The 57,671-nt window shown below is 50.4% G+C and carries 60 protein-coding genes, 1 tRNA gene and 1 pseudogene (1 of these 62 running past the window's edge); 6 read left to right on the top strand and 56 right to left on the bottom strand.

Going from position 1 to position 57,671, the window contains the following annotated elements; genetic code table 11:
- Both carB and arfB read left to right on the top strand, forming a co-directional pair.
- Positions 1–3,006, top strand: partial view of a carbamoyl-phosphate synthase large subunit gene (carB, locus tag RBT11_14360; protein MDX9787963.1) — the 3' portion only. It extends 204 nt beyond the left edge of the window; only the last 3,006 of its 3,210 coding nucleotides appear in the window; the start codon falls outside the window, past its left edge; its stop codon occupies positions 3,004–3,006.
- 149 nt (positions 3,007–3,155) lie between these two features.
- Positions 3,156–3,569, top strand: coding sequence for an alternative ribosome rescue aminoacyl-tRNA hydrolase ArfB (gene arfB / locus RBT11_14355; protein ID MDX9787962.1), 414 nt, complete (start codon positions 3,156–3,158; stop codon positions 3,567–3,569).
- A gap of 55 nt (positions 3,570–3,624) precedes the next feature.
- On the opposite strand, the gene RBT11_14350 is transcribed toward arfB, so the two are convergent.
- The 9 genes and pseudogenes from RBT11_14350 to RBT11_14310 form a co-directional block, all read right to left on the bottom strand.
- Positions 3,625–4,470, bottom strand: a complete 846-nt coding sequence (locus RBT11_14350) for a hypothetical protein (protein MDX9787961.1) — start codon at positions 4,468–4,470, stop codon at positions 3,625–3,627.
- Positions 4,467–5,279 (bottom strand): hypothetical protein, encoded by an 813-nt coding sequence (locus RBT11_14345; GenBank protein ID MDX9787960.1) that lies wholly within the window; start codon positions 5,277–5,279, stop codon positions 4,467–4,469. Before RBT11_14345 ends, RBT11_14350 begins: the two co-directional genes overlap by 4 nt.
- Entirely contained in the window at positions 5,276–6,004 is a 729-nt protein-coding gene (locus tag RBT11_14340; protein MDX9787959.1) for an ABC transporter ATP-binding protein, read from the bottom strand. The genes RBT11_14345 and RBT11_14340 overlap by 4 nt, the downstream gene beginning before the upstream one ends.
- Before the next feature lie 561 nt (positions 6,005–6,565).
- A pseudogene (locus RBT11_14335) lies at positions 6,566–6,673 on the bottom strand (prepilin-type N-terminal cleavage/methylation domain-containing protein).
- Between the two features lie 498 nt (positions 6,674–7,171).
- Positions 7,172–8,566, bottom strand: coding sequence for a sigma-54 dependent transcriptional regulator (locus tag RBT11_14330; GenBank protein MDX9787958.1), 1,395 nt, complete (start codon positions 8,564–8,566; stop codon positions 7,172–7,174).
- A 15-nt stretch (positions 8,567–8,581) separates the two neighbouring features.
- Complete coding sequence (gene lepB / locus RBT11_14325) at positions 8,582–9,262, bottom strand: signal peptidase I (GenBank protein MDX9787957.1); 681 nt, start codon at positions 9,260–9,262, stop codon at positions 8,582–8,584.
- 105 nt (positions 9,263–9,367) lie between these two features.
- Complete coding sequence (locus RBT11_14320; GenBank protein MDX9787956.1) at positions 9,368–9,835, bottom strand: phosphatidylglycerophosphatase A; 468 nt, start codon at positions 9,833–9,835, stop codon at positions 9,368–9,370.
- A gap of 200 nt (positions 9,836–10,035) precedes the next feature.
- On the bottom strand, positions 10,036–11,205 hold the full coding sequence (larC, locus tag RBT11_14315; GenBank protein ID MDX9787955.1) for a nickel pincer cofactor biosynthesis protein LarC: 1,170 nt from the start codon (positions 11,203–11,205) through the stop codon (positions 10,036–10,038).
- Between the two features lie 69 nt (positions 11,206–11,274).
- Positions 11,275–12,420 carry a M20/M25/M40 family metallo-hydrolase gene (locus tag RBT11_14310; GenBank protein MDX9787954.1) on the bottom strand — a complete coding sequence of 382 codons (1,146 nt, stop codon included), beginning with the start codon at positions 12,418–12,420 and terminating at the stop codon, positions 11,275–11,277.
- A gap of 117 nt (positions 12,421–12,537) precedes the next feature.
- Between RBT11_14310 and RBT11_14305 the strand changes: the two genes are divergently transcribed.
- Positions 12,538–12,635 (top strand) — tRNA-Sec (locus RBT11_14305).
- 94 nt (positions 12,636–12,729) lie between these two features.
- Here the strand turns inward: RBT11_14305 and RBT11_14300 are convergent.
- The 47 genes from RBT11_14300 to RBT11_14070 form a co-directional block, all read right to left on the bottom strand.
- Positions 12,730–13,098: a hypothetical protein gene (locus RBT11_14300; GenBank protein MDX9787953.1), complete on the bottom strand. Its 369-nt coding sequence runs from the start codon at positions 13,096–13,098 to the stop codon at positions 12,730–12,732.
- A gap of 18 nt (positions 13,099–13,116) precedes the next feature.
- A complete protein-coding gene (locus tag RBT11_14295; GenBank protein ID MDX9787952.1) occupies positions 13,117–13,488 on the bottom strand; it encodes a hypothetical protein in 372 nt (123 codons plus the stop codon).
- A gap of 22 nt (positions 13,489–13,510) precedes the next feature.
- Positions 13,511–14,320, bottom strand: a complete 810-nt coding sequence (locus RBT11_14290) for a hypothetical protein (protein ID MDX9787951.1) — start codon at positions 14,318–14,320, stop codon at positions 13,511–13,513.
- The gene (locus RBT11_14285) at positions 14,317–15,057 is read right to left on the bottom strand and encodes a hypothetical protein (GenBank protein ID MDX9787950.1); all 741 of its coding nucleotides are present in this window, start codon (positions 15,055–15,057) and stop codon (positions 14,317–14,319) included. The genes RBT11_14290 and RBT11_14285 overlap by 4 nt, the downstream gene beginning before the upstream one ends.
- Positions 15,057–15,563 carry a hypothetical protein gene (locus RBT11_14280; GenBank protein ID MDX9787949.1) on the bottom strand — a complete coding sequence of 169 codons (507 nt, stop codon included), beginning with the start codon at positions 15,561–15,563 and terminating at the stop codon, positions 15,057–15,059. Before RBT11_14280 ends, RBT11_14285 begins: the two co-directional genes overlap by 1 nt.
- A 1-nt stretch (position 15,564) precedes the next feature.
- Complete coding sequence (locus RBT11_14275; protein ID MDX9787948.1) at positions 15,565–16,581, bottom strand: hypothetical protein; 1,017 nt, start codon at positions 16,579–16,581, stop codon at positions 15,565–15,567.
- 1 nt (position 16,582) lies between these two features.
- Positions 16,583–17,434: a hypothetical protein gene (locus tag RBT11_14270; GenBank protein ID MDX9787947.1), complete on the bottom strand. Its 852-nt coding sequence runs from the start codon at positions 17,432–17,434 to the stop codon at positions 16,583–16,585.
- On the bottom strand, positions 17,434–17,859 hold the full coding sequence (locus RBT11_14265) for a hypothetical protein (GenBank protein MDX9787946.1): 426 nt from the start codon (positions 17,857–17,859) through the stop codon (positions 17,434–17,436). Before RBT11_14265 ends, RBT11_14270 begins: the two co-directional genes overlap by 1 nt.
- 9 nt (positions 17,860–17,868) lie before the next feature.
- The gene (locus RBT11_14260) at positions 17,869–18,234 is read right to left on the bottom strand and encodes a hypothetical protein (protein MDX9787945.1); all 366 of its coding nucleotides are present in this window, start codon (positions 18,232–18,234) and stop codon (positions 17,869–17,871) included.
- A 64-nt stretch (positions 18,235–18,298) separates the two neighbouring features.
- Positions 18,299–18,544, bottom strand: a complete 246-nt coding sequence (locus RBT11_14255; GenBank protein ID MDX9787944.1) for a hypothetical protein — start codon at positions 18,542–18,544, stop codon at positions 18,299–18,301.
- Positions 18,525–18,818 (bottom strand): DUF2829 domain-containing protein, encoded by a 294-nt coding sequence (locus RBT11_14250; protein ID MDX9787943.1) that lies wholly within the window; start codon positions 18,816–18,818, stop codon positions 18,525–18,527. The genes RBT11_14255 and RBT11_14250 overlap by 20 nt, the downstream gene beginning before the upstream one ends.
- A gap of 99 nt (positions 18,819–18,917) precedes the next feature.
- Positions 18,918–19,118 (bottom strand): hypothetical protein, encoded by a 201-nt coding sequence (locus tag RBT11_14245; GenBank protein MDX9787942.1) that lies wholly within the window; start codon positions 19,116–19,118, stop codon positions 18,918–18,920.
- The gene (locus tag RBT11_14240; protein MDX9787941.1) at positions 19,109–19,351 is read right to left on the bottom strand and encodes a hypothetical protein; all 243 of its coding nucleotides are present in this window, start codon (positions 19,349–19,351) and stop codon (positions 19,109–19,111) included. The genes RBT11_14245 and RBT11_14240 overlap by 10 nt, the downstream gene beginning before the upstream one ends.
- The gene (locus RBT11_14235; GenBank protein ID MDX9787940.1) at positions 19,348–19,605 is read right to left on the bottom strand and encodes a hypothetical protein; all 258 of its coding nucleotides are present in this window, start codon (positions 19,603–19,605) and stop codon (positions 19,348–19,350) included. The genes RBT11_14240 and RBT11_14235 overlap by 4 nt, the downstream gene beginning before the upstream one ends.
- Positions 19,602–20,105 (bottom strand): hypothetical protein, encoded by a 504-nt coding sequence (locus RBT11_14230; protein MDX9787939.1) that lies wholly within the window; start codon positions 20,103–20,105, stop codon positions 19,602–19,604. Before RBT11_14230 ends, RBT11_14235 begins: the two co-directional genes overlap by 4 nt.
- On the bottom strand, positions 20,098–20,412 hold the full coding sequence (locus RBT11_14225; protein MDX9787938.1) for a hypothetical protein: 315 nt from the start codon (positions 20,410–20,412) through the stop codon (positions 20,098–20,100). The genes RBT11_14230 and RBT11_14225 overlap by 8 nt, the downstream gene beginning before the upstream one ends.
- Positions 20,413–20,587: 175 nt before the next feature.
- Entirely contained in the window at positions 20,588–32,134 is an 11,547-nt protein-coding gene (locus RBT11_14220; protein MDX9787937.1) for a strawberry notch family protein, read from the bottom strand.
- 3 nt (positions 32,135–32,137) lie between these two features.
- On the bottom strand, positions 32,138–33,538 hold the full coding sequence (locus RBT11_14215; protein ID MDX9787936.1) for a hypothetical protein: 1,401 nt from the start codon (positions 33,536–33,538) through the stop codon (positions 32,138–32,140).
- A gap of 13 nt (positions 33,539–33,551) precedes the next feature.
- Positions 33,552–33,839 carry a hypothetical protein gene (locus tag RBT11_14210; protein MDX9787935.1) on the bottom strand — a complete coding sequence of 96 codons (288 nt, stop codon included), beginning with the start codon at positions 33,837–33,839 and terminating at the stop codon, positions 33,552–33,554.
- A 2-nt stretch (positions 33,840–33,841) separates the two neighbouring features.
- Positions 33,842–34,894: a hypothetical protein gene (locus RBT11_14205; GenBank protein MDX9787934.1), complete on the bottom strand. Its 1,053-nt coding sequence runs from the start codon at positions 34,892–34,894 to the stop codon at positions 33,842–33,844.
- A complete protein-coding gene (locus RBT11_14200; GenBank protein ID MDX9787933.1) occupies positions 34,881–35,423 on the bottom strand; it encodes a hypothetical protein in 543 nt (180 codons plus the stop codon). Before RBT11_14200 ends, RBT11_14205 begins: the two co-directional genes overlap by 14 nt.
- 172 nt (positions 35,424–35,595) lie before the next feature.
- Positions 35,596–35,751 (bottom strand): hypothetical protein, encoded by a 156-nt coding sequence (locus tag RBT11_14195; GenBank protein ID MDX9787932.1) that lies wholly within the window; start codon positions 35,749–35,751, stop codon positions 35,596–35,598.
- Between the two features lie 14 nt (positions 35,752–35,765).
- Positions 35,766–38,300: a tail fiber domain-containing protein gene (locus RBT11_14190; protein MDX9787931.1), complete on the bottom strand. Its 2,535-nt coding sequence runs from the start codon at positions 38,298–38,300 to the stop codon at positions 35,766–35,768.
- A 3-nt stretch (positions 38,301–38,303) separates the two neighbouring features.
- Entirely contained in the window at positions 38,304–40,019 is a 1,716-nt protein-coding gene (locus RBT11_14185; GenBank protein ID MDX9787930.1) for a hypothetical protein, read from the bottom strand.
- Positions 40,020–40,031: 12 nt separating this feature from the next.
- Positions 40,032–40,586 carry a hypothetical protein gene (locus RBT11_14180; GenBank protein ID MDX9787929.1) on the bottom strand — a complete coding sequence of 185 codons (555 nt, stop codon included), beginning with the start codon at positions 40,584–40,586 and terminating at the stop codon, positions 40,032–40,034.
- A gap of 10 nt (positions 40,587–40,596) precedes the next feature.
- Positions 40,597–41,289, bottom strand: coding sequence for a hypothetical protein (locus tag RBT11_14175; GenBank protein MDX9787928.1), 693 nt, complete (start codon positions 41,287–41,289; stop codon positions 40,597–40,599).
- 3 nt (positions 41,290–41,292) lie between these two features.
- A complete protein-coding gene (locus RBT11_14170) occupies positions 41,293–41,634 on the bottom strand; it encodes a hypothetical protein (GenBank protein MDX9787927.1) in 342 nt (113 codons plus the stop codon).
- Positions 41,635–41,712: 78 nt separating this feature from the next.
- Positions 41,713–42,063 carry a hypothetical protein gene (locus RBT11_14165; GenBank protein ID MDX9787926.1) on the bottom strand — a complete coding sequence of 117 codons (351 nt, stop codon included), beginning with the start codon at positions 42,061–42,063 and terminating at the stop codon, positions 41,713–41,715.
- 35 nt (positions 42,064–42,098) lie between these two features.
- On the bottom strand, positions 42,099–42,542 hold the full coding sequence (locus RBT11_14160) for a hypothetical protein (GenBank protein ID MDX9787925.1): 444 nt from the start codon (positions 42,540–42,542) through the stop codon (positions 42,099–42,101).
- Positions 42,543–42,609: 67 nt separating this feature from the next.
- A complete protein-coding gene (locus RBT11_14155; GenBank protein MDX9787924.1) occupies positions 42,610–43,554 on the bottom strand; it encodes a hypothetical protein in 945 nt (314 codons plus the stop codon).
- Between the two features lie 18 nt (positions 43,555–43,572).
- Complete coding sequence (locus RBT11_14150) at positions 43,573–44,601, bottom strand: hypothetical protein (protein ID MDX9787923.1); 1,029 nt, start codon at positions 44,599–44,601, stop codon at positions 43,573–43,575.
- 217 nt (positions 44,602–44,818) lie between these two features.
- Complete coding sequence (locus tag RBT11_14145; protein ID MDX9787922.1) at positions 44,819–45,091, bottom strand: hypothetical protein; 273 nt, start codon at positions 45,089–45,091, stop codon at positions 44,819–44,821.
- 8 nt (positions 45,092–45,099) lie between these two features.
- On the bottom strand, positions 45,100–47,127 hold the full coding sequence (locus RBT11_14140; protein ID MDX9787921.1) for a hypothetical protein: 2,028 nt from the start codon (positions 47,125–47,127) through the stop codon (positions 45,100–45,102).
- Between the two features lie 12 nt (positions 47,128–47,139).
- Entirely contained in the window at positions 47,140–48,807 is a 1,668-nt protein-coding gene (locus RBT11_14135; GenBank protein MDX9787920.1) for a hypothetical protein, read from the bottom strand.
- On the bottom strand, positions 48,797–49,342 hold the full coding sequence (locus tag RBT11_14130) for a terminase small subunit (GenBank protein ID MDX9787919.1): 546 nt from the start codon (positions 49,340–49,342) through the stop codon (positions 48,797–48,799). The genes RBT11_14135 and RBT11_14130 overlap by 11 nt, the downstream gene beginning before the upstream one ends.
- Positions 49,343–49,419: 77 nt before the next feature.
- Entirely contained in the window at positions 49,420–49,665 is a 246-nt protein-coding gene (locus RBT11_14125) for a hypothetical protein (GenBank protein ID MDX9787918.1), read from the bottom strand.
- Positions 49,666–49,772: 107 nt separating this feature from the next.
- A complete protein-coding gene (locus RBT11_14120; GenBank protein MDX9787917.1) occupies positions 49,773–50,201 on the bottom strand; it encodes a glycoside hydrolase family protein in 429 nt (142 codons plus the stop codon).
- A gap of 229 nt (positions 50,202–50,430) precedes the next feature.
- Positions 50,431–50,868, bottom strand: coding sequence for a VRR-NUC domain-containing protein (locus RBT11_14115; GenBank protein MDX9787916.1), 438 nt, complete (start codon positions 50,866–50,868; stop codon positions 50,431–50,433).
- Positions 50,868–51,323 carry a hypothetical protein gene (locus tag RBT11_14110; GenBank protein MDX9787915.1) on the bottom strand — a complete coding sequence of 152 codons (456 nt, stop codon included), beginning with the start codon at positions 51,321–51,323 and terminating at the stop codon, positions 50,868–50,870. The genes RBT11_14115 and RBT11_14110 overlap by 1 nt, the downstream gene beginning before the upstream one ends.
- Before the next feature lie 6 nt (positions 51,324–51,329).
- Positions 51,330–51,977, bottom strand: a complete 648-nt coding sequence (locus RBT11_14105; protein ID MDX9787914.1) for a DUF6475 domain-containing protein — start codon at positions 51,975–51,977, stop codon at positions 51,330–51,332.
- Positions 51,967–52,791 carry a hypothetical protein gene (locus tag RBT11_14100; protein ID MDX9787913.1) on the bottom strand — a complete coding sequence of 275 codons (825 nt, stop codon included), beginning with the start codon at positions 52,789–52,791 and terminating at the stop codon, positions 51,967–51,969. Before RBT11_14100 ends, RBT11_14105 begins: the two co-directional genes overlap by 11 nt.
- Positions 52,792–53,001, bottom strand: a complete 210-nt coding sequence (locus tag RBT11_14095; protein MDX9787912.1) for a hypothetical protein — start codon at positions 52,999–53,001, stop codon at positions 52,792–52,794.
- A gap of 88 nt (positions 53,002–53,089) precedes the next feature.
- Positions 53,090–53,374 (bottom strand): hypothetical protein, encoded by a 285-nt coding sequence (locus RBT11_14090; GenBank protein ID MDX9787911.1) that lies wholly within the window; start codon positions 53,372–53,374, stop codon positions 53,090–53,092.
- A 26-nt stretch (positions 53,375–53,400) separates the two neighbouring features.
- Positions 53,401–53,661: a hypothetical protein gene (locus tag RBT11_14085; protein MDX9787910.1), complete on the bottom strand. Its 261-nt coding sequence runs from the start codon at positions 53,659–53,661 to the stop codon at positions 53,401–53,403.
- Positions 53,662–53,755: 94 nt separating this feature from the next.
- Positions 53,756–54,127, bottom strand: coding sequence for a hypothetical protein (locus RBT11_14080; protein MDX9787909.1), 372 nt, complete (start codon positions 54,125–54,127; stop codon positions 53,756–53,758).
- 56 nt (positions 54,128–54,183) lie between these two features.
- On the bottom strand, positions 54,184–54,522 hold the full coding sequence (locus RBT11_14075) for a hypothetical protein (protein MDX9787908.1): 339 nt from the start codon (positions 54,520–54,522) through the stop codon (positions 54,184–54,186).
- Between the two features lie 109 nt (positions 54,523–54,631).
- Positions 54,632–54,997, bottom strand: coding sequence for a hypothetical protein (locus RBT11_14070; GenBank protein MDX9787907.1), 366 nt, complete (start codon positions 54,995–54,997; stop codon positions 54,632–54,634).
- Between the two features lie 285 nt (positions 54,998–55,282).
- Here RBT11_14070 and RBT11_14065 point away from each other — a divergent pair, with 285 nt between their 5' ends.
- From RBT11_14065 to RBT11_14055, 3 genes are all read left to right on the top strand, one after another.
- Positions 55,283–55,822, top strand: coding sequence for a helix-turn-helix domain-containing protein (locus RBT11_14065; GenBank protein MDX9787906.1), 540 nt, complete (start codon positions 55,283–55,285; stop codon positions 55,820–55,822).
- Between the two features lie 197 nt (positions 55,823–56,019).
- A complete protein-coding gene (locus tag RBT11_14060) occupies positions 56,020–56,508 on the top strand; it encodes a hypothetical protein (GenBank protein ID MDX9787905.1) in 489 nt (162 codons plus the stop codon).
- Between the two features lie 5 nt (positions 56,509–56,513).
- The gene (locus RBT11_14055) at positions 56,514–57,272 is read left to right on the top strand and encodes a DUF1828 domain-containing protein (GenBank protein ID MDX9787904.1); all 759 of its coding nucleotides are present in this window, start codon (positions 56,514–56,516) and stop codon (positions 57,270–57,272) included.
- The last annotated feature ends 399 nt before the right edge of the window (positions 57,273–57,671 follow it).

Below are 57,671 nucleotides of genomic sequence, written 5' to 3'. Positions count from 1 at the left end.
CTTCGGGCCGAGGCCATCACCCAAATCATCGAAATCGAGCGCCCGGACGCCTTGCTGCCGACCCTGGGCGGGCAAACCAGCTTGAACCTGGCCGTGGAACTGGCGGAAAGCGGCGTGCTGGAAACATACGGCGTGGAGCTGATCGGCGCCAACCTTGAAACCATCAAGGTGGCCGAAGACCGGGAGCTTTTCCGAAACGCCATGATGGAAATCGGCATGCAGGTGCCGGAAGGCGGTTGCGCGCACACATTGGCGGAAGCAGAAGTCATTCAGGAAGCCGTCGGGTTTCCCCTGATCATTCGCCCGGCCTTTACCCTAGGCGGTATCGGCGGCAGCGTGGTGTATAACCGGGAAGAATTCACTCAGGCCGTTCAATGGGGGTTATCGGCCAGCCCGGTATCGGAAATTCTCATCGAGCAATCCGTGCTCGGTTGGAAGGAATACGAGCTTGAGATCATGCGCGACGGCGCGGATAATTTCGTGGTGGTCTGCTCCATTGAGAATCTGGACCCCATGGGCATTCACACCGGGGACTCCATCACGGTGGCCCCTGCCCAGACCCTGACCGACATGGAATACCAGATCATGCGAAATGCGGCCAAAAAAATCGTCACCCGGGTGGGCGTTGAAACCGGCGGCGCCAATATACAATTTGCCGTCAACCCGAAAAACGGTGAAATGGTCGTCATTGAAATGAATCCCAGGGTATCGAGAAGCTCGGCCCTTGCTTCAAAGGCCACGGGCTTTCCCATCGCCCGGATTGCGGCCAAGCTGGCCGTCGGCTATCGTCTGGATGAAATTCCAAACGATATCACCCGCAAAACGCCGGCCTGCTTTGAGCCGGCCATCGATTACGTGGTCGTGAAAGTGCCCCGATGGGACATGGAAAAATTTCCGGGCAACGATGTGCGGCTCAATTCCCAGATGAAGTCCGTGGGAGAGGCCATGGGCATCGGCCGGACCTTTAAGGAAGCCTTCAATAAAACGCTGAGATCCCTTGAAAACGGCTGGTCCGGGTTTCATGCCATCGGCACGGCCATTCAGCACCTTACCCGGCAGGTACTCACGACGGATCTGCGTTTCGGCACGCCGGACCGGATTCTGAAACTCTGGCAGGCCCTTTCCATCGGCATGAGCCCGCAGGAAATTTACGAAATTTCCGGTATCGATATCTGGTTCACCCAACACATGAAAGAGCTGGTCGACGTTGAAAAAGAGATCGCCGCGCAAGCGACGCTTCCGGCTGATTTATTAAGAAGGGCCAAGCGATTGGGATTTTCGGATCAGCATATCGGGCTTCTCACCCATCAATCAAAAGAGGCCATTCGGCAGCTTCGAAAAGAAAAAAACGTGCTGCCGTCTTACAAGATCGTGGACACCTGCGCCGCCGAGTTTGAATCCTTTACGCCCTATTTTTACTCCACCTATGACATGGAAAACGAATCCGTGCGTAGCGAAAAGAAAAAGGTCATCATTCTCGGCGGCGGCCCGAATAGAATCGGCCAGGGCATCGAGTTCGACTATTGCTGTGTTCACGGGATCATGGCCCTGCGGGATCTTGGGATCGAGGCCATCATGATCAACTGCAACCCCGAAACCGTCAGTACCGATTACGATGTGGCCGACAAGCTCTATTTCGAGCCCCTGACCTATGAGGATGTGCTAAGCGTCATCGACCTGGAAAAACCGGACGGGGTGATCATTCAGTTCGGCGGTCAGACCCCTTTAAAGCTTGCCCTGGCGCTTGAAACAGCAGGGGTTCCCATCTGGGGAACCTCGCCGGACTCCATTGACCTGGCTGAAGACCGGGACCGGTTTGGCGCTCTCTTGCACGAGTTCAATATTCCCCACCCGCAGTACGGAACCGCCACCAGCGTGGCCGAAGCGATTGAGGTGGGCAACCGCATCGGGTTTCCCCTCATGGTGCGGCCTTCCTATGTCCTGGGCGGGCGCGCCATGGAAATCGTTTATGATATTGAAACGCTGGAGCACTACATGAAAAACGCGGTGGCCGCTTCCGAAAAACACCCGGTGCTGCTGGACCGGTTTCTGGAAGACGCTTACGAATTCGATGTGGATGCCATCTCGGACGGCGAGCACACGGAAATCTGCGGCATCATGCAGCACATCGAGGAAGCAGGCGTTCATTCCGGGGACTCCATGGCCGTGTTGCCGCCCTACTTGCTGACCCGGGAACAGCGGGAAGATATCGAGGAATACACGCGCCTTCTGGCCAAGGCCCTGAAAGTGAAAGGCCTCATCAATATTCAATACGCCATCATGTTTGACACCATCTATATTCTCGAAGTCAACCCGCGCGCCTCCCGGACCATTCCCTTTGTCAGCAAAACCACCGGGGTTCCCATGGCCAAGCTGGCCGTTCAAGTTATGGCCGGGAAAAAACTGCGCGATTTGGGATATAAATTCCGTTACGATCTGCCGTATGTAGCGGTCAAGGAATCGGTCTTTCCCTTTGACCGGTTTGATAAGGCCGATATCTTCCTCCGGCCCGAAATGCGTTCCACCGGCGAAGCCATGGGCATCTCAACCACCTTCGGCGCCGCCGTATTCAAGGCCTTTCAATCCTCGGGCATCGATGTGCCCAAAACCGGCACCGTCTTTATCAGCGTCAACGACAGTGACAAGGACCGAATGCTTCCCATCGCGGAAGGCTTAAGTCATCTGGGCTGGGACATCGTGGCAACCAAGGGAACCGCCGAGCAAATCAGCAGCCGGGGCATCGCGGTGACAACCATCCTGAAGGTCAACGAAGGAAGGCCCAACATTGTGGACAAAATCAAAAACGGCAAAATCCACCTGATCATTAAAACCCCCCTGGGCCATCGTTCGCGGCAGGATGAATACGAAATCGGCCGCACCGCCATCAAATACCGGGTGCCGTTCATCACCACCCTCTCTGCGGCCGAGGCCATTGTGCGGGGGATCAGATCCTATCAAAAACGACCCTTTACCTATCAGCCGCTGCAGGAGTTTCATCAGATGTAAGGGGGTGAAGCGTTCGTTGGGGTTAGACCCTTTACCAGAAACATGCACGCTTTTGTGTGTATATATTCGCCGAAGGTGAAAGATGGCTTTTATGCATCCCAGCATCCCAGCATTCCAGCATCCGGCTTTGCCGGATTAGGGGAGCGGCGTTGCTGAAAATCACGAATACCATTATCCTTCCGGAAAGCGAAATCGAGATCAGTGCGATCCGGGCACAGGGCGCGGGCGGTCAGAACGTCAACAAGGTCGCCAGCGCCGTGCATCTTCGCTTCGATATTCGGGCCTCTTCCCTGCCGGAGTTTTATAAGGAACGGCTATTAAAGAAGAACGACCATCGCATCACGGCCGACGGTGTCATCATTATCAAGGCACAACAATTCCGCAGCCAGGAGAAAAACAGGGAAGATGCGCTGCGGCGGCTTCAGTTGATGATCAGAAACGCCGTCGTTACTCCCAAAGCCCGCCGGCCGACCCGACCGACGCAAAGCGCCCGGCAAAAACGCCTCGACAGCAAAACCAAAAGAGGACGGGTGAAACAGTTGCGGGGGAAGGTAATCGATTAATTCGGTTCCCTCAAGTGAAATTTAATTTTTTCTAAGCGTGGCTGATATCTTGGAATTATTTCTTCACCATTTTGCTGGTCGTATCAATCCGGCCCTCTTGATTGATAAAAAATTGACCGCCATAAGGATCCACGGGTAATTGTTGAATCAGGCCTGCCGCTACGAGTTCCGCTAATTCAGCGGGAGCCCGATTGAATTTTGCGCGAAACTTCGCGACCAGCTGTTCCAGCCCATTCATTTGCGCCAATATCTGAATACGCAACTTATACTGTTCTGCGATCTCAGTGTCCGTTGTCTGTTTCAGCATCTCACTGAGGAAAATGATGCCACGCTGGTAATCGGAACTGTAAGCGGAAAGACGAGCCGCAAGAGTTGCAAGATAAAAGGGAGCGCCCGGAATTTTCGAGGCCTCCATCAGATATTTGGCGCCATTGGCAGAATCCTTGCCGAAATTGTAATAATTAAGGCCCATATAGTAGGGAATGCGATAATTTGCCGGCAGGTGGTTTCTGGCCTTCGCGAGAAGTTCATTGGCGGCGCGATAATTTTTTTTATCCCAGGTCAGAAACACCTGTGAAAACAGATAGGCGTCCCAGAAATAGGGATCAAGATCCGTGATGGTGTTCAACGTGTGTTTAATACTCCCCCAATCTTCATCGGTAAACTGGTCCAGCCGCTCCGTTTTACCGCCAACAAAGGTCATGAACTTAACGAGCAAAATGTCCGACATCAACCCCTTGAACTCAAGGGAGAGGGGTTTTAGGAGCGCGGACGGAAGGGTGTATTCCAGGAACTGATCTTCAATAAATTCGACCCGTTCTTTTTTGAGCCCGGTCGCGGTGACCCCATAGCCGATCAGAAGGGCAATGAAAACGGTAACCATCGAAATTCGTTTTGTCATTGCAATTCCCGCCTGCTGAAAATCTGAACGGCCAGAAAAAGCAACAGCGCTGCGTACAGCACGCTGTAGAAGAAAAGAAGCAGCGAATGCGTGCCGGACATCAGCATGCCGTGGCTGGCCAGTACCTTGATATCGAATGCCGAGAAATTGGGGAATAGAAACTCAAGCACACGCCAGAATATCTGCTTTCCGGGGCTTGCGAACTGCTTTGACACTTTCAGGAACTGAATCACCTCTTCAATGCTTTGGCCGGCCACATAGGTGCCAAGGGAAAAGAGCAGTGTTAAAAAAGAACTGGAAGAAAAGGCGCTAAAAAAAACAATGGCCGCATTGAGGATCACGAACATTTCCATCTCGTAGACAATCGCCTGAAGGTAGCAAGCCCAGGAAAAGTCGCTAAACCCCACCCCGGAGGTGCTCCATTTAATCAGCGCGATCATTCCCGCGCCGAATCCGGCGAGAAATAAAATGGACATGAGAATGAGCGACAGGGTGCCTGCGTACTTTCCGAGAATATACTCCAGACGGGAGATTGGCTTGGAAAGAACGCAATAAATGGTCCGTTTATCGATGTCTTTCGCCAGGAGATTGATATTGACGAAAAAACAAAGCAGAAGCCCGGTAAACCCCACAACCGAGAGGTTTAAATCCACCGCCACCTTTCCGATCTCGTACCCAAACATGGATGTCATCGCGATCGTCGCTAAAAACATCAACAGGGCCATTCCCATCACCCCGAATACGGCCCGGTCCCGAATGCCTTCTCTGAATGTCAATGTCGCCAAATACCAGATTCGCATTATCATCATGATTGCTCGTGCTGAATGGTCTCAAAGAAAATGGGTTCCAGCGCATTGCCGGTCAGATCCGAATTTTTCATGACCCGAAGAAGCCTTCCTTTGTTCATGATCGCCATCCGATCGCATAATCGCTCGACATCGTTCAGAATATGAGAGCAAAAAAGAACCGTCTTTCCCTGCGTCTTCAGATCGAGAACCAAATCCACCACCTCCTTTCGGCCGATGGGATCCAGGCCGGACATGGGCTCATCCAGAATAATCAGTTTCGGATCATGCACCAGCGCAAAACAGATGCCGGCCCGCTGGGTCATTCCTTTGGAGTAACCTCTTAGTTTGCGGTGTCGCGCATGCTCAAGCGACATGAGCTTAAGCAATAAATCAATTCTGGCTTCCGTATCCTCACGCCGCATTCCGGAGGTTCGGGCACCGAACCGCATCAGCTCTTCCGCGGAAAGGTGATCGTAGTAGTAGGGGTTTTCAGGAAGATATCCGATGTGATGCTTAAATTCCGGATTGGCGGGAGATTGCCCCAGCACCGTGATGGCGCCCCCGCACGGTCGAATAAAGCCCATGAGCATTTTCAAAAGCGTGCTTTTCCCGGCGCCGTTCGGCCCAATGATGCCGAAGATTTCCCCGGCTTCGATGGTCAGGGTCAGATCCGTAACCGCCTCGACCACCTTTCTGGAAAAGCATGTTCGAAAACGTTTGTTGACGTGATCGAAGATGATGTTCAAGTAGGTGCTCCTCTTTTTGAGCACCAAAAGCCCCCGCCTTTCGGCGCAGGGGCTTTTGATGTGTAACCCGGGAAAATCGGGATTCAAACGCTATTCTTAGTTGCGTGCAACCCAAAGGCCAGCGGTTATATCGGTAGTTGCTGGTGATAATGAAGCAGCATCAATCGGAGCGCCTGTAGCATGCTGATAGATGGTATTGGTCGGGAGATCAACCGCTGTGGTGCCATCCGTGTCACGTCGCCCAAACTCCATTGCGACATCTTCCGCTGCGAGGGTACTGCCGGTTATAACTGCGAACTGCTTCCCGGCGGCTGCACCACCCGCGTATCCACCCGCATTTGTCGCACCGGTATAGGTGGCAACCGAGTTCGCGGAAATAGCAATTGGATTTAAATCGGGAATACCGGCACTAAGCGCCTGCCCGCCAGCATTTGTGATGGTGATATCCCCTGTTGGCGCAACAGCGGCAACTGTATCGTGTGGATACATATTCCATTCAGAATAGTACCCACCCACTTCATTAGAAATCACTTTCACATCCGCCAACGCCTGAGTGTTAAAAGACCGGGCGCGGTATTTGGTAAACTGCGGAATAGCGATAGCGGCCAAAATACCGATAATGGCGATGACGATCATCAGTTCGATCAAGGTAAAGCCTTTGTTGTTCATTCTCATTTTTTGAATCATTTTTCTTTCCCTCCCTTGTTGGTCTGTCCAGTTAATTAATCAGTAAACGGTTATGATTTGAATAATGCTGTCTTTATGTGATTTTTTCTTTGATATTCGGTGCGCTTTTGTTGTCGATTCAGCCCTCCTTTGATTGAACGCCCTCATCGTTTGAAGCAGCTTTTATGATGCTTGATTGCTCGTTTTTTTGTGTTGCAAGGTGCTAATGCAAGTGAGGTGCCAAAAACAAAAAAAACGAGATGCATTATTTTTTTGCTTTAATTTTAATAAATTAGAATTATAACGATTCCATGCTTAAAAAAAACGGCTATTTCAAAAGGGAGAGGACGCTAACAATATTTTGTCCGTTCATGACAAAAATCGTCACCGTCAGGAGCTTTGAAGGCGAAGCCTGAGAGGCTTCCAAACAAGGGGGGCAAAAACCGCACATGGGCTTATCCTTCCGTGATACAGCACATGCTCCGGCATGAAAATGGCGGCTTATTTATCAATCCCCAGCTTATCCAGCCGATAACGAAAGGATCGGAAACTCATTCCCAGCAGGTTGGCCGCCTGTTTTTTCCGGTTGCCGACACAGGAGAGGGCCTTGTTGATATAGGCCCGCTCGATATCTTCGAGAATCGTATCCAGGGACACCCCGTGTGCCACATCGTCGAGGTTAAAGCGTTTTCCCTCCACGCCCTCGATCCAGCGGCGTTTTTGAACCGAAAGGGCCAGGCTGTCGGGCAGAATAATGTTGGTGCTGGTAAGCGCGACACTTCGCTCGATTAAATTTTCCAGCTCGCGAATGTTGCCCGGAAAATCATATTTTTGCAGCAGCTCAATGGCATAGGAGGAAATTTTGTTGACCTCCTTGCCCATTTCCCGGGCGTATTTTTCGAGAAAATGCTGAATCAGGTCCCGAAGGTCACTCTTTCGCTCCCGCAGCGGCGGCACTTTGATTTCAATCACATTTAACCGGTAAAAAAGATCCTCTCTGAAATTGCCGGCCATGACCTCTTCGGCCAGCGTCTTATTCGTGGCTGAGATGATTCGGACATCCACTTCGATGTCTTTCAGGCCGCCCACGGGTTTAAACACCCGCTCCTGAATGGCGCGCAATAATTTCACCTGAAGGGCCATGGTCAGCTCACCAATCTCATCGAGAAAAAACGTGCCGCCATGGGCGATTTCCATGAGTCCCTTTTTATCGTGCGTCGCCCCGGTAAAGGCCCCTTTGCAGTACCCGAAAAGCTCGCTTTCAATCAGGTTTTCAGGAATTCCGCCGCAGTTTACGACCACGAAGGGTTGGTCCCGCCGATCGCTCTCCTCGTGAATCGCACGGGCGATGAATTCTTTTCCGGTGCCGCTTTCCCCGGTGATCAAAATATTGGTGCGCGTTTTGGCGACCTGCCGGATCATCTTGTAGATGTGCATCATGCGAGGGCAATTACCCACAATCTTGCCAAAATGCATTGTCCGCTTTTCATCGCCGTCTACAAGCTCTTTTTCCGACTCATGGCTCTGAATCTCGAGCGCCTTTGCAATCGTGCCCCTGAGCTCCGTATTGTCAAAGGGTTTGGGCACATAGTCGAACGCGCCCAAATTCATGGCTTCCACCGCGTTTTCAGTGGAGGCGTAGGCGGAAATCATAATGACGGCCGTGCGCTGATTTTTTGACTTGGCGGCTTTCAGAACATCAAGACCGGTTAAATCCCCCAGCCGAATATCGGATAACACCAAATCAAAATCGGCCTTTTGAATTTCCGATATCGCCTCCCGGCCGGACCCCGCGCATGAGACATGGTACCCTTCACGGTTCAGCATGAACTCCAGCACTTCCCGCATGCTCAACTCGTCATCAACCACCAGTATGTTTGCGTTTTTTCGTGGCATCGCTCCGCGTATCCTTCATTTCAACAACGTCCCGATCCTGCCCCACCGCACACCGAAATTCTGAGTATCCCAAGACCAGTAAATGATAAACGCCTTTCCCTTGACCTTGTCCAACCCGACAACCCCCCAGTATCGGCTGTCCAGGCTTGAATCCCGATTATCCCCCATCATGAACAGATGCCCTTCTGGCACCGTAATCGGTCCGAAATTATCCCGCGGGCCGAAGCTTTGAGGATAGATATGGGGATCCGAATGAATTTCGTATTCGGCGGTGATCAATTGTTGGTTCCGGAAAAGCTGTTTATTTTTAATTTCGATCACATCGCCGGCAACGCCGACCACCCGTTTGATATAGTCCTTGTCCGGTTCATGCGGCGGCACAAAAACGGCAATATCGTCAATCTGCGGATCCTTTATGGAAATAAGCGTTTTATTGATAAAAGGAATCTTAATGCCGTAGATAAATTTGTTGACCAGAATATGGTCTCCGAGCTGAATGGTTTCCAGCATCGATCCGGAGGGAATCTTAAAGGCCTGCACCACGAACGATCGAATAAAAAGCGCCAGAATGACGGCAATGACAATGGCTTCCAGATTCTCGCGTGATACTATTTTTTTTAATGTTGACGGCGTCGCATCCTTTGAATGAATCGGCGTCGACGAATGATCCTTATGAATCTTTTTTATTGCATTCACTTCTGTTTATTGGCCCTTTCTCCCGGTATCGGTTATCGCCCATTCCCAAGCGGAATAATTCGGAATGGGCACTCCATACAAGTGTTCGGCTCCTATTCCAGGGCGTCAGGCCATTTCCGTGATGCTCAGCAGGAGTCTCAATAAAAGGTTTGCCATCACACCGGCGGCCACATCATCCAACACGATTCCGGCGCCTCCCGGCACGCTATCTTGAATCTGTCGAATAGGCGGCGGCTTCACAATATCCAGCACCCTGAAAAGAGAAAAGCCGGCCGCAGCCGTAAGGGGGGTAAACGGCAGGCCCATCATGGTTACCATCATGCCGGCCACCTCGTCAATGACAACACATCCCGGATCTTTTGCACCCAGCGCCTTCTCGGCTTCATGGGAAACCCAAATGGCAAAAAGAATAACCCCTATGATAATAACAACCGCACTCGCAACTGACATTCTCGCCAACAGATAACAGAGAACAAGCCCCTCAAGCGAGCCGATGGTTCCGGGCGCAAAGGGCATATGGCCGACACGGAAGCCGGTTGCAATCAAAAGAGCCGTTTTTGCTTTTAAATTCATGCCTCTGTCTATATTCCGGCACGATCTTTGTCAAGGCCCCTTTTTAAACCCTTTACCAGAAACATGCGCGCTTTTGCGTGTATATTCGCCGAAGGTGAAAGATGGCTTTTATGCATCCCAGCATCCCAGCATTCCAGCATTCCAGCATCCAGCTTTGCCGGGTTAGGCGAATGCCCCTTTCATGACGAATCGACAGCGTGTCAAACCGGCGGGGAGACAAGCCGATAAATTTCTTTTAACGGCCTGTTCTTTTCAACGGCGATTCTTTTGCATGCTTCAAATTCAGGCACCAACCGCAGGGTTCCGTCCGGTCCGGAAACCCGCTTATAGTCAACCGGGCCAAAGGCGGTATTCAACGTTACGACCTCGCGGGCCAGGACATGACGTTCCACCGGATAAGACCTGACCCCCAAGGTCGTTGTTTCGGACAAGATTCGATCAATGACGGTTTGTTTCAAATCCTGAGTGCATAAAACCGTCACCAGCGTACCAGGACGGTTTTTTTTCATCTGAATCGGTGTCCAATAGACATCCAATGCACCGTCGCCAAGCAGTCTTTCCATCAAATAGCCGTATATTTCGGGATTCATATCGTCGATGGCAGCCTCCACCACCAGAACATGATCCTCCCGCAAGAGCGGGCCACGGCGGGTTTCCCGCCCCACCACAATTCGCAGCAGATTGGGCTGCGATGTAATCTCTTTTTTGCCCGCGCCATAACCGATTTTCTCCACCGTCATATCGGGAAATTCCTGAAACCCCTCACAAAGGGTCGCCAGAATCGCGGCCCCGGTCGGCGTGACCAGCTCGCAATCCACAGGGATTCCGTAGACGGGAATATTTTTCAATATCGCCACCGTGGCCGGCGCCGGAAGCGGCAGCGTGCCGTGTCGGGAACTGACAAAGCCTCGTCCCAACGGCACTTTCGAGCCGATGATACGATGCAAATTCAGGTATTCCACACAAAGCGCAGCGCCGACAATATCAACGACGGCGTCAATTCCACCCACCTCATGAAAATGCACCGTTGCTTTGTCGCACCCGTGAATGGCCGCTTCGGCATCGGCTATTTTCTCGAATACCGCCAGGCTGATCCGCTTTACGCGCTCTGAAAGCGGGCTTGAGAGAATCAGCTTTGAAATCGCCGAATAATTCCTGGATGGGGCCGGCTCATCGCATGACACCTGAATGTCCGCGGCGCCGATGCCGTGCCTGGTCACTCTCGATTCGGCGATACCAAAGCCCGCCAAGGGCAGGCGGCTAAGGCTTTCAACCAGGTGCGATACCGGCACGCCCATATCCACGAATGCCCCCAGCACCATGTCACCGCTGATTCCCGAAAAACAATCAAAATAGGCTATTTTCGACACAAGACACCTTTCGTTGTCACAGAGGGATGGCTATTAGCTTTTAGCTAACAGCTAAAAAACACACCTATCTCAATTGGTTAACTCCGCGTGCAACCGGATAATCTCAATCATCAGTTCCGCGGTCTCAACCATGGCATCCAATGGCACCGATTCTCTCACCGTATGCATATCCTGCATGCCGGTGCCGATCACGCCGGTCACGATGCCTTTGCTGAAAAAGATGTTGGCATCCGCGCCACCACCGGTGGTCCGGCAGGTCATGGTGCGACCAAGGTTTGCGGCCGCCCGTTGCGCCAGCACCACCACCGGGTGATCCTCGGTAATATGGGTCAGCGGAAAATCATCTTCCACCAGGGCTTCAAATGCGGGCAATGTTCCGGAACCGGTGGCACCCCGATAGTCCGCAACCACTTTTTCAAAGGCATCAAGAATCGTTTGCGTGGTAGCAATCAACTTCGTTTCGTTATGGGATCTGACCTCTCCATGAAGGGTAACCAGATCCGGCACGATGTTGGTCGCCTTGCCGCCTTCGATCACGCCGATATTGCAGGTCGTCTCCTCATCGATACGGCCAAGGGTCACCCCGGCGATGGCTTTGCCGGCGAGTAAAATGGCATTGATCCCTCGTTCGGGAGCGGCTCCCGCGTGAGCGTCCTTCCCGTATACTTTCATCACAAATCGATTCGCAGCCGGTGCCCTTGTGATAATCCCGCGGGGGTCCGAAGCATCGAGCGCAAACCCGTATTTGGATGAAATCAGGCTGAAATCAAGATGCTTGGCCCCCAGCAACCCAACCTCCTCACAGACGGTCAGCACCAATTCCAACGGACCATGCTTCAGGTTTTTCTCCTGAATCGTCAACAAGGTTTCCAGCAAAATCGCTATGGCGCTTTTATCGTCGGCACCGAGAATCGTGGTGCCGTCACTGGTAAAAACCCCGTCCTTAAATACCGGCTTCACCCCTCTCCCCGGCTCCACCGTATCCATGTGCGCATTCAGCATCAGCACAGGTGCATCCACATTCCCCTTAAACTTGGCAATGATATTGCCTGACTGCCCCCCGATCGCTTCTCCAGCTTTGTCCACCATGATATCCGCGCCCATTCCGGCCAATTTTTCTTGAAGCACCGCGGCAATTTGCCCTTCTTCTTTTGAAACACTGTCGATTTTCACCAGCCAAGTAAAAAGCGACATCAACCGTTCTTTGTCAATCATAAGTCAGATCCCTTCTTTTCGTATTTAACGACTAATCGCATCAGATTGCATAATTGATTGCATAATTGACTCGACCTTATTTTTAATATTATATATAATACCAATTCGCAATCGTGAGGAAGCGCGCAGCTATCTGGTGTGGCTCACGGTCTTCAAAACCGTTGTGGGGCGCTAGAACCGTCCCGGGTGGGTTCGATTCCCATGCGCTTCCGCCAACACTTAAAATAAAATCAGGACGTTGTCAAAATTAAAACGTCTAAAAAGGGTGACGGGATGGTGACGGAATTGGCCTCGTTACCACCCTGTTTTTTACCGCACCTTCGCCCCATGGAAAAAAAACGGGTACACCCCGCCAGACACGAGTGTCACAACAAACACGATTGTAGCAGCGCCTTTATGATCGCCCGTCGGATATTTTAATTTAATGCTGACCACGTTGCTATTGATGGTCGGCGTGAAATCCGTATCGATCAGACCGATAGCCGTTTGTCCTAAAAACACCGTATCCCCGGATTCGTCCAAGGTCGCGTCCTCCGGGAGCACTTTACCGGTAAACGCGCTGACCGTCACAGCGGATATATCGTCCTCTGAAGGGAGCGCATCGTTAAAATCGAATGGATATGGCCCCCAATTGTCAGTGGAGGCTCTAATTTCAATTGCTCTGTTTTTAAAATCCATACTATTAGCCCTCCGAGGTTATGCCGGGTCAGGGATACCAATATCAAACGCCGTGAGGGTGAACGTGTTTCCGCTGGTTACGCCCTGACTGGCCGACAGATCCCCAGTTGCCAGAATTTTAGTCGCGCTGTCATCGGTGAGCGCGAAATGCGTGGCCGTGCCGGTCGCGGTAACAGATCCATCGGTAATGGCGGATACCGTGCGTTTCCGGCCACCGCCCGTTCTGTCCTCAACTGCCCCAATCGTTGGGGTTGCTTTCTCCCCGAGCTTGTACGTTGCGATATTGGCCCAGGTCAAACCGGGGTCAGCGCTGAGAATTACCAGCTTTTCCGTGTTGTCCAGTACCGCTAATGCGGCATCGAGTATGTCGTCGTGTAGCATATCAGCCATTGGTGCCCCTCCTGGTTAGCAATTAATAAAAATCTTTCTGCTTTGCGTAGATCGTGCTGAAATCTTTCTGCTTTGCGTAGATCGTGCTGAAATCTTTCTGCTTTGCGTAGATCGTGCTGAAATAAATAGGACCGGGCGAATAAGTCAATGTCGGCTGCCCAACGAAACCAGCGCCGGAAATGATATCAGACGCAGTAAGAATATTAGGCGCTTGCACCAGTGCCGGTGTGTTAATGGCCGGTTGGCCCGTTGTAATGTCGGTTGACGTAAGTTCGTTGGGGGCCTGGGCGAGAGTCGGGAGCCCGATTGCAACCGCCCCGGAGATGATCCCGGCAGAAAGTAGGGCATGGGCCTGCCAAATAGTTGGATTTACGATTTCAGGCGCCCCCGGCGTTATCCCGGTTGCAATTAAATCGTGGAGCCCATGGGCGAGAGTCGGGAGCCCGATTGTGACTGCCCCGGAGATAACGGCATCCGAGAATAAAACATGGGCCTGAGTGAAAGTCGGGAGACCTATAGCAACGGACCCAGCCGCAATGCCGTCAGAAACGATGGCATGAATTTGGCCTATATCCGAAGAACCAACCACCGGTTGATCGACTGTGATGTTTGATGCTGTCAGTGCATCTGCTATCGTTAAACCATAAATTCCTGCCGCCGCTCTTCTGTCAAATTTTGATGCTACGCCATCGGGGATGGTATAAATCCCCATTGCCACACGACGCTTATTAGATGCCACAATGTCCGTAGCGACAGTTTCACCAGGGAAGAATGACGCGAAAAATCCTTCCTGGAAAAACTCGTCTTGGAAAAAGCTGTATGTGGATGTCATGAACCGTCTCGTACACCGATGGCAGTGCGATTATTGTTAGAATCAACGGTTACGCTTAGCCTCGTTTTAGTGTCTGCAATATCTCTGAACCCAAGCGTGTCGGTACCACCGCCCGTCGTTTTGCCAGTGAGGACCGCGAGAATCAGTCTATTCATTTGTCGGATTGTAATTGTGCCTTCCTGGACTTCATCCGAGACTGCATCAGCAAGAGCCGCCAATGCCGTCGCATTCCATGAAACAGTGTTGTCAGAGTTAGGTACCTTATCGAGTTCGGATGCTGTCGCCACATTTCCTGTTAATCGGGCCAGGAAGGTGTCCAGATCCAGCCCACCGGCATCAGAAATAGGCAACCCCCCGGCGGCATCTGCTGCCGCATTGGGTAGCGCCGTCATGCCGCCCCTGACGGCATCATCAAAGTCCATTGCGTGTTGGGCTGAAGTATTGCCGTAAGTTTCTACCATTATAGCCGTGTCAATCCACGCTTTCGTTCCCTGGTCCACCACATATACCACAATTCTGGCGGCTTGCATTTCTGTTGCCGAAAGCGCGATTGAATAACCATTCCCCTCATCTACAAAACCATATGTGGTGGTCACTTCAGGCCCTTCATCTCGCATGATGTAGGTATCCCCAGAGGCAAATACTGCATTAGTTTTTAACTCAAGACCAGTAATGCTATATAAAGTAAAATCAATGGTTGTTTGCACTCCATACTTTCTAAGGAAAGGTCCTTGCATTAATAGTTCTCCCTCGCTTGCAGTGTTTTTGAGCCAATGGAGCCCGTAAGGGTATAAGTAGCGTAGAGCGAATACGTGCGAGCATACTCATTCGATATTGCCGGGAAAGTAGCAGGCAACGTTGAATTATAACTCAACGAGGCATATTTGGTTACCCCAGAAGAATCATAATTGTTGTTAATATTTGCATTCTGGTTTGATACTATCCAATATTTCGACCCCGCTGTTATTTCTACAGACAAAGCATTGCTATCAAACCAAGAACCTGATCCACTTACAGCAACTTCCGTCGCTTGCCCTATTTTTGAGCCAGGATAATTACTCCCGGTATCACTATAGATGCCTACAACAAAATTTGACCCGTACAAGTCCCCACTATTAAATACTGACACTTTAGTAATTATCCCATTTTGAGGTGCTGTAAATTGCCAGGCATATATGTAATGCATAGCCATAGTGCCCGCAGATCCTGATGTTGTTTTTTTGCCTACAGTGTCAGTGCTCATTTTATGCCCCGCTATCTAATTCAGCCTTGGTGAATGTTGTGCCGTCATCCGATAGTGCCGCTTTTGCGATCTTGGTCCCGGCATCATTGTAGATACTCAACTCAGCATCGGTCGTTGTCGTTTTGTTTCTCAGCTTCATGTAAGGCAACATAACGGCTTGTGCCAATGTCGGCGTTGCAGAGGGGATGCCTTGCGCCAGTTCCGCTATTGTGTCAACGCTTATGGCGTCAACGACCTCAGCATTGACGCTTGCTTTCATCGTAGCGGTCAGATCACCACTGGTTGGCGCATTGGTCAAATTCGTAACGGTCGTGATCGTTCCGGCTGTGATATTGGTGGGAGTTGCCAACCCATTTTGGATTGCTGTAATTGCCGTTGCATTGGGCGCGTTGATCAGATCCATCTGGGAGCCAACAGCGGCAGGCTCGGCTGGAAGATTATCGGTTTTTGCCTTTATCGCCGCCGTGTCGGTTTTAACCGCCGCCACATCAGCAGACACACTTGCCCCGGCAGGTGCGCCAAGTCGCGCGAACGTATCGCCTGTTTGCGGCGTATGGCCGGCAAGAGTCGTCACGGACGGGATAACGTTATTGGTTCCGGCGTATCCGGTGCCGTCGAAGAAGGATTCGGCGTTATCGGCAGCCGTGGAATCGCCTGATAACTCAACCATATCTGTTTGTAGATAATCAGACCCACCGATTAAGGCATCATAAACATTGGCAGGCACCACCATGAATTCATCCCAAACAGGCAACGCGCCGCTTTCATGGACCATGACTTTTAACCGGCCCAGCGTGCCGGTGTCCGTGGCATCCAACGGCACATTATAATAGCCCAATTCATCATGCGTAGCTCCCGTAGCATCGTTTGATTGCGCCATATCGCCGCCGTTTTTGGAAAGCCGAATATCCGCCTGCGAAATTGTCAGCTCGGTTTCGGCTGTCTTTCCGTCCGTGTCGTCCAGGAAGGGGCCAAGCTTGATAGTTGCCGCCGTTGATTGCTTTAACCACTGTGTCATTTTATGTGGTCCTCATTTGTCTGTAGTGATTCATGAAAACTGGAACAGAGGTTGTCCCAGGTTCGCTGCTCGAAACAGGGAAATACCTCGGAAAACTCCGAGGATAAATGCCGGCGTAGGGTTCGGCTGATAGTAATGCTGCCTGTACTGAATTGAATGCTGCTGGGACGATGCCAAGGGCTTGAACAATGCCCCTCATATATGCGGCATCTGCTGAACCACCACGTCTGCCAATAGATGTTTCAGTACAAGTTGTCGTTACCGGATCTGAAACGGAAGTGTTATCCGCACCAACCGAAACCCCATCAATGAAAAACTCTCTGTCAGTAGCAGAACGAAATGTGCCGATGATGGACTGTGTTTTGCCAAAAACTACTGTATTATATGCAGCTTGAATGGCGGTAGTAACGCCGCCGCCCTTGGCATTCAGTGCATAGGTTAAATTTGCCTGACTCGAAAAAGCAATGTTATACTCTCGTAATATACTATTATATCTATAAAACCCGATAATGCTACCAGCTGTATCATAGCCCGTATCAGGTACAATAGTAGCAAACAGAGTGAACGGGTATCCAGTGATACCGAATAAACTTTGAGTGTCAGCGTAGGACGAAACAAACTGCAACCCTCCTGACATTCGTTCGCCTGGGGAGGAGATTGTAAAAGGGTTGAATAGGTTTGAGCCATAATTATATAGCACATTGCCGCCACCCTCTATAACCGGCAGCATGAGAGTCGGCCCTATCATCCCCAGCCGGTTCTCGAAATAATCCCGAACAGCAGCCTCAACCTGAGAGCGTGGCCCCCACTGCTTCGGTTTTTGCTGATATAATTTTCGGTGAAAGAAAGCCATTAGCTATCCGTTTCAGGTGTGTACGGCGCATAAGATAGTACATTATTTGCTGCCGCAAAAGCAGCGCCAGTCTTGTTCACCACAGCCAGTTTAAAATATCCTGGTGGGATCATTAGCTCTCCGATTCGCACATGCGCTGCACTGGTGGCTGCTACTGGAAGCGTGATAGCATAGGCGGTTGAATCATTGTCTTCGTAAACTGTACCGCCGTCAATGCTTTCAATCAGCCTCACCAGAACAGCCGGATTTGCTTGTGCTGACAGATCAACCGATGCCAGTTGAATCTGCACCTTCAACAGCATGTCCCTATTGGTACTATTGTTGATGGCAGCCCCTAAAAACGCCCCGTCATTGGCCAGCGAGTTTAGGTCAGTCGTAAGATAATCTGTCTCCGTCAGGGCCGAGTGGATATATTGTGTAACCATTTTATCTCCTTATGCCACATTCCCGTAGTAACCGTACCATTCCCATTCTGTGGCAAGCCTTGTAAATTCAGCGTTCATGCTCGGCGTAAAGGCCGCTTCAATCTCTGCTTTTTTCTGAGCAGGAGTGAGCGATAAAGAAGAAAACCTGATGTTTAAAAGCCTCTCAATGACTTTTCCATCCTGCATATCCTGATATTCTTGAGCAAAATCAATCTGATGATTCGGAATCTGGGACGTTAAATCGCAGCATTTTTTTACTATGTCGGTGTAGAGAATATTTGCTGCGTTTTTTGCCGCTGCTGGGACAACATAGTGGAAAACGACATTGATAGTTTTCTTGTCGTCTGACTGCGAAAGAATGTGATAGTTGCTCATTAAATGCTCCTTTTTACTCGTTTAAAATACATTTGGCCACTGTATATCTGACTCAGTTCCCATCTTATGGCTCTATCTTGTCAGCCTGTGGGGTGCTGATAGTCCCGTAATGATAGTCCATAATTCTTTTCATTGCCCGTTTTTCTAAATCATCCATAAATGGCGCGCTTTTTTTCGGCTCACTTTCTTTTAATAGAGAAACAAACATCCAACAAATCGCCCACAATGCACCAACTATCGCGAACGATTCAGGCAAGTTCATCATATTCTCGCTTTTTGAATTAGTGTTTTCACACAATTTGCCAATCATCGCTTAACATATCCGTTTGAGATGCTAACCAAGGAACCAAATTTTTTGGCGCGTCTGGATTCGTGGTTTGCAGTCCTGTAGTATTAATGTAAATATACGGATGCGTCATTTTTGAGTGAATATCAGGAAACTGAATCGCACAAAATATGCCTTTCCCGTTCCACCCTTTTCGCATTACCTTATGCCCTTTTTTCATTGCTTCGATTGCCAGGCCAAACGACATATTATCAGTCCGTCGGTAAGCTTCCTCATTTGTCCCTATAAACTTTTCCATTCTTTGATACCTCCAATTTTTAAAGTGTTTAAATCAGCCATTACTCTCAAATGTGCTTCATAATGAAGCCCTCCAGATCATTCTACCAACGCCTTAGCGTCAGATTGTGAACTCATATCCCAAATCCGAACAAGCCCGTGCTACCGCCTGAACCAGCGGGCATCCTTCCCGATAATGGATTTCCATTGCAAGCCTGTTGATCTTTGATTCCTTTTCGCTCTCTATTTCAAGCGCTGTTAGGTCGCTGATCCGGTGGCGGTTACCGCAGGTCGGGCAGGTGCAGTAGTGGTTCATTGGCATAGATCAATATACTCCTGATAATATGGGTGATCCCACGGATGGCAAGTCTTGTCATTATCTCTGAATTTGTCCCATGTTTGAAGCTGGAACTTTTCGTCAATCAAATATGCCCACCCTGCCAAATAGCAGCTATCCCCGAACAGCCGGTACTCCACTTCATCCAGATCGAATTGATCTTTGAGAGCGCAGGTCATTTCCATGGCCCGGCATATGAAGCAGAGGAATGTTTTCATTTTGCGCCACCCGCAATCCCGCCGAGAACATTGATTGCGTTCGTAAGCGCCGTTGCTTCACTGTCCTGTGAGTCAAGAGTTACCTTGATAATTGAGCCGTCCGGCTGAACCGTCTCAACCGACAAACTTTTGATGTGCTGGTCGCCTATCCGGTAATACTCCACTCCTTGGTATTTTAGCGAAACACACCCTGTCAGCAAATACCCTATAGCCAAAATCCAGAGCGCTATTAACACCTTTGCTTCTGTTTTCATTCCCACACCCCCTCATAAACGATTTCCCATGTCCGCCACTGGATGATCATGTCGGCAACATAGTTGGGATTTTTCCCCGCCCAATTCTTCAGTATCCCCGCATGATACAAAAACTTTGCGGCCAGTTCCGAGCACACGGGGATATTCGCCGGGTGAAAGTACTTCGCCAACGGCGGTATCAAAAAAAACGCAAGGCGGTGGACGGGGTAGATATACCCGTCGTGTCCCATGATCTCTGCATAGGCCGTCTCGAATTTCTCAAACGTCATATTTTTGTTCCGGCCGATGACGATCTGCTTCCCGACGTATTTGGACAGATCAGACTTTTTGATCGTCCACAAAGCCTCAAACGTGTCACCGAAGCGGCTGATAATGATCCCGGCGTGAGAGTACTTGCTTTCGTCATCCGGGTCGAAAAAACGTTGCACGGCATTTATGGCCCGGCCAAGCATCATTGGGTTTTCCGTGCAAAAAACATCCCCTGGTCGCAGCTCAATCATTATGGTCCCCATGGTTACGCCGTTCGAACTGCGGAAGCTTTTCCTCAAGTTCTTTCAGCCGGTGCGTAATCAGCCGGAATTGCGCCACCAGCTCATTGATGGATTTCGACAGCGCCCGGATCTCGAGCATTACCTCGTCAAACTTTTTATCTCCCCTGAGTAGGTCGGCATCGATCTTGGCCTTGATCTCCCGGCAAACCGTCACATCCTGCTTGTTGTCAATTTTTTTATACAGATCTGAAAAAACAACACCATAAACAACACAGACAATGCCAATGATACCGACAAACAGCGACAGAATTTCCAAGGCAGGCCACCCTCCATTCGGCAAAAAATCAGATATTTATTATGGAACCTAAATTAAGGGTGAGCAGTTCCGCAAGCTATGATGGTTTAAATAGCGGTATGTGGATAAAAAACCCCAAGGCCATAAGCTATGGGGTTTTGGGGTCAATTGGATTTTTCGTGCCAAGAAAGCAGATCTACTGATCAAACATGCCGCGCTGATCCATCATTTCAGCGGCTCGTTTCCGGAGGTACGTGGGCGGTAACTGGTTCTTGGTCCGCGCCCGCATCGAGGCCACCATATTGTCAGGCGTGATGATATATTCCGGGCGCCCAGTCGCAAATTGTTTTTTATTCCAGTTTTTCCAGTCGGCGAGCACTGTGTCGCGCGCGTTTTTGTCCTGATCACGAAGCGCATTCGCAAGTTTGTTGGCAAGCCTGTGTTGTTCATTTAACTTATACGCCCTAAAATCTTCCAGGTCTTGTTGCAGATCCCACGCCTTTGTGCTGGATACCGGCTGAAACCCAAAGGCTTTCCCAATCGCTTCTTTTTGGGTCAGCTTGGCGGCCCCGAGCCGTCCTGGCATATTGATAGGTTGGCCGGAGATGGTGGATTGCCCCTCTGTATATAACCTGTATGCCTTTATCGGGTTTGCCATCGACGTCGGCACCAAGTATTCGAGCGCCCGTGAATGTTGACCGCTGTTAAAACTGCGGAGCGCGTTTTCGGCATCTTCAATTACAGCCCACGGTACCCCTACAATCTCCCCAAACCCTCGGCCGATTTGCCCGGTAATCGAGTCGCCGATCTTCAGATTATCAAAAACAGGCAGCTCCATTCCGACCGACCCCCCGAGATTTACACCAAGCCCCGCCGGCAGGCCATAAACAATGATGTCGCGCAGTAGATCGTTGTCGACAACGCCAAGCGCTTCAAGCGCTTCATCTTCCGGGTCGTCCCCGGTAAGCTGTTTGATGGCGTTCAGGAGCGTTTTATAAAGAGGGATAGAAGATATCCCGCCAATAGCGATAGTTGCGCCAATTGATTTTATCGCCGCACGCACCCCTCGCCCACCGTTCTTGAGCATATACGTCCATAAATTAATCAGGTTATGCGTGAAGGTCCTGAAAGTATATCCAAGAGCCAGCACCTTATTGCCGGCGCCGCCTCGAAAAATTTCAGGTCGGTTCTCTTTGCCATAGACGAAATGGGAATCATCAACAATTTCTTCAGCGAAAGCCTTGGCAAGACCATACGGCGCTTTTTCTCCTGGTTCTAAACCATACTTGGCAAGGGTTTTTTTGTTGTTGATCTTCCCACCCCGAGCAACACGAAATGCGGCAATGGCCAGCGAAGATCGGTTAAAGCTCTCGGCTACAGCCATTGGCCATCCAAGAACCCGCATGATTTTGTTTCCAGCAGAAAAGACGTTGCTGTTTATTTGCCCTCTAACTTCGTGCAAGAAGTTGCTGCTGGTGGTGCCCTCCTCGAACATTTCTTCAAGTAGCTTTCGCTCTTCCGGCTTCAGGTTCTTTTGCTTGGTTGCGGTGGCGACCAGGTCGCTTGCCGCGGCATTAATTGTTTGCCCCATAGCGCGGCCGGTTTCCATCCCAAGCCGCGGCCAACCAGCAATGATATTTTGGGTAAGATTCAACGCGGCCGTTTTTACGTTTCCGCCAAGATATTTGGCAAAAAAAACCGCTCTGAGAGTATTTGTTGCCCGGTCCCACTGATCGGAGTTGGCCATCATGTCATAGACGTATTGCCGCATCGCGGCCCACAGGTTGGGTTGTCGACTTGCGCTTTTGGCAACGCCTGCCATTGTCTCAGAAAAATCCCGGCTTGCGCTCATTTTGGTAAGCCACCCATAAAGCCCAGACTTGTAATCAAAGAGCACGCGGCGAATATCCTCTATCTCATGCCCAGGGATGCCTTTCCGATTGATCAGATGCGACCCCCAGCCGCGGGACTTCAACGTATCGGAAAGCGCTTTCGGGAGAAGCTGTCGAAAAGCCTCTTTTGCTTCGGTATCGACCGTGCCAAGGCGTCGGACCGCCGCATCCATGACTGCCTCCAACGCCTCTACAGGAATCGGAATCGCGTAAACATCTTCCGGCAGTTTTTCGACTGGCCCTGATCTTATTTCATGGTCCGGAAACTGTTTCGCCAATTCTTTTGCCCGGCTTATCGCTTTCAACTTTGCAGGCCCGACGGCGTTGAAATGTTCCCGATATACCACGTTGCCGCCTGCGTCCTTGACCTGTATGTAATGATTCCCATATCGCATGTGGGGAAAATAGTTGTGGATGTTCCCGACCGCTTTCCGGAAGTTGTCAATGACGCCTTCATCGATGTCATCCATGCTTTGCATGGTGTTGATAACAGTCGCCAAATCCTGGTCCAGGCTTTTCCGGATATCAATATAAACGGCTTTGGCATGATCGGAGACCCCGGCGATCTTGTCCAGCCACTGCCGATATTCTGTATAATGGGCATCGTTGATCAGGTATTTCCCCTCGTCGTCTTTGGTGAGCTTGTTCGTTTTTAAATCCTTGATTCGTTGGCCCTCAAGGCTCCACACCAACCGGCGAAGCTGATCCATCTCGGCGCCGTCCATTTTCCAAAAATCTGCCGTCGCATCTAAAGCCTCGGCCAATTGCCGCATCCTCTGCTTTTTCCGGGCCTGCTGACGATCAAACAGGGCTTTAAATTCCGGGTGCTTTTTGGCGATCCAGGCCGGCGGCTGGGTCATTCGGGTACGCTTGCCAAGGTCACTTCGCTCATCGAATTCGAAATTATCGGGCGCTTTCGTAAAAAGAACGGACAAATCAACGAATCCGCCCTCATTACCAAGGATTTTTTTGGCTTGTGCCCAGGGAGACGCGCCATTTTTTTCAATCTGGTCGTTAACTAATTGGTCAAATTTGTCTTTGCCAAAATCCCGGATCTTATTTCTGGCAGCCTTTATGGCGCCATGTTCGTCCTCGGCAGCGACAACTTTCAGGCCTGTTGTGGCCTCGGTGACAACCCATTCGCCATCCTCATCGCGATGAATAAAGGCGTCCACACCCAATGGCGATAAATCTGCCTTGGCGGCATTAGCCGGCGCTTTCACAAAACCTTTGCCTTGAATGTTGACATAGTAATTGTGGCCATCCGCTTGCGTTGTATCTACGGTCGCTCCACCGGTATATGCCGGCCGCTTCGCAGGTGCTTGACGATCTGCGCTATCGCTCTCAGATTTACCCCCGGTAACTCTGACAACGGGATATCGCGCAATGATATCCTGCATTACCTTTTCGCCGGTCGTACCGGTGGGAACAAACACGCGCGTCTTCCAATTGATAGTTTCGGAAAAAGCACCGAGTTTCTCAAGCTGATCAACGGCCGTCGAAAGATCCCCCTCGGCCTTTATCTCAACCTCAATGCGGGTTTCCCCAGAAACTTGACGACGACCGACTTTCCACCCGTTTTCAAGTTCAAGCGTTTTGCCATTTTCATATACGGTATCGAACGCAGTCTCGCCGGTCATTTTTGGCCGCTCGGCTTCCACCCCGAACCGCTCGACCAGAGTTCCCACAAAATCAGGCGCAACAAGAGGCCCTACAATTCTCACCCCGTCATCAGTTTGGGCGCGATACACTCCCCTTGAAAACCCTTGGATCTCATTCCAGATTGGCAGCAGCAACCCAGATAGCATGTATTGCTCTGCCGTTCTGATTTTTTCGGCATCATCATATTGTTTCGTCCAAAGGTTTTCGGCCTCAATTTCACTGATCTTGCCGTATCGCTCCTCCAATTCTTTGCGCGGGATCTTTTTGACATAGGCCTGGTTGATGGTTTTTAGATTCACCATTGTCTCTATTGAACCATCCGGCATATCCTTTGTCCCACCAGGGAAAGCTGCAAACACAGCTCCGCTTTGATTGTTGGTCCAAAAACCATGCCTTGGGGCTGGATATTCTTCCCGAAAAACGTCCCATTGCATGAGGGGCCGCTTGTGGGTTGTCTGGAGTTTGATCAGCTTGGTTTGCGCCCCTGTTCGTTCATCGGTCCGCAAAAGTGTTTCATCCAAGATGCGGGCCGATTCGGCTTCAAGATTCGCCATGCCTTTGTCGAGGGTGCCTTTCTGTTCAGCCTTTAAAAGCACATCGGCATATCGTTGTTCAAATTCGCCAAACACCTTGTTTTGCATATCGACTTTCAAGGATAACAGCCGGTTTAAAAACTGCTTCAGCGGCGGGACATTAAGCCTGAGCTGGCCCATTTCGTCTTCCTTTAAAAGAGGCAGGGCCGTCTGGCTCATAAAATCTTCAAAGTCGATGCCGTCGATCTGCCGGGCGAATAGGTCATCAACGAACCATGACCATGCTGCGTTTGCGTGATCATTTTCAAGGTTATCCGTCGCCTTAAAAATCCCCTGCGACCCTGTTTGCCGTTGTCCTTTGGTAAGAGCGCCCAACTGGTCCAACCGCCGTGCGATCGATGAGACAAAGCGTTTTTGACCCTTCAGGTCGGTCGATACGGGTATGTATTTAGGCGGCTGCGCCTGGTTCGACCGGTGTGTCCGGCCAAAGCCCTGCGTTGCCTCATCCGCTCGCCATCCGGCCTGAAGCAGGTAATGAATCCGTTTTTGTTGGTTCTTTGCTGCAATGTCCGCATGGTAACTCGCGCCGGTCCCGCCGGCCTGGGAGAAAACAAGCACTCGCTTTTTCCCATCCATAAAGGCTTTTGATTCTGTAACCTTGGATGCCGCACCACGCTTTTGCTCTTTGCCATTCAGAACCCGACGCTTGCGCCCTGTTACCTCAGCCACCATACCCTCTCCGAATTCCTCAAGGATCATGTCAATCGGGTTGTGGGGGACCTGCAACATGGAAAGGCGCCTGATTAAGGCTTCACGGGCTTCAACTGCCTCGCGGTTTACAACCGGATTGCCTGCGGAATCCACCACGGGCCGCGTTCTTAAATTCCCGTTCTCGTCGGTATATTCCTCAAATTGTTGCACCGGGAAACCGTTTTGCACATATTCAATCAGCGTTTCACGCGGGGTAAAGTCAAGTTCCGCTATGTCATCCCCGGCAATTTTTGCACGGGTCAACGCCCTTTCCTGTGCCGCTTCGTTCGTGTTAACCAACTGTACAACCGCGGAATGCCCGGCATCAAGATCACGGCGGATGCTCTTGATCACACTCGGCATGCTCATTGCCGTTGTAACCTGATTGAAAAAGCGTTGGTGTGCGCCCCAAAATTGCGAGATAATACTTCCGCGTTCCTTTTTGCCAACGCCTGTCAAGCCAATGGCCTCGTTCATGTTTTGCAACACCACTTGCCATGATTCAGCAAGGGAATCATAGATCGTGCGTTGCGGTTCTGTAAGGGTATGGGTAAGCTGCTCGTACTCAACGCCGTCAAACGACAGCGACCGGGCCAAATAGAGCCCCATCGATTTCAGGTCTCGCGCCACCAACTCCATGGCCGCGACCCCGGAGTTTTCAAGGCTGGAAACAAAAAGATCGTTGGAGGCAAACGGGGTCCCGTCCCCCCATAATCCGAGGCGAGAGGCATATGCCAGGTTATGGGGTTCCGTTGCGCCGGTAGCTGAAACATAGGTAATGCGGGCATTTGGCAATGCCCGCTGGAGATCATCTCCGGCCATGGCAGATTGCGCGGGCTTTTTCACATTAAAGCCCTCTTTGCGTTCAAGCAGATTCCCCATTTTGTGAGATTCATCGAAAACAAGCGCCCCGTCAAAATCAGGTCCGAGCCATTCGACCAATTGATCCAGTCGCTTGACCTCGACAGGTGTATCTTGTTCAGCGCTTTGAGGGCGCTGTTTCGCGGCCAGAGTGCTATAGGTGCAAAAAATCACACCCTCTTTTAACGTAACTGGTTGATCAATTTTATAAGCGTTCAGGGGAATAATTCGATTAGCAGGGAAACCAATACCGTCGGCATCACGCTTGGCATCCTGTATCAGGTCAAAAGTTTTTGACAACCAAACGGCTTTTTTGCGGCCCTGATTCCAGTTGTCCATGATAATGCCGGAAATGATTCTGCCTTTACCCACACCCGTACCGTCGCCGACAAAATACCCTCGTCGCTCGCCATTGGGTAGCCTGTCGCTGTGCGCTTGCCCGGCATAGACAACCTGCTCGATCTGCGCGAGGGATAACTTCCCTTGAGGAACAACATCTTTATCGAGTTGCGGGGCATAGTTTGGGGTTGGCATATCTACCGCCGCCATGGCGGCACTTTCCACCATGGGGGTGGGATGTGGCTTTGTCCCCGGCACGCTCAGACGAGACGGGACATATTGCTCATAAATGGATTCTGAGAGTTTGGCGGTTGATTTTTGACGGGTGGTTTCCTCTACCTGGACCGCTGTTGTGCGATCCTCGTCAAGCTCTCCGCGCTGTAATACGTCGGGTGAACCCTCGCCCAATAATCGTGAAGGTTTCCGAGTAGTGCCTCTGCGAGATCCAGAGGATTGAGATCCTCCGCGTTTGCCGGAAGCGCCAACTCTATATTTTCCTCGGTCCCCTCCTCGGTCGTCAAGGCTCTCATCACCCTGTCCGGGGTCCATGAGTGGTTCATTGTCTCGACCAGGTCGGTCAACTGGTCGTCGTATGGCACCATCTTGCCTGCTTCCAGCGCCCATAGTACCAATTGCAGAAGATACAGCCGGTTTTGGTTCGGATCTTCCTTGACTTTCAACAGCGCTTTTTTCGCCAGTTGGTTGGCGTAATGCCTGTTGGCTTTGAGCGGTTCGTTCATTTTTCACCCCCTCAAGAATCGGGAAAAGTTCCTCAATAGTGTTGACTTTCCCGATGGTTACATTTTCCTGCGTTGCCCCTGTTTTGTCAATGACTAAAAGTTGATTGTCAAACGTGGTCCCGTATTTCGCGTATTCTTCGCCGTTTATTCCGACATTGGCCCGGACAGTGTATTTTTTCTTGATACCATCCCACCATTGCCTGAAAGTCGGCGACCCCTCGGCCATACCCTTTCCGACAATCGCAACCAGTCGCCCACCGGGTTCAAGTCGCGCAAGGGCTTGTTCGATATGTTGGGCGCCATATGCTGTCTTGTTCTTGCTCATGCGCCCGGCAGTCGCCGAAAACGGCGGATTCATCACAATGACGGTTGGCTTTACATCCTCCGGGAGGACGTTATGAAGTTGTTCCGCATTTTCCCGGAAAACCTGGTCAATGCCAAGTTGTTCGAGCAGTTCAGCGCGCCTGGGGCTTAGTTCATTCCCTATAACCTTATTTGCCCCCATGGCCTTTGCGAAGGCTGCTAAGCCGCCGGTGCCGGCGCTCGGTTCCAGTGCGATATCACCCGCCCGAATATTTGCCACCCAATTGGCGGCATACGCCAATGGCGGTGGGGTTGAAAACTGTTGGAACTCCTGTTGCTCTTTGGTTCGTTTGCTTTGAGTTGGCAGCAGATCGACCCTTTTTTTCAAAAACCGAGACACATAAGCGGCCTGTGCGGCATCGGCCGGCCGCTTGACGATATCCAGGTCAAGTACATACCGGTTAACGCCGAGTTCCATGGCATCGTAAGCATCTCGCGGGGTGTATTTCCCTTCGGCCTGCGTACCGCCAAATACCTCTTTTGCCTTGTCGAAAAGTTTGGTCCAAACAATCTTTGATTTGGTCCGAAGGGCATCCTGAATCCAGTTGGCTATTTTCATGCTTGGGGTTTCGGGGCTTTTTGCCAACGCGGGCGGTGCGTTCGATTGTTTTTGATTTTCGATCTGTTCCACCCACTCGGGATATTCATCTTCCAGCCGGCCCAGCTCCTCAGCGTAATATTCCGCGCCCGCTTGATCGGTGCGGTATTTCATCATGTTTTTGAAGGCGTCGTTATACAGCTTGGCAACCTGATCAAAGGTCAGACCGGGGCTTTTCCCCTCTGTTTCGAGCGGGGCGGACGGGACCTCCGGCAGTTCCACTTTCTCCGGTTGTGGTGTCGGCTGTGCGGGGACTTCTTTGATGTCTTCAACCGCAGTCATCCCGGCCGAGGCCATCCCCGGATAATATCGCACGCCTTCATAGAAACTTCGCAAATATGGCCGGACAGCTTCCCCGAGGTCGGATAACATGGCCCGTGAATAGGCAACAAAAGACTTCGCGCCCGCCTCAATATGATAGCCCGCAAGAGTAATGCCCGCCTGCAAGATTTCCGGATCAATACCGGCATTAAGTTGGTTCAACTTTTTGCGTAGAATTTCGCGGGCTTTTGCAGCTGCATTTTGAGTGAAGATCTTATTTGTGGTGCCGTAGGTAGAACTTGGCGCTTGAGGGGTTACTTCTTTTCGCGGTTTTTGAGGAGTCGGGCGATCCGGGCTTGCCGGTATTGCCGTGCGGCTTCCGCCGAGCTTTCCATCATCGCTTTTGTTATCGCCTCGATGCTCAGTTGCGGATTGGGTTTTGCGGTCCGATTGTGTTCCCTGATTTTCAAAAACCTCTGATATTCTTCTTCGGACATTTTCGCTATCCGCGAGGTCCTCACCTGACTTTGGGTTGATTCTGTCTTTTCGTCGTTCATAGCGGGTTTCCTCCCCTGATCCGATTTCAACATAGTCTGTTTGCATCAAATTGTCAAAAAGAGTTTGATTTAAGACCTTTTCGTCTTTGCCGGTTTTGGTGAAAACAAGAACCTGTTTCCGGCCATCAACATTGTTGTCGCTGAGTGCGAAATTGACATTCGGATTATCTTTATATTTTTTATACAAGGCGATAAAGGTCGGCAACGCACGATTATAACCCTTGATCGAGGCCGCCGGCGGAATCTTTCTTTTCGATTGCCCGCTTTTAACCCGAGCTTTGGCGCGAACAATTGAAGTTTCCGCATCAATATGCGTAAAAGCAATTGAAACCCTGCCCGTGTTTTCTAACGCCCTTTGGATTAATTCATCCGCCAACGCAAAGTTGGTTAATAAGGAGTCGTAAAGCAGGTGATAGCCTTGGTCTATCGCACGGTTGGCAACCCGCTTGTTGATCTCTGAGGATGTTTCATGAAAAGCATCGGCACGATCCTCGTAACCCGCTTGCTCTTTAATAAGATCAGCGTCGGCACGGACCATAACATCAGTTTTAAGCCCAAGCGCCTTAATAGATGTGCTTTTCCCGGCACCCGGGGGGCCACCTGTAAGCACAAGAGCTTGTTGTTCGTCACGTTCAAAAGCCGTTCGCTTCCCCTCGAAATTTAAATCTTCAAGGCGTTGTTTTTCCTTCTCCGGGATGGTGATTTGGGAAGATTGCCTTTTTGCTTGGCTCTGGTTTGCCAAGTCTGGATAGTCGGCAAGGACTGATCCGGGAACGGGCTTGCCATTTTCAACCGCTTCTTTAACTGCCTGCCGGTGATACTGCTCATAATCTGCATACGGGGCTTGCTTGGTTCCGGACTCTTCCGACTGACCAAGGCGCCGACGTTCCACCCGTTGCATGTCGGTCCATTGCTGCCGGGTGATTTCATGAGGCGCATGGGCTGATTCGAACTCAGACAGCGGCAACTCGTGAGGCTTTTTAGTAGCCTGCGGTTTTGCACTTTCAATATCAATATCCGGTACAGCTTTGCGAATTTCACGAACCGGCTTTTTGGTTTTTCCAGAGGCCAACCATTTCTTGAACGGTAGAACATGCATTTGAGTGATAGCGCCCAGGCCACGCCAACCGGGTTCATAATTGGACAGGTATAATTCCCTGGCTTCCTGTTCTGTGCCAACCCCCATAATGACCTTGTGTTCATCAAACTGACCGGTTTCTGGGTCCACCTGGTCAATAACGAAAACGGGATGCGCCTTTCGCGGCTTCAATCCGACAAACACATCCACCTGATCTCCGTCTTTGCCCTCGGTCCGCTTGAAATAACCGTAATGCCCGTTCATCGTGGTTTTCCATTTTTTGCCGTCCGGAGTCGTGCCGGAACGAGTGGAGCCGTCAGGGTTCTCGATGGAGATATCAAGCCCTTGGATTTTGACATGCCCCTTTTGATAGTTTCCGGCTTCCTTTTGTGCCTCGGTAGGCTCCGGGAGATTGTTCAACGGCGAAGTTGCAGCCTGATTAGCCTCGGCCGTGATTGACTCCGAGGACTGCTGCCCATACCGCAGCGCGTTTGGAATCCGCGTCATGGCCCCCGCCGGCGCTTCCATCGGGGAGTCCACCATTTCCGCGTCCCATGCATCAAAAATCGCATCGTCATAAGGCAACGCGATCGCATTCGGATCAATACTATCAGGGTATGGCAATGCAAGCCGCTGGTCCCGGTCTGGGAGTGGCACACCCGCCAACCTGTTTAAAATTTCATCGTCCTGACGAGTTTGGTCAACCTCCATACCCGGGACATCTCCGGTCCGGGCACCAAAACCCTGGTCAATCTGCGCCTGTCGGATGCGTTCTTGTTCAGCGGCCTGTTCTTGGCTAATCAATCGGTTTATTTCATCCTGGTTTTGCAGCCGCAACGCGCTTGTGCGATCTGGCGGGGCGTTTTGCGCCGCCCGTTGTCGCAGGATATCGACCTCCATGGCCGCCTGTTCATCCTTGGTTTGCTCCGGGAAAGCAAATGGCAGATCCGAAGAGGTGTCCAGATCAACGGTTCGGCCATCTCCGATGTTTAAGTCGTTGATCTGCCCTGCAACATCGGTTTCGGGCCCTGGCGCCGGCTGATTCAAGAGGTTAATTTTCCCCTGATTATGAGCAAGGTGGCCCATTGCGCCGCCCATAACAAACCCGGCAAGGCCCCCTTCCACCATCGCCTCGCCGACATCCTGCAAGATGTCAATTTTTGGATCTTTGTATCTCGCCCCTGCCACGTTAGAGACCATCTGCTCAACGCCGCTCTGAGGCGCTTCCTGTGCCATTTCAAGGCCGGCTTGTTTCAGCATCGTGGTAGGGAGCCGCTTACCGACTTCGCCGCCGACCAGGCGCCCCATTGCCGCTCCGGAGGGTGCCCCGAGCAGTGCCGTTGATCCCGCGACCGTTGCGCCGCCGATCATGGCCGCCCGCTTTGCAACCTCACCGCGGGCGATCTTTACAAGTTGGTCATGGGTAAGCGATTGATTGCTGGCCGCCTCAGAATAGGCCTTGGCAAATTCGTCTGTTTGTGAAATCTGTTCAATGGGGGCGGCCAGCACCATGTCGTAAATGTCTTTTGAGGATTCAATGCCCGCCATACTGCCCTCACCGATCGCCCCGCCGAGAATACCGGCAAGGCCTGAAGACAGCCCCAACTTGATCAAACCCCTGGCAAGAACCATCCCGGTGCCACTGCCCAGCGTCATCGCCGGAAGAGACTCCAAAACCGTCCCGATCATTTTTGGCGCACTGGTCCAGGCAGCTCCCATTCGGGTTTTTCCGGATTCATCCTCAACGAAAAACCGCTTTTCCCTCTCAGCCCGATATGACGGGCTTTGTTCACTGCGAAGTTGCGCCTCCCGATCTTTATAAAACCGCTCAACTTTTTGACCAGTCTCATCCATTCCGACGACATCCAGCCCCCGGCCTGCAAGTTGCCCAAGTTTATCAAAGCCAATGCTCAAGGCCCGGGTGTAATCGCCAACTGATCGACCCTCAGCCTGATTGGCCTGGTCAATCTCCGCATCCCACCTCTCAAAAACAACCGGCCCGCCGGCGGCCGCATCCATCTCTTGATCCCACTCATCAAACAAAGCCACCGCCGAATCCGGAACGGGGGCCGCGATTTCGCCATACCACTCATCAAAGATGTCGGTCACAGTTTATTGCCCTCCAAAGGCTTGCGGGTATTTTTTGATAATCATCTGTTTTGCGGAATCTTTGCCGTACTGACTCGCAAGCTGCTGGTACTCGGCCTTGATTTGTTGTAAAGCGGCCGGAGGGGCTTGCGGCTGCATTGCCGGTTGACCTCCGGGGACAGGGCCCGGTTGACCGCCCGCAGGCACCCTGAGTTGAGCCGCCTGTCCTTGATTTCCCCCCCACTTATCCACAACCTGCGAATACATAGCGGAATACACTTGCAAAGCCCGCTGTGCTTGACTCGCTTCGCGCTTCTCAGTCAAGGTCTTAGGCGCCGCATCGCGGTATTTATCAAGAGTCACCTGGGCTTTTTGCATTGCATTGGCACCCTCTTGGGTAAACTCGCCGTCCATCGTGAATAACGGCGCATTTGCCGGCGCGAATGGCATCAAAACAAGTTCAAGTTCACGCTTCGCTACCGCCGACCCAACGCCACCCTTATTGGTCGCGGACGCCTTCCGGTCCTCAAGCTGCCCCCTTAACTGATACTCATAGTCGAGTTTTGCTTTATCAAGCTGGTGGGCCATGCCCTTCAAGGCGCTTTGCTGCTCGAATTTCTCGGTGCTCTCATGGCTTATTTCCCGGAAACCCCCTTGCGCAAAATCGGACGGGCTGATTTGTTGCCCTGTTTTCAGATCCAGAATAACGGTCTGTGTTTTACTGCGGTCCACCGGGTCGTAAAGTCGATCCACAACCGCCACCACTTGCCCGTTCGCGCCCTTATATTGCTTCGCCTTGGCAATAGCGGAAGCGTTCGCGGCCTGGTATGCCTTGCTGGACATCGAGTCCACTTCCTGCAGGGCCTTAGGATCGGTATAGGTCTGCGCCATCTTTACCATATCGTTCATGGGAGGGATGGGCATTTTGGTGCTATTCCCGTTCAATCCCTTCAGGGTGATTTGCCCCTGCTCATCGATCAACGGGTTGCCGTTTTCGTCTTTAACCAGATCGATGCCGTCATGCAGATGATCATACGTCTTCAGCATGGCGATAGTACCAGCCTGCGGGTCCGTCTGATAAATGGCCATGGCGTCGCTTGCACTTCTGGCGATATTTTGACGTTGAAGCTCGATTCGTTTTTGCGCGGTCTCAGCCTTTTTGGTTTGGAACTCTTCAGCCGCCGTGACGGTCTGAATGTTTTGCATTACTGCCTTGCTCCAGGCCTCCGGGTTGTAATCCGGCGCGGCTGTATCCGGCTTATAATTTTCATCCTTCTGCACATTGCCGAGGTAGGTTCGATACTGCTGCTCTCCGGCCGATTTTTGTTGATATAGCGCGTCTTCTCGCTGGTCTCGTTTGATGCCTCGCAACGCACCGTAAACTTGCATTCCATCCTGAAGGTCGAACCTTCCCCATCTGTCCATATCGCGCTCCTTGTTAACTCAGATAGTATGACAGCAACCCGGCGGCTGCGCCTATGGCAGCTCCCCAAGGCCCTGCGGATGACCCAAGAGATGTCCCAGACGCAACCGCACTACCAAGAGACGCCCCTGCGACAGCGCCGCCAGCCAGCGCACTAACAGCCCCACCAGTCGTATGCGGCGCGTCGTCCTTCTTTTCCTTCATCCGGTTCATGTTGGATTGTGCCGATATCGCTTGGCCTTGCATCGCCTGGCCCATCTTGAGTTGATCATCATACTTTATTTGTTGAAACCCGTAGCTCATAATTAGCTCACTCCCGTAGCTGTGGTTAATCTGGCAAAACTTTCATCTTCGGCGGCTGTTCTTGCCTGTGTTCGAGCTGCGCCTATACTCTTTGCTTGATCCAGCGCACTGGCCGACAATGCACTTGCGAACCTACCAGAGTTAGGATTTACGCCGGAGAGAGCGGCTTGCTGTCTTATATCTCTTCCAGCATTTTTAAAGGCAATGGCTGCGTCAGTCTGTGCTTGATCGGCCCATTGCGCTGAGTCAACCCCCTTGAGTGCTGAATCATAAAAAGAGGACTTAACCGCTGTTTGCTGCGGTAACAGGCTCAATGCCGATTGATTTTTTTGTGTAGTCAATTCATAACCAGTGCTTAGCGCTGTTTGTTGTTGGGGAGTTAGCTCGATGCCCATCTGGGCTTGAGCGGATGATAATTCTGCCGCCTTTTGGGCCGCGGTTGTCTGCGACGGGAGTAATGACAACGATGCCTCTGCCGTTGCCCCCTTTAACGCGGTCTCAGATGCGGCCGCAGCCGTCTCGCTGGCCAATAAACTTTGTTGTGCGTTAACAGAGTTTTGGGCATATTCCGCCCCGGATGTGTTTTCTTCACTGTTATAATTATTAATGGCCCCTTCAGTGGTGGTAATAATATTGGCTGGATTGCCAGACGGGTCTTTCCACCCGGTAATAGGGCTGTAGGTGTTCCCCTCGCTATCAGTGTAAACACCTGTTGTGGCATTATAGGATAATGATGTTGATATCCTTGATGCATCAAGCGGCTCTCCATCATTTCCCAACAACTTATGAAAAGTTCCGTCAGCCCCATAATACCCGTGGATAATTTTATTCGGGTTGTAGTCCTCACCATAAAAATATTGTGACATCAACTTATTTGCCCATGCCTGGTTTTCTTCTGATAACGCTAGTAGGCCAGCATTATAAACAGGGTCAACAGTCTGTGTTGTTCCGCCCCCACCACCACATTTTGCGATAGGCCCGGAATATTCAAAGGCGTCTTCATAGACAACGGCTCCGGTTGCGATATTAACCCGAATTTCGTTATAAATTTTCATCAGCGTTCCTCGTAAAATATGAAATAAACCCATTTTCACTTTGGCCTGTTCTTGAGTTCCATATCAGCCCCGGGACCTCCCCAAGCTGGGTGCCGCCTGCGGCGATTGCAAACCGCCTTGCTCTTTTCAGCCGAGCCGGTGTGTGGCCGATCAGGACGTCCAGCGCATAGCCTCCGTCATGATTTTTGACCATCAGCATTGTTTTGATGGTGCGCTTGGCAAAGTCTATTTTCTCTCTGTAGGTTGGCCCGTTAAAGCCGCAGTGGTGCAGCCTTGCCGTTTTACCTTCAAATCTGTTTAGCCAGAAAATGCCGGCCACCATATCCCCGAGTATCAATACATAAAGCCAACTGTGAGCTTGCATGTCGACAAGGAACTTTCTTCGAGTGTCAAGCGTACCGTCAAGAAAAATCTCTTCGTTTCCCTCTCGCACAATACGATCATGCAGCCCCATAACCTGTTCATCGGAGAGCGACCATTTGCCATCAACTTCCATATAAGGGTAAATAATGCGATTCTGGTCGTGCATTTTGCCAGTCCTTTACGTATTCAAGGGCTCGATCGACATAAAAGTTTCTATCTTTCGGGTCGCAGAACTTTGCCGTCGCAGCCTCAATCGTCCCATGCCTTCGAAGGAGCAACCGCAAATACAGGATGCCGCAACAAATAACGACATGGTATTGGCCGTGTCGATTTGCCGTTTATTGAGCATCGTGGTTCACCCCATCAAGTGCCCCTTTCCTGAATACTTCAAGTTCTTCCGCCTGTGAGGTTATAATTTTTTCCATCAGTTTTTTTTCAAGATAAAGTTCGCCAACCCATTCTTTCAATTTATGAATTTCAATCTGTTGCTCCATCTTTACCCCCCCCTTTAATTTCTTGTTGATTCCAAAGTCTCGATCCTGTCGGCCAAAGCATCGATGTATGATTGCTGTTCTTGGCCCCATTTAACAAGATACGCGAGAATCGGGCCATTTTTGATAGCCAAAGTTGCGATGTCGTCAATAGCCTCTTCGTATTCTGTGATTGTTTTGGTCTCCATCTCACCAGTTTCTTCACCGCTGTCATTCAAAACAGGGGATTCAACAGTTTTTGTGACAGCGGTTCTTTTCGGGTGGTAGAATTCCATGGTGGCCTCTGGTATGAAACCTTTTAAATCCTGAGCCAAAAACCCAGCACTTTGCGCGTCATCTCCAATTAGATTAAATCGTTTAACAGGCAAAGAAAGCATTTTCCCGCCAACAAGATCTTCTATCGGGGCTATATTTTTTTTCAATCTCTCATCAGACGTGTACCAAATACCATCAGAACACCATATCTTTCGGTCATCTCTACAATAAAAATAATTTGTTCCACCGGAATCAGCGCCCATAATGGAATATGTTGAGGACGTAGTGCCTACCCCGTGCGCAACCAAAGACACCGACGACGAACCATTGGTATTTACCCCTATTCTCGTAAATATGCCGTTAACCCCATGGACATTGGCCCATTTATATGCTGCATCCCCGCAGTCAACCGCATTATTGGATGTAGGACGCAAACTGTTCGCAACAAACACAACAGCGTAGCTGCCAGTGGTAAGCTGAATGCTTGGACAAGAAATTACCACAGAGCTGTTAGAAGTTAAATTTACATAACTTGATGCCGTCAAATAAATGCTTTGAAATTTATAGGAAGAGGTACCGATCGATAGGGATTGAGCCCCATTTGCGGATGGCGCAATATAAGAGCCAGCGCCGGTGCTGGACGTATAAAAATTGGTATAATAGCTAGTTCCCACCAACCTTAAAACACCAGGATTGATGTCTTCACCGATCAGGTTAATATCTCCACCCGCCTTAACCGTAATCCCGTTTGAAGAGCTGGTTACAACGACAAGTGAAGAGCCATTCCAACTGATATAATTGTCTGTATTACCACCAAAAAAAAACTGGCCGGAATTATTTATATAGGATTTCCATCCAGAATCATAAAAGCCAAGGTAGGAGGAGGTAAGATAAAGCCCGGTTGTAGAGGGGGCATCTGCAAATCGGACAGGGATACTACTTACTTGCGCCCATGTTGCTTTTAACCCTAGGCTTGCACCGTCAACTAATTGATTTGTATTGGTGGTGTAATTAGATACCTCGGACCATGACGATCCATTCCACCTTTTCAACAAATAGGTTGATGTGTTATACCATAAGTCCCCTATTGCCGTTGCTGTTGGTACAAAAGATGTATAAAATGTTAATATTTTCGTGTTAGCTGTTGACAACGCCGCGCTAGCAGTCGAAATAGCCGCGACAATATCACCATCTTGGACGCTCACCCAGGCTGATCCATTATACCGATACATTTCCCGCGAGTTGCTATTGATCCATATATCCCCTATAAGCATCCCGCTTGTCGGATCGGACGCCTGATAAAAAGTTCGCACCACATTGTCATTACCGGTTATGTCACTCCATGAGACAGTATCTTGAGTCGCCAGTGTCCCGGCACCACCTAAGCTTGTGATTGAAATAGACCCGGTATCAATAGACCTGGCCATTATTGACCCATCAACCAGTAGCGCCCCATTAATCCCTACAGCGGGAGACCCATCTACCGTGCCAACAACAAAAGGAACGGTGATATTGTAAGGGTCTGAATTATTAACGATCTTGAATTTGTCACAAACTATCGTAAAATCTGAAACGGACCCGTCGTTGACCAATATAACTCCAGATATATGGCCATCAACATTGTTGGAAAGAACAAGTTTGCCGTCCAACCCTGCAGCGAGATCAACGTCCCCCTGCAGTGTTGCAGACAGTTGTGCATAATCTATTACCCCTGTAAGTTCTGCAATGAGGTCATCCAAGGTCGGGTTGTCCTCAGCTGCGACACTCCCAACCTCAGCCCAATTCGATACATTACCCGACCAGTCTTTCGCTCTTATAAAATAATAGTAGTCATATGAAGAATTTATACCGCTATTAAGATAAACACTTTGTATTCCTCGCTGAGACTCCGAGATCGTCACAACTGCCAAAAGCGATGCCGAAACAATATCATTGGAATGACTGACCCATACTTCGATTGACCACAAATCATCGTCGTCCGGATTTTGCCATAATAGTTTATGAGAATTAATCCCAACCGGCGTAACGGTTAAACCGGAAGGAACGCCAGGCGGAATTTTATCACCTGTTATTTTTGCCGTCGGTGGGAGATAAGATGCTTGGGTCTTAGCATTTATATCTATCCCGAGCGCTGACAGCGCCCCATAGGTAACCAGCTGGTCCCCCAAACTGGCGGTTCGACCCTCGCGAGTATCAATCGTTACCTTGATAGGTTTCAAAAACGCGATTAATGCCGTGTCAATCCCGGTCGGGACATCAGGGATCACTGGTATTGTGGCTGATCTGCTTGTAGCCATTTGCTATCCCTCAATGGTTAATTCGTCTATCGATGTCGATATCTCCCATGAAGCTATTTTAGCAGCAGTAGTGGCTAATTTTACTTCGATTTCCTGGTATAACTTCCCGCTCGGCAACCAGAACGCATCATCGTCTGTAACCGTTTTAGAATACACCAACGCACCATCCCCATACAACTGAAACGTAACCGTGTTTACAGCGGTTTGTGCCCCGGTCACTCGCCCGCACTGGAAATTGATTGGCTTTGAGAGTTTAAAAAGTTTACTGGTATAGGTCGCTGTTTTCCGGGTGGAGGCCCCCTCCCATTTTTCAATCTTGAATGCGCCTGCATCAGTCTTTGTTAATAGATAGAGCCCGTGCGGGTTTACCGAAACAGTAGCGCCATAGACCTTATTGGCCATAACAAACGGGATATAGGCGCCAATTTCTGACGATAAATCGATAATAAATCCTGTCTTTGCTGCTGACGAGAAAAAATAAAACCGGTTATCATAGAACTTACAAATCATTGTGGATGGAGATAACGCCTGCCACTGCTCGTCAGCAAACAAGGTGTCGGTTAAATTCTGGACTCCGCTTGCGCTAATCCGTATAAAGCCCACCGTTGAGGCATAGGCCGTAAAACCGGCATAACTCGATGTCGACCCGTAGGTTATGAGGCCGTTGCCGCTTACCACACTATCCCTCGACGCGCACGGATACGGAATATTGATCCGCTTCATGGTCGCGCTTGCGGGGTCATAGCAATCGATAATATAGGGGTAGGCATTTGTCAGGACCACAATAGCAGTATCATATGAAGCCAAGGCCACTATCGGATAATCGACGGCAAGGGCATAATCCGGATTCCAGGCAAACGGCAAAAACGGCTCAGAAAGTGCGATTTCGTTGCCATAAAAACCGGCGCAAACTCCGTTTGATAACAGGATCAGCCCGTCCATAGTGGCTGGAGGTTCCTGAAACCCGGTGGAAGAAAGAGCTGCCCCCAGGTTTGTACCGTCAATCAGGGCGTAACTCGATCCGTCCCGATCGGTTGGGGTCAGGTCTGACACTGGGATATGACCGCCAGTTGCCGCGTTGTCTACCCATTCTGCGGTATAGACTTGTAAATATTCCGACCCGGTTGTCCCATGACTTAGCCGGTACAATCGATAACCGACGATGTTATAATCCGTACTGTAACCAGCCGGGAGTGTAATCCCGGCAGTAATCCCGACATACTGGTTATCCATAATCGTCGTGATGGCGCTCGGATCGCTGGGCGGCCCCTGCTCCCCCCAACCGGTTACCCAACAAAAAACATACGACACGTCATCTTGAACATCCTCTCCGATTCCTTCCGGGTCAGTGTAGAGCGTAATAGTGGGGATGGATGTTGGTTTAGGGACTCCCATTTTAAAACTGGTTGGGTATGATGCCTTTAGCGCTTTCCTTGGAGATAAGCCAGAAACGGTATAATAAAACCGATCATCCGTGTTGTAGACCGGCGCCCGGACAATACTAGTTCGAGCCGTAAACGTTAGCCAAATTCCGTCGAAATTATAGAGATCCACCAAGCTCGCCCCGGCCGGGGAGCTTGCAATAGACGAATCATAGAGTGCTTGCAATGCCCCGGATACCAGTTTGCAGTTGGTCGCGTCCTGGCTCTGGGATTCAGGCAATAAATGAGGCTCAATTCTTGGCGCCATACCCGCGAAAACGGTTTGCTTCAATTTCATTGGTGGCCATTCCTATACAAATGGAACTATTCTAACAAAAGATTCTTTCTTCCTGCCCAACAGTGTTGATTGGTTCGCCCGAGCAATCCCATTGCGGAACTTGATCAGCGCCTTTGCCGCCTCGTTGTCATTGCTCCATGAGCGATTCGGCATCTCGAAAAGCTTGTAGCGGGCGCCGGCGATGATGGCCTCTCGATGACGGAGATAAATGAAGTCCGGGAATTCTCCACCGTCAATTTCTGGAATCAAAACCACCTTCGGCGTGATTTCAAAAACAGATGACGGTATGGAGTTGAGGGTGATGGATGAAAAATCTTCCGCAACAATGAAGGCCAGTTCATACTCGTTTTCATCCTTCACGGACAAAACGCTGTTGATGATGCCATCGGTTGAAGAAATATCGTAGGTGCCTTCATCAATGACCGTATCGATCGCTGGAAGATCCACCACCCAAAGGCCCGTTTCCTCGCAGAATTGAATAACGGCATCCTGAATCTTGGCCTCCACCACAAACGCAGGGGCGCTTATACCCGGTTGGACGTAATCAACCATTTCTGAGTAATACATTCTGCCCCTCCTATATCTTCATGGCGGTTGGAGTAGGGGGTAACGACATATTCGCCTCTGCCTGATCCATCACCCCTAAACCCTGTAAAAATGCCTGGTAATAGGCCATTGCCCTGGCCGCATTGGATGAATGCGTTGCGTCCTGTGAATATGCAACGTAAAGAATCCAGTGGTAAATATCGACTGAATAAATGTCGTCCAGGGTGATGACGTTCGATCCGGACACCCAATCAGAAACAACGACACCCGCGGGCACAGCAACATACATCATTTCAACATATCCCTGGCTTGTCGCCGGCTGAGACGGATACAGGTAATAACTCTTCGGGTTTCTCGGGTCGAATACGAAGTTTTGCGCTACCGCATTCGGGCTCTCGGTGTGCCAGCCTGGTCTCTCCTCGTCCAATTCGGCCCGGGTACATCTCCGGATTACCTTCCCTGGCGTTGTTCCAGCCGTCCCCATATTCCGGATAATATCTATAAGCTGAATTCCGGAATCCGGGATTGCCTGCTTGCTCCCGGCCACGGTTGCGACAGCACCCGTAACAACGTAGGCTTCAGGTTTAAACTTGACAATCTGCCGTTGGGCATCGTTTAGCGCCAACAAAAGTTTGTCCTTGTCCCACCTGACAGGCGATGTCATATCTTCATGCAGGGTGATCAAAACCCGCTGAATGATGTTTTGTGCGGTCATGGTCGGCATAGGCTATGCCTCTTTCTTGGCGTCGGCGGTCAGCTTAATGACCGCATCAATCATAGCGGCCTTGGTGCCATGCTCGTTTAGATCAGCGCCGAATTTATCTTTTGCAAGCTGGTCTATTTCGGCCTTCGTCAACTTCTCCAACTCGATCCGGATCGCGGCCTCATCGGCGTCCATTTTGGGCTCCGGCTCTCCGACCAGCACCTGCACCGGTTCCGGCTCGCCATACGACACGAATTTGCCTGATTTTTGGTCGAACACCGCCGGCGTCATATCGTTTCTGGCGTCCAGCGCGTTGGTGCGGACATAGACCCGGCCTGTTTTTCGTTGGATTAAGTGGGTGTGCATTGGGTTCTCCTTGGTGTGGATAGTGTGACCGGGCACCATACGGCAGCCCGGTCACTACGCACTTGTGATAAGCGCCGGTTAGATTTCGTAGTGGATCTCAACCATTGCGGCCCCGGTCGTGATCGTTCCGCCCGCAACCGTTGCCAATACTGTGACATCGGCGGTTAGTGCCGCGTTCGGGTAGGCAATATAGGTGCCTACCGTCCCCTCCGTGATCAGCGTGTTCGCCATATAGGCGCCTGCCGTTGTGGCATGGCCGATATCGATCGTGGCAGACCCGTCATAAACTGTCGTGATTCCAACAACCACTTTTTTAATTGTGGCGCCCGCGGGAACCTTCCCGATCGTGTTGGCTTGTTCGGTAATGCCGATAACACCGGACAAAACCCTTCTGATTTTCCCATAGGATTCATCGGTGACAAATTTCATGGTATATCCCCCTATAATCGGCTCATGCGCCGACCTTAACTGGTTGTGTAATAAAAGATGATCGTGGCATCGCCAGTGGTCCCAACGGTTCCACCAACGGTTGCAAGGACTGCGGTATCTGCGGCAAGTGCCGCCACATCCGGAATGGCGGTGTAGGTTCCTGGCGTAGCCTCGGTAATAGCAGTGTTTGCCATATAGGCATTCGCGGTCCCTGTTTTGCCAATATCGATGGTCGCACTGGTGCCATTAAACCCGGTCCTGATGCCAACCTCGACTTTTCGGATTACTGCCCCCGCTGGAAGTGTCCCGATAGTGTTCGCCTGTACTGCGAACCCTATTTTTTTAACGATACACTCCATGACCTTGCGCCCACTGCTTTGCAGCCGCCCGGCCTGGATCTCCCCCCAGACGTTGGCGTCTTCCCAAACGTGAAGTTTTTTTACGGTCAGCGTATCGACCGTCAAGTTCGCGTGTCGCATGTTTTTTCTCCCTGAGGAAAAGCCCCGAGGATTACCCCCCGGGGCTTAATTTATCCTGTTATCCGGATCAGCCGGGCTTGCAGTACAGCATACCGATGGCGGTCGGCTGAATCACCTCAAACCCGTACACCTGAAGGCCGCGGATCAAGTCACCGAAATCGGTCGGGTTTTTCAGCGTTTCGTTCTTTACCAACTGGCTGGCAAACGTAATGGCTGATTTATGCCCGAAAATGGCCGGGTAACACTTGGTAGCCGTTTCGGTCACCGGCAACACGTTGTTGCTGGAATAAATCTCAAACCGATCAATCATGCCGATCCGGCCGTTACGTAAAACGGATTTCCCATCGCCGGTCAGGCTCGCGTCCTTCAGCTCGGAATTTTTGATCCGCTGGCATGCCCAGGCAGGCAGCACAAACCATCTTCCGGTCTCAGGGATATTTTGTTCATCCAGCGCCTGCCCGCATTTGGTGATGGTATCAATCACCGTGGCTGCGGTGACTTCCACAGCGCCGGAACCATCCGCCGCGGCGACACCGAGATTAAGGTCGCCCGAAATCTCGCCGGCGGTAGTGCCCGTATTGCTCGCATCAACATCAGCGTACACGGACCCCAGGATGTCACGGTCAATGACGATTTTCATCTGCTGACCGGCATCGTCGGACCATTTTTCCATATAATTGATGTCGGATTGTTTTTTCTCGACATCGTTAATGGGAAAGGCGTAATATTTCCCTTTGTCAATGAGCAATTCGACATTTGCGGACTGCAACCGTTCATAATTCAGGTTGATTCCGACTTTGTAATCGCGAATAGTCACATCCGGGACCGTCCGGATGATGACCTTATCGCCCATGTTGGTGATTTCCCCAGCGTAATCCGTGTTGCTGATATGCGGGAACACGGACGACAAATAGAACTTTTCCAACATCTTGGCCGCCCATATCTCAGGGATATATGTCCCTGAAAGGCCGCTGGCGGCATACGCGCCTAAACTTGCATCAATTGGGTACATGGCAGTTATCTCCTATAACTACCCGATGACCCGCCCCTCTTTCATGGCTGCAAAGATGTCGCGCTCAATCCGCGCAAACTCTTCGTCCCTGCCTCGGTACACCCCTTTTGTCTTATCATCGTAAAACTGCTTGATATCCCCCCTCGTGTACGTTTTCAGCGATTGGGGCACTTCTGTCGCGCCCTGCCCGGCCTTCGGCGATAGGGGAGGTTTCGGGGGAGGCACCGTTTGTGCCGTGGGTTTTGTGGGTCGATCGAGCGTTTTTTTGTAATCATTAAATATGATTGCCGCTCGTTCGACGTCCCGTTTAGATTCCGCGTCTCGGAGAGATTCTATTAATGGCCTGCCGGTGATGGGGTGAATCTGGCCCAGGTATTCCAAGAACTTCGGGTCATAATTCATCGATTCCCAATCTTGAACTTTGTTCGCCAACGCTGCGTAGAACTTTTCAGCATCACTGGTTTGTACGGTCGTATTGACCTGATCAACCGTCCCGCGCAACTGCGCATTCTCAGTTTTCAACCGGTTTACTTCGGCTACCAACTTGACAAAATCATCCCCGTAATCCTTGAAGTCATCGGGGTCGAACGAATCGGCGTTGTGGTTGCTTCCATCGCCGGGTTGACGTCCAGTGTCAGGGATGGCCGCCCCTGGTTGGTTGCCAGTGTCCGGTTGAGCTGATCTCGCACGTTGCAACGCATCCTTCAAAGACGAGACTTCAGACACCAGTAATGACACCTGGCTTCTAAGTCGAGGAACTTCGGCATCATACTTCCCGCGGAGGGTGTCGTACTTCGCCTTGTAACCTTCGTCATCTTGGGATTGCGCGGGCGGTTGCTGCCCTGGCGCTGCCGGTGCGGTGTCCTGCTGGCCTTGCGCCTGGGCCGGGGAGGCCGCCCCGGTGTCCTGGCCGCTTGCCTGCTGGGTCGCATCTGCTTGTTGCCCTGCGTTTGGCGTGTTCAGCGCCTTGATCATCTCGTCTGCTTTTCGTGCGTTTTCGATCACATCAGCCGGGAGATGACCAACTCCTTGTGTTTCTTCCGTCATAAAAACCCTTTCTTTTTTTGTGCGGTCCGGGTGCCCGGGTATCGCGAGGAAAAGTGATTTTTAAGTTTGAAAATAGCGGATTATAGGGCGGGGGCAACCAAATCGAATACAGATAGCGGTATTTGGATAAAAAGTTGTTTTTCGCGGGGGAAAAGAACAAAAAACGCCCGGGTTTTTGACCCGGGCGCTATCTTTGATGCTGCGTGTTACAATGGGGTTACGACCACGAATGCCGCTCAGTCGGTTTTGATTGGCTCTCCATCACCCGCATGGTTTCCCTCGCGGTGTCAATGACGTGCAACAGGGCTGCCAACGCCTGGCACCCGCCCTGGTTCCATCCAAGCGCCGTACCAGCCAACGAATCGTTTTCAGCCCGCATGGTTTGCAGGTTGGCCCCCAACCATTCACGAACCTTTTTGAAATCCGGGTTATGCTCCAAGGCTACCAACGCGGATATAACGGGCTTATCGTCGCATACAGTTCTTAGCATATATCTCCTTAAAATGTTCTGACATCCTGGCCGGAAACACGGTCACCGGCGCCATTAACCGCCTGGGGCGAAGGCAATTGGCCTTGCTGCCCTCCACCCGCCATTTGCTGTTGATAGGCCTGCATGGCTTGCCGTTGCTCCAACTGTTCCTTTGTCGGCACCACGTCGGCAACATCCAAATCCAGTCCTTGGGCAATGGATCGTGCGACCTCAGCAATGCCGCCGATGCCCACAATCTGAGCCAATACAGGGTTTAAAATCAGTTGCATGAATTCTTGCCGGCGAACCTGCATCTGTTCTTTGGCGATCATCGAGCTTGATCCTTGCGCGACAAACTTGATATCACCCTGGAAATAAACCGGGTCCGGGTAATAGAGCATAACGGCTTGATGCAATTGTTTAATGCTCGGCTCGATGATGCCAACGTCAATATTGCTGATAATTTTTTTGATGGTTTTGCTGGCGTTTGACATCATCATACTCATGCCGGTAGCAGTATCCGCAGCGCCGCCCCTTGTCTCGCCGCCATAAATGTATTTGGGAATGCCGGATTTGTTGTCGGCCTCAGCGGAAAACTTTTCATAAACGGCCATCAGCTCATTGACCATGACATTTGGTTGAAAAAACCAGATTGGTGGCCGCGCGCCCTGGGCGTTTTGCATATCAAACGGCCAGATTTTCCAGGGGCGCATGCTGGTATAATCCGTCCCAGGGATCTTGGTTGATGCATCAATACCAATCATCGGGCCTGAGGCCATGGCCATGTTATTGATCAAATGCCGAGCCGTGGCATTGCATGTATCAACGATATCGGTAATGAGCTCAGGCAGCCCCTTCCCCCAGAACGATCCTTTTTTTTCACGGAAACAGGCCTTGTAATACGGCATCCTCCCCAACAAATCGCCGTTTAGTTCGGCCTTTATCACATAAGTTCCGATCAGCCACACCTCGGCTTGATATTCCGCGAGCGGATCAGGAACCATGCTCGGGTCCATGCCATATTGGAGCAACATCAACCCTTGAACCGGCCCCCAAAACTGCAAGGCGTGGATTTTCCCATCCGGGTCATACGCCTCGTGTTCCCGGCTCTCCATGCGGGCCCGCTCGGTCTCGCTGTCCATGTAGATCCAGTTTTGCAGCCCTCCCCGCCCGTATTCAGACAATACCTGCCGGATAGCGGATTCATCGAATCCATCAATCCCTATCATGGCGACCAGATCGGACCGCGTGAGCCGGTGTTTTTCGATTAGAAAGGAGTCCCCGATTTTAACCGATGACGGAGCGGGGTAGATATCAAATGGGCTGGGAGATTCCCACTCCATGACGGTGTTGTCCTGCACGATCGGTGTCCCATCCTCGCCCCAAACGATATCCTTCCTGCGCCGGAATATTGGCCCTTTCAAAAACCCGGCAGGATGGGTCACTAAATCAGCGATACACGCTTTTAGGGCACTCCCCCATCCGCTTTCGGCTACCAGGTCTTTTATTTTCTGCTCGATCCGAACCGCTGTTTTGTGCGCGGCTTCACTCATTTGCTGGCGGGCCTCTTCATAGATCTCTCGCCCGCGCTGCATAATAGCCTCTTTGGTGGGCATGATGCCGGATAGTTGCATTTCCTGAACCACTTCGGCCTTAACCTGGTCTTCGATGGCTTGTTTCTGCTGTGGAGACACCTCTGGTTCCGGTGTCGGAGAGGTCCCGAATGGTTCATCCCCAAGGAGGTCTTCAATCCATGCCTCGGCCGCATTGCATTTCTCATCAGCCAGGCTCATATAAATAGCCGACCCGCCATCCTCCATGATCTGGCGCAACTTATCCGGTTCGTATTCACTGTTGCGCATGCGCATCGCTTTTAACATGCGTTGCTCATGCGTGAGCTTTGCTTGCCGTGCCACTTCCCACCGGGACCGAACATGTGCGGCCAGCGCGATGATTTCAGGCCGGCCTTGTCTGGCCTCCATCTCAATCCGTGCCGCCTCTTGTTCCTCTGCGATCAGCTCATCGTTGGTTTTCCACTGCAATAAACCTGTGTCCATGGCGAATCTCTCCTATGACCACGCATAGCGCGTCGGTGCAGGGGCCTGCGCAACTCCGATTCCGGTAGCGCTGTTTTTGGCTTGTAAATGCTTTGAGTGCCCCTGCGCAAATGTTTGGAAAGCGTCGGCACCGTTGCTATTTTCATCATGTAACGGGCTCCGCTTATATGTCTGTAAATGCTCGTCCCACTCCCGGCGGTAGTTCTCCAGGCGTTTTATACCCAGATCGCACTTCACCTCATCAAACCAGCATATTGGCAGAATCGAGCGCACGGCCTGGATACTATCCTGCTTGTCTTGTACCCGCGGGATGCGTTCAAATCTTATTCCGAGCCGAGCCGCCGCCTTCCTCCTGCTTTCGCCAGTGCCCAGCTCGCGAACAGAAATATCATGCGGGGCATAATGCCGCCCGTACCGGTACTTTTTCTCATTCAGACGGTCCGCATAATATGCGAACCCATACCCGGAATCCTCCAGATAATCGATAACGTGTAATTCGCGACCCACATCTTGCGTGAACCAGATCGCCATCACATCATTCATGCCCAGATCCCACCAGGTATCTACCAGGCTCGCAGGATTATACGGAACGGCGCAAATCCTTTTCTCGCTGCGGATGCGGTTGAACTCATCAATGAAGTACGCGCCTCTGATTCTATTCAGGAATGCCTCTTCGGGTGTTGCCGGATTCTCACGGTACATATCGTCCCCGAGAATTTTATATTGAGAATACCACCAACACCTTTGCCCTGGCGTGAATCGAAAAGGGGCGCCCTTTTCGGCAGCGATCTTTTTCTCTGTGTCATCGAGATATTTCGTTTGGTCATTCGGGATCGGGACGTGTTGATCAGGAGGTAAGGAATATTCCGGTTCTTCCCACCAGGCCGCGAAAAAAAACTTGAACTCCAGGTTGGTTGGCTTTCGGCCCAGTTTAATCAGGTCTTGCGCCTCCTTGCATAGATCAAAAAATGCGCCCTGGTTACCTTCTGCGGTGCTCTCTATGGCAACAATCCCGTTTTTAGGAACCGCTTGAATGGCGCCCGTCATAATCTCCCGTGCTCTCTCCGGGAACTTCGCGCAAATTTTACCAAACTCGGAAACGTGCAGTCGCTGGGGTGTTCCAGACCGGGACGAGACTGTGACCGAAATAGCTGACCCATTATTAAAAACCAGCTCATCAGCGCTTTCCCTGGTCAGCGGCCGGCGGTCACGCAGGCTTTTCGGTAACGAGTCATACGCAAACTTGATCTTCTTCCGGAAAATTTTTTTAGCGTCATCGAGCCGGTGCGCGATGATATCGGCTTGAATATTGGAATTAAAAAGGCAGTCATCAAGGAAATAAAGCGCGAAAAACGTGGTGCCCCCGAGCTGCCGCGCCTTCAGGTCTATGAGGCGATACCAGATAGAATTATATAAGCGCCTCTGCGTGGCCTTACACTGAAACAAAACCTTATCGCCAGCTTTATCGATGATGTAATACAGGTTGTTTAGCCGCCACCACTTATCCCCGAGGTTTTCCATCAACTCATCGAACGAGTATTTCCCGAGATGATGGTATGCTGGAAGGCTCTCGGCGCGGCTGATCTCATCGGCATCGGTAGGACTAAAACCGCCCTGTATAAGGCTTATTCTCTTTCCGCGCTTGGCTATGATATCGGCAATGTCGTCTTTAGTGATCATCGTCACCAACCGGACTAGGGAGATTGCGCGAACTGCCGTCGATCTCTAATAGCCGCCGCATAAATGGGTCGTTCGGGTCTACGGAGTGTTCGGTTTTATCGACAAAGAGCTTGAGGTGTTTACCAATCAACTCGGCGCAACCTTTCACGTCGATTATTTTATACTCCAGCAACGCACCGTCCTTGTCGTACTTCACCCCGACAATAGCCTTGGCCGTATCCTCATCCATCTCATTTGGCAGTTTGAGCCGACCATCATCATGATACAGCCGACGAATATCAAATTCCTGCCCCTGCATAAGCCTGCGCAACGTCTTTTCGGGTGATACCATAAGCTTATCGAGCATTTTCTGCTTTAGCTGGTCTATTCTTGCGGAAATCTTGGGGGTGTGGAGCAACTCAAAGGCAGAGCGGTTGACCGTATCCGGTTTCATCCGTTCAGTACTATATGCAAACCGATACGCATTTGAGGCGTCCCCGCTCTCAATATATTTCGCACAGAATTTTTCCTGTTTTATCGTAAGGTTATCCGCCATGTTTCACCATCTAACATTTCCGTCCAGTTGCGCAATCCCTTTCGGTTTATATGCGGGCATTTGGATTGATATTGTTTTCACTCCAAAAATATCGGCCTCGCAAACGGCTGTTTAAACCGATGAACAGCCTTATCGGCACGATACCGATCCTGATGTTGCTCGATGATTTCCTCCTTGGTTGTGATCCGGGTTCCATCAGGCAGCAGGCGCCAACGCTTGATGAAAGTCTGATAGCATTGCGTAGTGGTGACTTTGAGGCCATAAATACAGACCTGTGCCATTGAATCATCGCATGGAGTTTCAACCGTAATCCAAATTTCCATGCACGCCGGACAAGACCTGGCACGATAGACCGTGGTACGATCGGCCCGGTTGCGACTCGTGAATGGATATGGGACCGTTTTTGCAAACCCGCACCGTGGGCACAGCACTATATTGACTCCACAGCGCCGGTTTCAACCATGCGGATAACGCGCCGTGCCCGGGCGGGAACCTGCCGATAATATCGGCTGTCTTTGATTTGGGCCGCTGCATCCTGCCAGTTGCCGGCCGATATCGCGGAGAGCATTTTTTTAAACCCACGGAACCCAGTTGCCCCGAGCTGATAGCGCATGTCGATCATGGCGAGCTGCCGACCGGGCGGCATAGTATCCCATTGCCTGAATATGGTTTTCAGGTCCGACGAAACCTCTTCGATATCGTTCATCAACATTAACAGCGCTTCGCTGTGTTTGATTCCAACCTCTTCGATATTCCGGCCATAGCCGATTGTGAGTTTCCCCGCGCTACACCGGTACGGCCTCCCCCTAAACCCTTCGTTCTGTTGCAACGTCGCGACAATAATAGCTTGATTTAGCATCGTCACCCCCTGAGCAAGGCTGACAGTATTCTCCTGAAAAACCCAGGCCGCTTTGGCACAAACGACAACGCCGGCTCAAGCTGCGTGACGTCACACCCGAGCGCCCATGCCCACTGGTAGGCCTCTGGCTTACTGAGCGAGCGGCGCCCGTTTAAAACCCGGTATACCGTCGTACTGCTCCACCCAATGTGACGTGCGAAATCCTGCGCATACCGGAATCGTTTTGCTATCAAACTGCGGATTTGGTGATTTGGCATTCTGCCTCCATTGCCCACAAAGGGCGATTCATGTATTCGATAAATGCGGTCCTGGCCGCATCAAACCCGTTGCAAAGCTCAACCCGGTAGCCGTGAGACCGGAGTCGGTTTATCCACGCGAGCTGCTCCCGGCTGGCTCTGCCCCCGGAGGAGCGTTTCATTTCGATGTAGAGGCCATGGTACGGATATCGAGGGACCGGCCAACAGATATCAGGGACACCGGCCTTTACCCCCTCTGCGGCGAGCTTAACCGCTGTCCCGATGTGTCGCCTGCCGCCGTTTGGAACTGCATAGCAAAGCCCTACGTCCGGCTTATCGCGCATGATCGTTGACAACCACTGGAAAAACGCGGTTTGTTCCTGGTGTTCTGTTGGTTGTGGGGGGCGGGTTATGTTCGCTGTTTTAATCATTATGCCGCCTCCACGATTTCGCGCCACCTGGTTTCCAGGTCAGCGCTTTTGTAATAAGCCTCAACCGCGGCAAGATCCGGGTCGAAAAATTCATGAACCCGGTAGAACGCTTCGATCACGTTTTTGATGATCCGGCGCCGGTCCTTGTCCCGGATCTTGGCAAGCAGAGTTTCCAGCAGGGCAAGCGCCGTGCTGGTGAACTCCTCGATTTCGAGGCTTTTAACGTAGCCATGAAAGCGGTCCAGTATCCTGCGCATTCTGTCCATGTCCTTCGGGGAAAGTTTGGAAATCCGGCCATAAGCCGAAAACGCTTCATCCAGGCAAGCAAGCGCCTGGTCCAGAGCCGGGCGAATTTTCTCCAGGTCCTCCTGCGTGAGTTCAGACAGCAGCACGTTGATTTGTGCGTTTGCTATGGCAAGGGTCGCCATGGTGTTTATGTGGGATTTGGATGCCACGACGCTTCAGCCTCCTATGCCACCGGCAATAGCCTTCAGCCGCGGCGGAATCTGGAAAGTCCAACGATGCTCGTTTGATGACATCGCAATTTGTTTTGCACGATCATGGTCTCCTATCAACACGGGCTGCCTGATGTGCTCGATATGCCCAGCGGCTGAGTTTGACAACTCAAACCGGCCTGGGAGCGCTCCGAAATACTCTATTCCCTGCCTGGCGTACGCCTGGTAGATCCTTGCAAAATCCTTCAAAAACCACTGTTCGCCGTCTGCTCGGAGATCGTCACAGAGTTTATTCCAACCCCCGAAACCTTGCGAGATAACGGCCTGGGTTGTGGCATTATCGAACGCCACGGACTCAAAACCTCCGACACGCTTCACGGCTGCAAGAACTTTCCCGGCTTCGACTTCTGCGATATCCGAGGCTTTGCCGCCATAGAGCAACTCGACCAGCTCAAACGGTTTCGGCCAAAACTTGAACGCACAGGTCGGATCTGCAATTGCCCGGCTGAAAATCTTTTCGATTTCGCAGATATCAAACCTGTCAAGTGCCTTGAAATACGCTGAAATAGCGAACTCTGAAAGGTGTTTTTCATAAATTTCCGCAAATGTTCCTAAGGCGTTGATGAATCTGTCAAAATCTTTGTTAATGTCCACTCAAAATCTCCTTTGCGCGTCCAAATGCTGCGATGTTGTTAGCAATTCTGGCCTCGACAACACCAGGCTTGCCTCGAATGTGTGGCGTTGGTGTTCCGCCCCGATTCTGCACACGAGACACCCACCCGGTGATAAACCGTTTTGCGCCCGACTTGGTTTTTCGTTTCGTCGGGTTTGCGTCCAGCCATGCTCGCATGTTTCGCAATTCCTGATCGACATCAACCGCGGGAAATAACGCCTTCAACTCGTCAGCATATCGCTGGGTTACTTCGAACGTTTCCATGGTTTTGTTTGTTGGCAGTGTGATTGCTATTTGTTCAGGCTCGATTGGTTCATCCGGTCCGGATGCCTGGGAAGGCTCCGGGCAAGAGGTAGTTTCTGTTTCTGTTTCTGTTTCTGTTTCTGTTTCTGTTTCTGTTTCGTCGATGGGGACTCGCGAGTGTTTCGCGAGTGTTTCGCGAATACCATTTAAAATATCTTTTGGTGGGGTAGGATTGTGCTGTTTCGATGGCCTATCAACTTTTTGATGTAAAGAAAAGTGCCTGATATAGTAGTATTTTTCGCCCTCTGACTCAAAAGGGAGTATAAACCCCAACACCTCAAGCTCTTTTATCCACTTTTCAACTATTGATGTTTTTAGGTCATCGTCATACGGAAACAATTGTGATTTGATCCATGCCGGGTGTGCTTTGGTTACACCATAGTCGTCTGATGTTGTCCAAAGGCCAGCGAATGTTAAGCGAGCGTCTCGCGAGACCCTCGCGAGCTTTTCATCACTCCAGAATTCCGGCTTTATTACTCGTGATCTCGGCATCTATTGTACCGCCTTTTGGTGTGATGAAAACCACCAGTCGTTAAAAACTATATCGATAACCCGGCACAAAGACATCGCCGTAGCGTAAAAACCAGTGCTCAGATTATAATCGCGAAGGTCGGCGAGATACTGAAGGTTCAGCCTGACGTCCAACGGCAACTCCCCGGCAATTGGTTGCTGCGGGGTATCAATGGCAATTTCTTCCGACATGATAACAACCTGTTTTTATTAGGTGCACCCGGCGTGCACCTGAAGTGTTAAAAAGTGCACCGAGGTGCACATGACAGCCAAAAAATTTTTATGGTAGTGTTTCAAGCATGGACTGAATCGTTTTTCTGTAACGGAGGATTTTTTTGTGGATCGGGTAAAAATACTTAAAAAAAATGATCGCTTGCCGCGCGACGGTGCTCCGCCCTTCGTTTGTCGCCGCCGCGATATCATCGAGCCACTTCATAAGATCGGAATCGAGTTTGACGTTCTGATCACGGTCGCATTTGCCGATGGGGGCGAGATAGGGGGTTTCTGTATAAACGTTTACGGTACCATGATTTGTTTGGAAGTTGATAGTGGAAGCCTGCTGCATGAGATACTGCCTCTCAAGTGGTATGGTTATTGGTATATCCCCATCTCGCGGGCCGTAGCCCAGGGGTCAAATTCCAAAATGTTGCAAATCTTGTCGTATGCGTCCCTGATTTTTCGTTTGCCGTGGATTGTGAGCGAAACGGCAGCAAGCGACAGGTGCGTCTGTTTCGCGACCTTGGTGACATCGTGCCCCTCGCACGCGAGAAGGTATTTCACGGTTTCAGGGAACGGCCGGCCTTCGGTGAGTAGGGCCCTGAATGTGTTAATGTTTGTAAAGCGATTAACCATGTGTTACCTGATATTTCCAGCCGCTATTATGGATGTATGCAGATCGGTCATGATGACTCCTGACGCTCTGGTTTCGAGGCGGCTATCTCTGGGTTTATTTAAAAGGCTTTAATAATGCTGCACTCTCAAGATTTTCTAAACCAACAGGAACTTGACTTGATGGTTGGTCATCTTCAGCGCTTTGGCTATCGTCAAACAGTTTCATCCCAAGTGGGTATTTTTGAATTTCACGTTTCAGTTCCTCACGGAATTGATCCGAACAAATTTGGGGGCGCATCCTCTTGGACACTGGATTGGTCGCATCCAGAAGGCCAACCACAAGGATGTCCTCGTTGTCGGTGATATGCCACAGGCCCTTTGAATTGCGGGTTATGACCATGAAGGCCATATTGTATTTGCGGCATAAACCAAAAAATTCGTGGAGGGCTGAAAGTGGTGTATCGCAAATTGGTGTTTCATACTGCATGGGAGCTGTCCTCTTGTGCGGCGGCAACCGCCTTTGGTTGTAGGAAAATGAAATGGTCATAACTGAATATTTGAACTCCAAGATTGAACTTGATTGCAGAGTTTCTGAACTTCATCGGCTTGGGTTTTATCGCGTTTCAATAGGCCCTCTAGCCCCCTTTCAATATCTCCTAAGAGAAGCTCACGGTATAGACCCAAACCATTTTGAGGGTCCAAAATATTGGACTCTTGAGTACGAGAAAGGAGTTTGAGGATGTAAGCGTCGTTTTTCCATGAGCTGCAAAAAGGCTGATCGGGCTCTCGATAAATGAACAGGAATTTGATTCCCGACAATTCTAATAACCTTTCAATCTCGGTGCGAAAGGTGTTGTCGGGGCTATTGAAGATAATTGCCATTTTTATAAATCCCTTTTGGGATAGAGAAGTGCGAGAACTGTCACTGCGCCCCCGGTTGCCCGTTGGATGTTTTTGGATTGAATCGATATATTAAAAGGCATCATCATGATTAAAACGAAGAGTTTTTATTCACAAACAGAGCTTGAAGTTGAGATTTCACGGCTTCGTCAAGCTGGTTATTGTCACGGAGCAACTGACCAGCTAAGCCCCTTTCAATACTTTGTAAAAGGACCTCACGGTATCGATCCAAATCATTTTGGAGGTCATCAGGCATACACGATTGAATATTGGGCGCCAGAAGACCGAGGGTGAATATGTCGTCGTTACAGATATAACCGCTGACCGGTTCATGGCCTTCGGTGGTTGGGCAGCGGTAAATTAACAGATATTTTACATTCGCCTTTTTGAGTAATTTTTCAATTTCGGCTGAAACAGGATCGTCTATGCTGCCAAAACTAATATGCTCGTGGGTCATTATGCCGCTACCTCCGGGCTTTCTGGTTTCGAGTCGGGGCTGGTCGTCTGCTTTGGAAACAACAGCTCCATCACCGTCACTGCACCCCCCGTGGCCTCTTGGATCTTTAGGGCCAGCTCGGGGGAGGGGCGACGACGGTGGCAACACAACCTGTTAATGTAGTTAAGAGTTGTCCCAGTGCGTTGCGCCAACTCTTCCCGGCTTTTATTTTTAAGGTATGTTTTTAAATTCATGGCTCAAACCATAAACCAAAAAGGTTCATATGTCAAATAGGAATTAACCGTAATGATCCAAAACAAAATATGGCAAAAAAATCTTGTCAGAATTTTGGATATTCAAGGGCGTGATTATAAAGACCTTGCGGCCCTCATGAAAAAGTCAAAAGAATATGCAAACGCTATAGTTACCGGACGAAAGCCAATCGGTAAAAAAAAGCTTGAAGAGTTGTTGGAACTTTTAAATGTTGATTTATCAGAATTTCAAAAAACAGACTGGATGGAAAAGCCTAAACCGGAAGGGGCCCCAGATATTGATGTGTATACAAGGTCAGAATGGCCGGAAAATATCGACATTAACGAAGCCGTCGGTATGCTTTCAAAAATATTTAAATCAAAAAATCAGATTCTAATCCGTGCAATATCCGCAAATTTAATGGCCTTTTCAGAAACAGTCGATGCACAGGCTGAAATTACAAAAATGCGGCAAGAACAAGAGGTGGGAAAATCAAGAATGGCTGCTATCGAAAGACGGCTTGATGAGTTGGAGTCAGAAAACGAGATGCTGAGAAAGCGCCTTGATCCCGACGCCGCCATCAACCATCGTTAACGCTCGGAACGGGTCGCAGTCTGACGCCCCGGGCGGGATTGATATATCAGCGTTCCCAAAGCGGGCTGCTCTGGGACCACAAAGAATCGTACATCACAGAAGGGAGCGTCATATATCTAATAAAAACAAATTGGTGGGGTTTACACAAAATAAAAAAATAGGCACTTTTGCCTATATATTTTAAAACGGATGTTACAATGGTGATACGATATTCCCAAGCAGAGCTAAATCGACTGGTATCATGTGCGAAAGAGATTGTGAAGCCTCCGAAAAAAGAAATGGTGGTTGTCAATGGAAGCTACCGCAATGAGATGAAGCTGAAATCAAAAGATGAAGACGATGATTTTACCGTGTTTTTTAGGAAAAACGAGGATTTTGACGACAATTTTTCAGTTGGATTGCGGTACCATCCCAAAAGCGGAGGTGATAGTTTTGTGGTTTTTAGATGTAATAGCAAGCACCCACACAGTGAAATAGACCATTTTCATGGGAGAACACACTTTCATATTGCCAAAGCAGAAAACTTTGACAAGGGCTTGAAGCCTGAAGCCAGCGCGATCCCAACAACAGAATATGTAACATATGGAGAGGCGGTATTGTTCTTTTGCAGGAAGTGTAATATCATCAATGCAAACGAATGGTTTCCGCATCATTCGCAACTTCCTCTTGTATTTAAAAACGAGTGATTGAAATGCAAGGATATCTCGAACAGCTTAAAGCCCAATTCAATGAACGAATTCGGATCGTTGAAAAAAGACCGGGGATACATCAGATAATAGCACCCATTTTCCACGAAGATGGGGACCTGATGGATATCTATATTGAAAAGTCGACATCACCCGGTATGTTAAGAATTTCTGACCATGCAATGACCCTGATGCGGCTATCGTACGACATGGAGATTGATACACCAAACAAAGAGAGAGTTTTTAAGAATATTCTTTTAGAAAACAAACTATCGGAAGAAAACGGACGATTGTTTATTGATACCAAAGAGGAGTCGCTTTATCCTGCGATGATGCAGTTTACACAAGCCGTTGCCAAGGTTTCCAATATGCGTGTGTTAAAGCGAGAAGTGGTAAAAGGTTTATTTTATGAAATGCTCGAGGATTATATTGAGAATAAGCTGGCCAAATACAATCCGGTAAAGTCCGTGACGCCAATTAATGACAGGGCCGAATTAGAGGTTGATTATTTGATTGAAACCAATAAGAAAAAGTTATTTCTGCTTGGCGTCAAAGACAACGCGAAGGCGCGAATAGCCACCATTTCTTTCTTGGAGTTTCAGAAAGCCAAGATTTCATTTTGCGGGGTGGTGGTGCATGATGATTTTGAAGCGCTCAGCCGCAAAGATCGCAGCATGATCACCAGTGCCGCTGATAAGCAGTTCGTTTCTTTTGCTGATTTTCAGGAAAAAGGCCCCGCTTTTATCGAACGCGAAGCCGCTTGAAATAATACCCATCCCCCAACATATAGGCACAAGCGCCTATATCAAAATAGGCATTTGTGCCTATTGTGATTTTTTGCATATTCTCGTAACCTCACCATTCTGTTGCCCAAAACAATATTACAAACACAAAGAGGAGAAATTAAACAATGGTGAATTATTCGAAAGGGTTGATCTTGGTTTTGATTGGGCTTGTCTTTGTTGGGTGCGCAAATTTGTCCAGATCGGAAAAAGCGACATTAAGTGAATTAAGAGCATATGGGATTAGCGATACTGTAGTTTCGCTAATCTAAAATTGACCCCTTTTGGGCACAAACGATAACCCAAAATTGACCCCCCTTAAGCACATCTCTGATATTGAGATTGCCGACAGGCAATTCACAATTATCGGAGGAAAGGAGA

It is taken from the genome of Desulfobacterales bacterium (assembly GCA_034003325.1).
Classification (GTDB): Bacteria; Desulfobacterota; Desulfobacteria; order Desulfobacterales; family JAFDDL01; genus JAVEYW01.
This window is presented reverse-complemented; position numbering and strand designations above follow the sequence as displayed.

Bases quoted from the DNA above. Each gene is read 5' to 3' on its own strand.
- RBT11_14350 (MDX9787961.1), bottom strand. From the start codon at position 4,470: ATGACAAAACGAATTTCGATGGTTACCGTTTTCATTGCCCTTCTGATC.
- RBT11_14345 (MDX9787960.1), bottom strand. From the start codon at position 5,279: ATGATGATAATGCGAATCTGGTATTTGGCGACATTGACATTCAGAGAA.
- RBT11_14330 (MDX9787958.1), bottom strand. From the start codon at position 8,566: ATGCCACGAAAAAACGCAAACATACTGGTGGTTGATGACGAGTTGAGC.
- RBT11_14320 (MDX9787956.1), bottom strand. From the start codon at position 9,835: ATGAATTTAAAAGCAAAAACGGCTCTTTTGATTGCAACCGGCTTCCGT.
- RBT11_14310 (MDX9787954.1), bottom strand. From the start codon at position 12,420: ATGATTGACAAAGAACGGTTGATGTCGCTTTTTACTTGGCTGGTGAAA.
- RBT11_14300 (MDX9787953.1), bottom strand. From the start codon at position 13,098: ATGGATTTTAAAAACAGAGCAATTGAAATTAGAGCCTCCACTGACAAT.
- RBT11_14295 (MDX9787952.1), bottom strand. From the start codon at position 13,488: ATGGCTGATATGCTACACGACGACATACTCGATGCCGCATTAGCGGTA.
- RBT11_14290 (MDX9787951.1), bottom strand. From the start codon at position 14,320: ATGACATCCACATACAGCTTTTTCCAAGACGAGTTTTTCCAGGAAGGA.
- RBT11_14285 (MDX9787950.1), bottom strand. From the start codon at position 15,057: ATGCAAGGACCTTTCCTTAGAAAGTATGGAGTGCAAACAACCATTGAT.
- RBT11_14280 (MDX9787949.1), bottom strand. From the start codon at position 15,563: ATGAGCACTGACACTGTAGGCAAAAAAACAACATCAGGATCTGCGGGC.
- RBT11_14275 (MDX9787948.1), bottom strand. From the start codon at position 16,581: ATGACACAGTGGTTAAAGCAATCAACGGCGGCAACTATCAAGCTTGGC.
- RBT11_14270 (MDX9787947.1), bottom strand. From the start codon at position 17,434: ATGGCTTTCTTTCACCGAAAATTATATCAGCAAAAACCGAAGCAGTGG.
- RBT11_14265 (MDX9787946.1), bottom strand. From the start codon at position 17,859: ATGGTTACACAATATATCCACTCGGCCCTGACGGAGACAGATTATCTT.
- RBT11_14260 (MDX9787945.1), bottom strand. From the start codon at position 18,234: ATGAGCAACTATCACATTCTTTCGCAGTCAGACGACAAGAAAACTATC.
- RBT11_14255 (MDX9787944.1), bottom strand. From the start codon at position 18,544: ATGATTGGCAAATTGTGTGAAAACACTAATTCAAAAAGCGAGAATATG.
- RBT11_14250 (MDX9787943.1), bottom strand. From the start codon at position 18,818: ATGGAAAAGTTTATAGGGACAAATGAGGAAGCTTACCGACGGACTGAT.
- RBT11_14245 (MDX9787942.1), bottom strand. From the start codon at position 19,118: ATGCCAATGAACCACTACTGCACCTGCCCGACCTGCGGTAACCGCCAC.
- RBT11_14240 (MDX9787941.1), bottom strand. From the start codon at position 19,351: ATGAAAACATTCCTCTGCTTCATATGCCGGGCCATGGAAATGACCTGC.
- RBT11_14235 (MDX9787940.1), bottom strand. From the start codon at position 19,605: ATGAAAACAGAAGCAAAGGTGTTAATAGCGCTCTGGATTTTGGCTATA.
- RBT11_14230 (MDX9787939.1), bottom strand. From the start codon at position 20,105: ATGATTGAGCTGCGACCAGGGGATGTTTTTTGCACGGAAAACCCAATG.
- RBT11_14215 (MDX9787936.1), bottom strand. From the start codon at position 33,538: ATGGACAGATGGGGAAGGTTCGACCTTCAGGATGGAATGCAAGTTTAC.
- RBT11_14210 (MDX9787935.1), bottom strand. From the start codon at position 33,839: ATGAGCTACGGGTTTCAACAAATAAAGTATGATGATCAACTCAAGATG.
- RBT11_14205 (MDX9787934.1), bottom strand. From the start codon at position 34,894: ATGAAAATTTATAACGAAATTCGGGTTAATATCGCAACCGGAGCCGTT.
- RBT11_14200 (MDX9787933.1), bottom strand. From the start codon at position 35,423: ATGCACGACCAGAATCGCATTATTTACCCTTATATGGAAGTTGATGGC.
- RBT11_14195 (MDX9787932.1), bottom strand. From the start codon at position 35,751: ATGGAGCAACAGATTGAAATTCATAAATTGAAAGAATGGGTTGGCGAA.
- RBT11_14190 (MDX9787931.1), bottom strand. From the start codon at position 38,300: ATGGCTACAAGCAGATCAGCCACAATACCAGTGATCCCTGATGTCCCG.
- RBT11_14185 (MDX9787930.1), bottom strand. From the start codon at position 40,019: ATGAAATTGAAGCAAACCGTTTTCGCGGGTATGGCGCCAAGAATTGAG.
- RBT11_14180 (MDX9787929.1), bottom strand. From the start codon at position 40,586: ATGTATTACTCAGAAATGGTTGATTACGTCCAACCGGGTATAAGCGCC.
- RBT11_14175 (MDX9787928.1), bottom strand. From the start codon at position 41,289: ATGCCGACCATGACCGCACAAAACATCATTCAGCGGGTTTTGATCACC.
- RBT11_14170 (MDX9787927.1), bottom strand. From the start codon at position 41,634: ATGCACACCCACTTAATCCAACGAAAAACAGGCCGGGTCTATGTCCGC.
- RBT11_14165 (MDX9787926.1), bottom strand. From the start codon at position 42,063: ATGAAATTTGTCACCGATGAATCCTATGGGAAAATCAGAAGGGTTTTG.
- RBT11_14160 (MDX9787925.1), bottom strand. From the start codon at position 42,542: ATGCGACACGCGAACTTGACGGTCGATACGCTGACCGTAAAAAAACTT.
- RBT11_14155 (MDX9787924.1), bottom strand. From the start codon at position 43,554: ATGTACCCAATTGATGCAAGTTTAGGCGCGTATGCCGCCAGCGGCCTT.
- RBT11_14150 (MDX9787923.1), bottom strand. From the start codon at position 44,601: ATGACGGAAGAAACACAAGGAGTTGGTCATCTCCCGGCTGATGTGATC.
- RBT11_14145 (MDX9787922.1), bottom strand. From the start codon at position 45,091: ATGCTAAGAACTGTATGCGACGATAAGCCCGTTATATCCGCGTTGGTA.
- RBT11_14140 (MDX9787921.1), bottom strand. From the start codon at position 47,127: ATGGACACAGGTTTATTGCAGTGGAAAACCAACGATGAGCTGATCGCA.
- RBT11_14135 (MDX9787920.1), bottom strand. From the start codon at position 48,807: ATGATCACTAAAGACGACATTGCCGATATCATAGCCAAGCGCGGAAAG.
- RBT11_14130 (MDX9787919.1), bottom strand. From the start codon at position 49,342: ATGGCGGATAACCTTACGATAAAACAGGAAAAATTCTGTGCGAAATAT.
- RBT11_14125 (MDX9787918.1), bottom strand. From the start codon at position 49,665: ATGGAAATTTGGATTACGGTTGAAACTCCATGCGATGATTCAATGGCA.
- RBT11_14120 (MDX9787917.1), bottom strand. From the start codon at position 50,201: ATGCTAAATCAAGCTATTATTGTCGCGACGTTGCAACAGAACGAAGGG.
- RBT11_14115 (MDX9787916.1), bottom strand. From the start codon at position 50,868: ATGATTAAAACAGCGAACATAACCCGCCCCCCACAACCAACAGAACAC.
- RBT11_14100 (MDX9787913.1), bottom strand. From the start codon at position 52,791: ATGCCGAGATCACGAGTAATAAAGCCGGAATTCTGGAGTGATGAAAAG.
- RBT11_14095 (MDX9787912.1), bottom strand. From the start codon at position 53,001: ATGTCGGAAGAAATTGCCATTGATACCCCGCAGCAACCAATTGCCGGG.
- RBT11_14090 (MDX9787911.1), bottom strand. From the start codon at position 53,374: ATGCAGCAGGCTTCCACTATCAACTTCCAAACAAATCATGGTACCGTA.
- RBT11_14085 (MDX9787910.1), bottom strand. From the start codon at position 53,661: ATGGTTAATCGCTTTACAAACATTAACACATTCAGGGCCCTACTCACC.
- RBT11_14080 (MDX9787909.1), bottom strand. From the start codon at position 54,127: ATGCAGTATGAAACACCAATTTGCGATACACCACTTTCAGCCCTCCAC.
- RBT11_14075 (MDX9787908.1), bottom strand. From the start codon at position 54,522: ATGGCAATTATCTTCAATAGCCCCGACAACACCTTTCGCACCGAGATT.
- RBT11_14070 (MDX9787907.1), bottom strand. From the start codon at position 54,997: ATGACCCACGAGCATATTAGTTTTGGCAGCATAGACGATCCTGTTTCA.
- RBT11_14065 (MDX9787906.1), top strand. From the start codon at position 55,283: ATGATCCAAAACAAAATATGGCAAAAAAATCTTGTCAGAATTTTGGAT.
- RBT11_14060 (MDX9787905.1), top strand. From the start codon at position 56,020: ATGGTGATACGATATTCCCAAGCAGAGCTAAATCGACTGGTATCATGT.
- RBT11_14055 (MDX9787904.1), top strand. From the start codon at position 56,514: ATGCAAGGATATCTCGAACAGCTTAAAGCCCAATTCAATGAACGAATT.